50 protein-coding genes and 3 pseudogenes (2 of these 53 only partly in view) are annotated in these 56546 nt (G+C 61.7%); 32 read left to right on the top strand and 21 right to left on the bottom strand.

Annotated features, from left to right (window positions below; genetic code table 11):
• The 3 genes from AC244Q_RS28135 to AC244Q_RS28125 form a co-directional block, all read right to left on the bottom strand.
• Window positions 1-921: the 5' portion of a substrate-binding domain-containing protein gene (locus AC244Q_RS28135; protein ID WP_128406907.1), read on the bottom strand. 108 nt of this gene lie to the left of the window's left edge; 921 of the gene's 1029 nt are visible here — the first part of the coding sequence; the start codon lies at window positions 919-921; the stop codon falls past the left edge of the window.
• Window positions 922-1061: 140 nt separating this feature from the next.
• Window positions 1062-1199 (bottom strand): hypothetical protein, encoded by a 138-nt coding sequence (locus tag AC244Q_RS28130; protein WP_164902327.1) that lies wholly within the window; start codon window positions 1197-1199, stop codon window positions 1062-1064.
• Window positions 1200-1403: 204 nt separating this feature from the next.
• Window positions 1404-2465: a YeiH family protein gene (locus AC244Q_RS28125; RefSeq protein ID WP_128406906.1), complete on the bottom strand. Its 1062-nt coding sequence runs from the start codon at window positions 2463-2465 to the stop codon at window positions 1404-1406.
• Window positions 2466-2524: 59 nt separating this feature from the next.
• Here AC244Q_RS28125 and AC244Q_RS28120 point away from each other — a divergent pair, with 59 nt between their 5' ends.
• Both AC244Q_RS28120 and AC244Q_RS28115 read left to right on the top strand, forming a co-directional pair.
• A complete protein-coding gene (locus AC244Q_RS28120; protein WP_128406905.1) occupies window positions 2525-3448 on the top strand; it encodes a LysR family transcriptional regulator in 924 nt (307 codons plus the stop codon).
• A 98-nt stretch (window positions 3449-3546) separates the two neighbouring features.
• On the top strand, window positions 3547-4464 hold the full coding sequence (locus AC244Q_RS28115) for a DMT family transporter (protein ID WP_003562686.1): 918 nt from the start codon (window positions 3547-3549) through the stop codon (window positions 4462-4464).
• A 59-nt stretch (window positions 4465-4523) separates the two neighbouring features.
• Here the strand turns inward: AC244Q_RS28115 and AC244Q_RS28110 are convergent, their stop codons facing one another.
• Entirely contained in the window at window positions 4524-4823 is a 300-nt protein-coding gene (locus AC244Q_RS28110) for a hypothetical protein (protein WP_348630298.1), read from the bottom strand.
• A gap of 423 nt (window positions 4824-5246) precedes the next feature.
• On the opposite strand from AC244Q_RS28110, the gene AC244Q_RS28105 reads away from it, so the two are divergent.
• The 16 genes from AC244Q_RS28105 (at window position 5247) to AC244Q_RS28030 (ending at window position 23563) form a co-directional block, all read left to right on the top strand.
• The gene (locus AC244Q_RS28105) at window positions 5247-5537 is read left to right on the top strand and encodes a hypothetical protein (RefSeq protein WP_003562687.1); all 291 of its coding nucleotides are present in this window, start codon (window positions 5247-5249) and stop codon (window positions 5535-5537) included.
• A 95-nt stretch (window positions 5538-5632) separates the two neighbouring features.
• Window positions 5633-7357 carry a tetratricopeptide repeat protein gene (locus AC244Q_RS28100; protein ID WP_003562689.1) on the top strand — a complete coding sequence of 575 codons (1725 nt, stop codon included), beginning with the start codon at window positions 5633-5635 and terminating at the stop codon, window positions 7355-7357.
• Between the two features lie 85 nt (window positions 7358-7442).
• Window positions 7443-8435, top strand: coding sequence for a SphA family protein (locus AC244Q_RS28095; RefSeq protein ID WP_128406935.1), 993 nt, complete (start codon window positions 7443-7445; stop codon window positions 8433-8435).
• A gap of 9 nt (window positions 8436-8444) precedes the next feature.
• Complete coding sequence (locus AC244Q_RS28090) at window positions 8445-9680, top strand: alpha/beta hydrolase (protein WP_003562693.1); 1236 nt, start codon at window positions 8445-8447, stop codon at window positions 9678-9680.
• A gap of 153 nt (window positions 9681-9833) precedes the next feature.
• Window positions 9834-11468, top strand: coding sequence for an arylsulfatase (locus AC244Q_RS28085; protein ID WP_003562695.1), 1635 nt, complete (start codon window positions 9834-9836; stop codon window positions 11466-11468).
• A gap of 58 nt (window positions 11469-11526) precedes the next feature.
• The gene (locus AC244Q_RS28080; RefSeq protein ID WP_003562697.1) at window positions 11527-12504 is read left to right on the top strand and encodes an AAA family ATPase; all 978 of its coding nucleotides are present in this window, start codon (window positions 11527-11529) and stop codon (window positions 12502-12504) included.
• Window positions 12501-13439, top strand: a complete 939-nt coding sequence (locus AC244Q_RS28075; protein ID WP_003562699.1) for a DUF58 domain-containing protein — start codon at window positions 12501-12503, stop codon at window positions 13437-13439. Before AC244Q_RS28080 ends, AC244Q_RS28075 begins: the two co-directional genes overlap by 4 nt.
• Complete coding sequence (locus AC244Q_RS28070) at window positions 13439-13960, top strand: DUF4381 domain-containing protein (RefSeq protein ID WP_128406904.1); 522 nt, start codon at window positions 13439-13441, stop codon at window positions 13958-13960. The genes AC244Q_RS28075 and AC244Q_RS28070 overlap by 1 nt, the downstream gene beginning before the upstream one ends.
• Window positions 13947-14936 (top strand): vWA domain-containing protein, encoded by a 990-nt coding sequence (locus AC244Q_RS28065; protein WP_128406934.1) that lies wholly within the window; start codon window positions 13947-13949, stop codon window positions 14934-14936. Before AC244Q_RS28070 ends, AC244Q_RS28065 begins: the two co-directional genes overlap by 14 nt.
• A complete protein-coding gene (locus AC244Q_RS28060; protein ID WP_128406903.1) occupies window positions 14933-16486 on the top strand; it encodes a VWA domain-containing protein in 1554 nt (517 codons plus the stop codon). Before AC244Q_RS28065 ends, AC244Q_RS28060 begins: the two co-directional genes overlap by 4 nt.
• Window positions 16483-17775 carry a BatD family protein gene (locus AC244Q_RS28055; RefSeq protein ID WP_128406902.1) on the top strand — a complete coding sequence of 431 codons (1293 nt, stop codon included), beginning with the start codon at window positions 16483-16485 and terminating at the stop codon, window positions 17773-17775. The genes AC244Q_RS28060 and AC244Q_RS28055 overlap by 4 nt, the downstream gene beginning before the upstream one ends.
• Window positions 17776-17865: 90 nt before the next feature.
• Entirely contained in the window at window positions 17866-18840 is a 975-nt protein-coding gene (locus AC244Q_RS28050) for a formylglycine-generating enzyme family protein (protein WP_012755489.1), read from the top strand.
• Complete coding sequence (locus AC244Q_RS28045) at window positions 18837-19850, top strand: HAD family hydrolase (RefSeq protein WP_206641089.1); 1014 nt, start codon at window positions 18837-18839, stop codon at window positions 19848-19850. The genes AC244Q_RS28050 and AC244Q_RS28045 overlap by 4 nt, the downstream gene beginning before the upstream one ends.
• 12 nt (window positions 19851-19862) lie before the next feature.
• Window positions 19863-21779, top strand: a complete 1917-nt coding sequence (locus AC244Q_RS28040; RefSeq protein ID WP_164902326.1) for a mechanosensitive ion channel family protein — start codon at window positions 19863-19865, stop codon at window positions 21777-21779.
• Window position 21780: 1 nt separating this feature from the next.
• Window positions 21781-22914 (top strand): hypothetical protein, encoded by a 1134-nt coding sequence (locus tag AC244Q_RS28035; RefSeq protein ID WP_041935734.1) that lies wholly within the window; start codon window positions 21781-21783, stop codon window positions 22912-22914.
• Between the two features lie 199 nt (window positions 22915-23113).
• A complete protein-coding gene (locus AC244Q_RS28030) occupies window positions 23114-23563 on the top strand; it encodes a pyridoxamine 5'-phosphate oxidase family protein (protein ID WP_003562715.1) in 450 nt (149 codons plus the stop codon).
• A gap of 21 nt (window positions 23564-23584) precedes the next feature.
• Here the strand turns inward: AC244Q_RS28030 and AC244Q_RS28025 are convergent, their stop codons facing one another.
• Window positions 23585-24829, bottom strand: a complete 1245-nt coding sequence (locus AC244Q_RS28025; protein ID WP_003562717.1) for a DUF763 domain-containing protein — start codon at window positions 24827-24829, stop codon at window positions 23585-23587.
• Between the two features lie 117 nt (window positions 24830-24946).
• Between AC244Q_RS28025 and AC244Q_RS28020 the strand changes: the two genes are divergently transcribed.
• On the top strand, window positions 24947-26458 hold the full coding sequence (locus AC244Q_RS28020) for a phospholipase D-like domain-containing protein (RefSeq protein WP_128406900.1): 1512 nt from the start codon (window positions 24947-24949) through the stop codon (window positions 26456-26458).
• On the opposite strand, the gene AC244Q_RS28015 is transcribed toward AC244Q_RS28020, so the two are convergent.
• Window positions 26405-27367, bottom strand: a complete 963-nt coding sequence (locus tag AC244Q_RS28015; protein ID WP_012755483.1) for a lysylphosphatidylglycerol synthase domain-containing protein — start codon at window positions 27365-27367, stop codon at window positions 26405-26407. The genes AC244Q_RS28020 and AC244Q_RS28015 overlap by 54 nt on opposite strands.
• A 139-nt stretch (window positions 27368-27506) precedes the next feature.
• Here AC244Q_RS28015 and AC244Q_RS28010 point away from each other — a divergent pair, with 139 nt between their 5' ends.
• The gene (locus AC244Q_RS28010; RefSeq protein WP_012755482.1) at window positions 27507-28235 is read left to right on the top strand and encodes an endonuclease/exonuclease/phosphatase family protein; all 729 of its coding nucleotides are present in this window, start codon (window positions 27507-27509) and stop codon (window positions 28233-28235) included.
• Window positions 28236-28238: 3 nt separating this feature from the next.
• Here AC244Q_RS28010 and AC244Q_RS28005 read toward each other — a convergent pair whose 3' ends face one another.
• The 4 genes from AC244Q_RS28005 to AC244Q_RS27990 all read right to left on the bottom strand — a co-directional run bounded on the left by AC244Q_RS28005 (window position 28239) and on the right by AC244Q_RS27990 (window position 32509).
• The gene (locus AC244Q_RS28005; RefSeq protein ID WP_003562725.1) at window positions 28239-28751 is read right to left on the bottom strand and encodes a hypothetical protein; all 513 of its coding nucleotides are present in this window, start codon (window positions 28749-28751) and stop codon (window positions 28239-28241) included.
• Window positions 28752-28825: 74 nt separating this feature from the next.
• Entirely contained in the window at window positions 28826-29962 is a 1137-nt protein-coding gene (locus tag AC244Q_RS28000; protein WP_003562726.1) for an NAD(P)/FAD-dependent oxidoreductase, read from the bottom strand.
• Window positions 29963-30058: 96 nt separating this feature from the next.
• Complete coding sequence (locus AC244Q_RS27995; protein ID WP_128406899.1) at window positions 30059-31591, bottom strand: amino acid ABC transporter permease/ATP-binding protein; 1533 nt, start codon at window positions 31589-31591, stop codon at window positions 30059-30061.
• A gap of 90 nt (window positions 31592-31681) precedes the next feature.
• Entirely contained in the window at window positions 31682-32509 is an 828-nt protein-coding gene (locus AC244Q_RS27990) for an ABC transporter substrate-binding protein (protein ID WP_003562731.1), read from the bottom strand.
• A gap of 177 nt (window positions 32510-32686) precedes the next feature.
• Here AC244Q_RS27990 and AC244Q_RS27985 point away from each other — a divergent pair, with 177 nt between their 5' ends.
• Both AC244Q_RS27985 and AC244Q_RS27980 read left to right on the top strand, forming a co-directional pair.
• Window positions 32687-33757 (top strand): LacI family DNA-binding transcriptional regulator, encoded by a 1071-nt coding sequence (locus tag AC244Q_RS27985; protein WP_128406898.1) that lies wholly within the window; start codon window positions 32687-32689, stop codon window positions 33755-33757.
• 173 nt (window positions 33758-33930) lie between these two features.
• On the top strand, window positions 33931-35034 hold the full coding sequence (locus AC244Q_RS27980) for a LuxR C-terminal-related transcriptional regulator (RefSeq protein ID WP_128406897.1): 1104 nt from the start codon (window positions 33931-33933) through the stop codon (window positions 35032-35034).
• Between the two features lie 145 nt (window positions 35035-35179).
• Here the strand turns inward: AC244Q_RS27980 and AC244Q_RS27975 are convergent, their stop codons facing one another.
• From AC244Q_RS27975 to AC244Q_RS27955, 5 genes are all read right to left on the bottom strand, one after another.
• Window positions 35180-35443 carry a hypothetical protein gene (locus AC244Q_RS27975; protein ID WP_128406896.1) on the bottom strand — a complete coding sequence of 88 codons (264 nt, stop codon included), beginning with the start codon at window positions 35441-35443 and terminating at the stop codon, window positions 35180-35182.
• Between the two features lie 133 nt (window positions 35444-35576).
• The gene (locus AC244Q_RS27970) at window positions 35577-35807 is read right to left on the bottom strand and encodes a hypothetical protein (protein ID WP_011649482.1); all 231 of its coding nucleotides are present in this window, start codon (window positions 35805-35807) and stop codon (window positions 35577-35579) included.
• A 179-nt stretch (window positions 35808-35986) separates the two neighbouring features.
• Complete coding sequence (locus AC244Q_RS27965) at window positions 35987-36235, bottom strand: hypothetical protein (protein ID WP_012755476.1); 249 nt, start codon at window positions 36233-36235, stop codon at window positions 35987-35989.
• Window positions 36236-36301: 66 nt separating this feature from the next.
• A complete protein-coding gene (locus tag AC244Q_RS27960; protein ID WP_128406932.1) occupies window positions 36302-36709 on the bottom strand; it encodes a hypothetical protein in 408 nt (135 codons plus the stop codon).
• Between the two features lie 99 nt (window positions 36710-36808).
• The gene (locus AC244Q_RS27955; RefSeq protein ID WP_128406895.1) at window positions 36809-37099 is read right to left on the bottom strand and encodes a hypothetical protein; all 291 of its coding nucleotides are present in this window, start codon (window positions 37097-37099) and stop codon (window positions 36809-36811) included.
• A gap of 293 nt (window positions 37100-37392) precedes the next feature.
• Between AC244Q_RS27955 and AC244Q_RS27950 the strand changes: the two genes are divergently transcribed.
• Window positions 37393-37755: a hypothetical protein gene (locus tag AC244Q_RS27950; protein WP_128406894.1), complete on the top strand. Its 363-nt coding sequence runs from the start codon at window positions 37393-37395 to the stop codon at window positions 37753-37755.
• A 64-nt stretch (window positions 37756-37819) separates the two neighbouring features.
• A pseudogene (locus AC244Q_RS27945) lies at window positions 37820-38066 on the top strand (hypothetical protein); the annotation flags it as partial.
• A gap of 161 nt (window positions 38067-38227) precedes the next feature.
• Here the strand turns inward: AC244Q_RS27945 and AC244Q_RS27940 are convergent.
• The 3 genes from AC244Q_RS27940 to treZ form a co-directional block, all read right to left on the bottom strand.
• Window positions 38228-38389, bottom strand: a complete 162-nt coding sequence (locus tag AC244Q_RS27940; RefSeq protein ID WP_164902325.1) for a hypothetical protein — start codon at window positions 38387-38389, stop codon at window positions 38228-38230.
• A gap of 192 nt (window positions 38390-38581) precedes the next feature.
• The gene (gene malQ, locus AC244Q_RS27935) at window positions 38582-40441 is read right to left on the bottom strand and encodes a 4-alpha-glucanotransferase (RefSeq protein ID WP_128406893.1); all 1860 of its coding nucleotides are present in this window, start codon (window positions 40439-40441) and stop codon (window positions 38582-38584) included.
• 29 nt (window positions 40442-40470) lie between these two features.
• Complete coding sequence (treZ, locus tag AC244Q_RS27930; protein WP_432431721.1) at window positions 40471-42231, bottom strand: malto-oligosyltrehalose trehalohydrolase; 1761 nt, start codon at window positions 42229-42231, stop codon at window positions 40471-40473.
• 204 nt (window positions 42232-42435) lie between these two features.
• On the opposite strand from treZ, the gene AC244Q_RS27925 reads away from it, so the two are divergent.
• A complete protein-coding gene (locus tag AC244Q_RS27925) occupies window positions 42436-42750 on the top strand; it encodes a type II toxin-antitoxin system ParD family antitoxin (protein WP_128406891.1) in 315 nt (104 codons plus the stop codon).
• 216 nt (window positions 42751-42966) lie between these two features.
• Here AC244Q_RS27925 and AC244Q_RS27920 read toward each other — a convergent pair whose 3' ends face one another.
• Both AC244Q_RS27920 and AC244Q_RS27915 read right to left on the bottom strand, forming a co-directional pair.
• Window positions 42967-44643 carry a response regulator gene (locus AC244Q_RS27920; protein ID WP_128406890.1) on the bottom strand — a complete coding sequence of 559 codons (1677 nt, stop codon included), beginning with the start codon at window positions 44641-44643 and terminating at the stop codon, window positions 42967-42969.
• A 10-nt stretch (window positions 44644-44653) separates the two neighbouring features.
• Window positions 44654-50953: a HAMP domain-containing protein gene (locus AC244Q_RS27915; RefSeq protein WP_003562755.1), complete on the bottom strand. Its 6300-nt coding sequence runs from the start codon at window positions 50951-50953 to the stop codon at window positions 44654-44656.
• Window positions 50954-51162: 209 nt separating this feature from the next.
• Between AC244Q_RS27915 and AC244Q_RS27910 the strand changes: the two genes are divergently transcribed.
• The 7 genes and pseudogenes from AC244Q_RS27910 to AC244Q_RS27880 all read left to right on the top strand — a co-directional run bounded on the left by AC244Q_RS27910 (window position 51163) and on the right by AC244Q_RS27880 (window position 56146).
• Window positions 51163-51624, top strand: a complete 462-nt coding sequence (locus AC244Q_RS27910) for a hypothetical protein (RefSeq protein ID WP_017996328.1) — start codon at window positions 51163-51165, stop codon at window positions 51622-51624.
• Window positions 51625-51698: 74 nt separating this feature from the next.
• Entirely contained in the window at window positions 51699-51980 is a 282-nt protein-coding gene (locus tag AC244Q_RS27905) for a hypothetical protein (protein ID WP_003562757.1), read from the top strand.
• Window positions 51981-51982: 2 nt separating this feature from the next.
• Window positions 51983-52846: an alpha/beta fold hydrolase gene (locus AC244Q_RS27900; RefSeq protein WP_128406889.1), complete on the top strand. Its 864-nt coding sequence runs from the start codon at window positions 51983-51985 to the stop codon at window positions 52844-52846.
• Window positions 52847-52925: 79 nt separating this feature from the next.
• A pseudogene (locus AC244Q_RS27895) lies at window positions 52926-53192 on the top strand (DNA-binding protein); the annotation flags it as partial.
• A gap of 132 nt (window positions 53193-53324) precedes the next feature.
• Window positions 53325-54350, top strand: coding sequence for an ABC transporter substrate-binding protein (locus tag AC244Q_RS27890; RefSeq protein ID WP_003562760.1), 1026 nt, complete (start codon window positions 53325-53327; stop codon window positions 54348-54350).
• Window positions 54347-55388 (top strand): annotated as a pseudogene (locus AC244Q_RS27885) (FecCD family ABC transporter permease). The gene AC244Q_RS27890 and the pseudogene AC244Q_RS27885 overlap by 4 nt, the downstream one beginning before the upstream one ends.
• On the top strand, window positions 55385-56146 hold the full coding sequence (locus tag AC244Q_RS27880) for an ABC transporter ATP-binding protein (RefSeq protein WP_128406888.1): 762 nt from the start codon (window positions 55385-55387) through the stop codon (window positions 56144-56146). The pseudogene AC244Q_RS27885 and the gene AC244Q_RS27880 overlap by 4 nt, the downstream one beginning before the upstream one ends.
• Before the next feature lie 42 nt (window positions 56147-56188).
• Here AC244Q_RS27880 and glgB read toward each other — a convergent pair whose 3' ends face one another.
• Window positions 56189-56546: the 3' end of a 1,4-alpha-glucan branching protein GlgB gene (glgB, locus tag AC244Q_RS27875; protein WP_017996333.1), read on the bottom strand. It continues 1853 nt past the right edge of the window; 358 of the gene's 2211 nt are visible here — the last part of the coding sequence; its start codon lies off the right edge, out of view; the stop codon is at window positions 56189-56191.

Raw genomic sequence — 56546 nt, 5'->3', positions numbered from 1 at the left:
GCTCATCGGATTGAAGCCGACGCGCTTGGCGTCGTTCATCGGGTCGATGAGTTCCGGATGCTTGGCAAGCCACAGGAGCATGAAGCCCATGTAACCCTGCATGCCCTGGTTCGGGTTGATCGAGCCGAACACTTCGCCCGCCTTGATCATGTCGAGAATGTTGGCGTTGACGTCGGCGCACATCACGAGGATCTTGCCGCCGCTTTCCTTATTGGCCTGCGAAGCGCCGATGGCCGAATTCGCTTCCGGCATGAAGACGGCGCCAATGTTCGGATGTGCCTGCACCAAGCTCATCAGACCCTGATAAGCCTTGTTCGGGTCCTGGTTGGACGCAGCGCGGCCGACCAGCTTCATATCCGGATATTTTTCCTCCATACGGGCGATGAAGGCGGCGATACGCTTGTCGTGGTTGTCCTGGCCCGGATTTTCGAGAACGGCATACTCACCCTTGCCACCCATCTTTTCGGCAATCGCGTCGGCCGCATAGGTGCCTTCGCGGGTATTGTCCGACGTGACGAACGAGATGCGCTTGGAAAGCGGCGCATCGGCTGCGAATGTCACGACCGCCGTGCCCTGGTCGATCGCCCGGTTGATCGGCTCGATGAACGGGTCGGAGTTCATCGGGTGAACGAGAATACCGGCCGGGTTCTGGGCCAGCGCCTGGTCGAAAGTGGCGATCTGCTTGTTGACGTCATATTCGGGCGTGCCGGTATAGGCAGTCTCGCAACCGAGCTGCTGACCGGCCTGCTTGAACATTTCATAGACCGGGAACCAATATTCGACGCCCGATACCATGACGTTCATGACGTATTTTTCACCCGGCTTGCAGCGAAACGGATTTTCCGTGTCCGCGCTGGCCGCGCCGGCGAAAAGCGTCGATGCAAGGACCGCCAATGCGGTCGTGCTTAGAAATTTGCGCAAGTTTCCTCCTCGAGGCCGAAGCCCCTCCCAAATATCCGGCGGCGCCTCAGCGGCTGCCGATGATCCATTGAAGACCGGAATTCCTCCTCGAAGTCCGGTATGGGTAGATAATCGCAACAGCTGCGCGCTGTCAATATAATTCACACCGTGAAATATATTTCAGAGCTATCCACCGATATGGCGATCGAAGGGTTCATGCCGGTCGTTTGGCGACCGGCGATGCCGCCCTGTTCGGGAAACGACCCAAGTCGCAGCACTGCCGCTTTTCCCCATGCCATGGAGACGCTATCTTGGGTTTTATGCAATTCCGGGCGGAAATTCGCTGAGCACTTCGGTGGAATTGCTCTACAGCCGATTGGCGCGCAATAGGGCGTCATGGAAGCATGACGATCTATGCTTCCGCCTGACGTGGCTATACGGGCTGGCCGCGATCGCTTGGAAGGCAACCGGAATCTTTGCAAGTATTTTGGGCGTCACCTCGATCAGGCGATGTTCAGCAGCCCGACCAGGCAAAGCCCGAGAGCCCCCAGCGCCAACAGCGACAGCGCCGCCGCTGCGAGGACACGACCGCCGGTATGGGCGACGGATCTGACATCGACGGAGAGGCCCAAAGCCGCCATGGCGGTGACGGTGAAGGCGGCGGAGACCGCCGCCATCCCGGGCAGCAGCGGCGCCGGGATCGCGTCGAGGGAACGAAGCGTCGCCATGGCTGCAAAACCGAGGATGAACCATGGGAGAACATGACGCAGATTGACTGCAGAGCCGCCAGCGCGGCGGCCATGAACCACACCGAGCAGAAGGATGACGGGCCCGAGCATCATCACGCGGATCAGTTTGACGAGCGTGCCGACCTGGGTGCTGACGGCTCCGGCAGAGGCCGTGGCCGCCAAGACCTGCGGGACGGCATAGGCTGTCAGTCCTGCGAAAACGCCATATTGTACGGCACTTAGATTCAAGAGCAGATGAAGAAGCGGCAGCGTCAGCACTGCCCCGATGCCGAGCAGCGCGGTAAGGGCTATCGAGGCGGCGATATCGTCCGGTTTGGCGCCGATCACCGGCGCTGCGGCGGCAATTGCTGAATTGCCGCAGATCGAGTTGCCGCAAGCAACCAACGTCGCCAGGCTGGCCGACAGCCCGAAGAGCCGCCCGATAACAAAGCTGCCGACCAAAGACAGAGCAACCAGAACGGCAATTCCGCCGACAAGCGGCAGTCCGGCCTGCCTGATGGCAGCCGTGCTGAGCGAGGCGCCGAGCAACACGACCGCAATCTCGAGCAGTGTCTTGGCGGTGAACTGGATGCCGGGAATAAACGTCTGCGGCAGGCAGATCGAGGAGCGCACGGCAATGCCGATCAGAATGGCGAGCACGAGGCTCTCGATCCAATGCGAGCCGAAAACCATCATCTGCAGCTGCTCAATGAGATACGCAGAAAGCGTGACTACCGCACACAGGACAAGCCCCGGCAAGACGGCGGGAAGCGACAGGGAACGTGAGGCGGAAACGATCATCGGCAAGACCTTGCGGAGGACTGTAATCTCCCACACTCAATTGTCGACTTGAATAGTATCGCATGATTCATTCGGTAAAATCGAACGATTGAATCATGACATTTGAACAGCTTTCCATTTTTGTCGCGGTTGCGGAACGTGAGCATCTGACCAAGGCCGCCTTTGCGATCGGGCTTACGCCATCGGCCGTCAGCTCGGCTATCCGCAATCTCGAGACCTCCTATGGTGTCGAGCTTTTCCATCGCGTCGGACGCCGCATAGAGCTGACATATGAAGGGCGAGTGTTTCTGGGGGAGGCTAGAGCGACGCTGGCGCGCGCAAAGGCCGCAGCCCTCGTCCTGTCCGATCTCGGCGGCTTGCAAAAGGGTGAACTGGTCGTTTTTGCGAGCCAGACGATCGCAAGCTACTGGCTACCGGCGATGCTGATGCGTTTCAAGATCCGCTACCCGGGCATCGACTTGAAGCTGATGATTGGCAACACGACCACGGCGGCAAAAGCGGTTCTCGATGGATTGGCCGAAGTCGGTTTCGTCGAAGGCAACGTTGATGAGCCGGCGCTGCATGTTCAGCCGCTTGCCGAGGACGAACTCCTTGTCGTCGTCGGTCCGCGCCACCCTTGGGCGCGAGGCAAACCAATTGCACCGGCAGAGCTGGTTTCGGGCACAAAATGGGTCATGCGGGAAAAGGGGTCCGGAACCCGATCGGCTTTCGAGGCGGCGATTTCCAATCTCGGCATAGACCCCGGAGACCTGGCTGTCGCGCTGCAACTGCCATCGAACGAGGCGGTCATATCAGCAGCAAGAGAGGGCCTCTGCGCGACGGTCGTCTCAGGTACCGTGGCCGCACCGCTCTTGACGCAGGGGCTGCTGGTAAAGGCGCGCTTCCCCCTGCCGTCCCGCCAATTTGCAATCCTGCGGCATAATCAAAGGCACTCCAGTCGTGCCTCGCTGGCCCTGGAAACCATTTGCTGCGAGGACAAAGCGGCCGAAGTTCAGAATTGGGATGATTGGGCGCTCTAGGCGTCTGATCCTCCGCGCCGGCGGCTTGACATCAGCATTGTTAAGGCAGAAGCCGCACTCGGCCACGCATGCGCGGCTGCTTTGCGAGGATGCCAAAGATGACACCCAAGACTGGCGTAGCCAATGCCGGAAACCTGATCATGACTGGCGTCCTACTGATGCTGCTCGGCGATCTGCTTTTTGCGCTGAACGATGCAATGGGCAAGTGGCTGGTCGCGAGCTTTGCCGTCGGCCAGGTGCTGGTGATCCGCTCGGTCGGCGCCTTCATCGTGCTCGGGCCAATGATCCTGCGGCAAGGGCCGCTGGCCTTGTTCCGCGTCGAGCAGAAGGGCCTGCAGTTCATCCGTGTTTTCATGGCGACCTGCGATGTCGCCCTATTCTACGCTGCCGTCGCCTATCTGCCGCTCGCAGACGTCATGACCTTCTATATGGCTGGGCCGATCTACATTGCGGCGCTCTCGCATTTCTTTCTCGGAGAGAAGATCGGCTGGCGCCGGTGGCTCGCCGTTCTTATCGGCTTTGCCGGCGTCGTCATCGCGCTACGTCCGTCCACGGCGATGCTGTCGCTTCCATCGCTCTTCGGCCTTGCCGGCAGCCTTGCCTTTGCGCTGTCGCTGGTGATGAGCCGTTATCTGCGCTCGACCAGCGACACGACGCTGGTGACATGGCAAACGATCGCCGCGCTCGTCACCGGCATCGCCTTGAGCATCAATCACTGGCAGCCGGCAACGCTCATCGATTGGTCCGGCATGCTGCTGCTCGGCATCGTTGCCACCTGCGCGCATCTACTCATCACCCGCTCGCTAAAGCTCGCACCGGCATCGCTGCTCGCGCCGCTGCAATATACGCTGCTACTCTGGGCGATCATCCTCGGCTACCTGTTCTTCAACGATGTTCCCGACACGCAGATCATCGTCGGGGCCGCAATCATCGTCGTTGCGGGGCTCTTTATCTTTCACCGGAAGAATTTGAAAGAGACGTTACCGGCTGAAGCGGTCCCGCCCGACGGTCATTGAGGACTGATTCTCGCGGAGAGATAAGTCGCGCTAACCCCCTCTTTTGATCCACCCATGGATTAGGTAACAATTCCATTCAGCCGCGGCGGCGAAGAACTCGGCATGATCTGCAGGCAGTTCGTCACCTTGCTGTCACAGCCGCCGAACTGGATGTCAGTCGAGCCGCTTCCAAGGGATTCGTCCGTGACTGTGGGAACGACGAGCAGCGGGCCGACGCCGAGGGTGACATCTCCATGCTTCGGGAGGATGAAGAGCTCCATCAGCGTGAGGTCACCGAGCCCCGTGAAATATCCGCTTGGAACGTCGGGGGACGTCGCGATCGGGAGTGTAAAGCGAAGAAGCTGCAGCAGCCCGAACATGTCCGAGGGGATGAGACCGCGCAGCAGAAACTGGTTCGCCTCGGGCTCTTCCGGCGTGTCGATGAAGATCGGAATGTAATCGTCCTGAAGGTTGATGGTGATCTACGGCGTCAGCGGGTTGTTGGCCTCGTTGACCCCGTCGTGCGCTTCCTGGGCACCGGCCGGGGAAGCCAATCCCAGCAGAGTAGCGGCAATGCTGGAGCATGCGGGCGCACGGACACCTCCTCTGTCGACCGCAGGCACTCCAGCACGAAACTGCATTCGGCCACAGGCTGTAACGGTTACCGCGATCTGCAAGGCGGGCAGTGCCGTACGAATGTTACAGTAACATTCTCGATTTTTGCGGTTGACCGGCGCGAGAATGAACCGAGGCGCCTCGCGCTTCTTTGCACGCCTCCTGACTGAAAGGAACGCCTGCTCGTCATGGACACTGCCAGAGATGCCGCCCACCGCGGACTTTTGAAGTTGATGCTGCGGCTGCCGTCATTGCGTGGCGAGCTTCAGCGCCTCTGGCCGAGCGATCCGTCCTTCGAGGCTCTCTGCGAGGCTTATCAAGATGCGACCGCCACCCTGGAACGCCTTGTCCAGCGCCCCGGCGACGGAGAGGACGGACTGATTGAGGAGTACCGGGGCGTGTGTCAGGCGCTTGAATCCGACGTCGTCCTCCGCTGCCGTTCACGCATGGCGCGAGCACGGCCGGACCGGCACCCTTAACTTATCGTTCACGATGCAAGGGAACAGGATTGCAACTTTCAGTGACATGACGCATATTCGCGACAGCTTATGGACAGGCGGGCGTGAGGTGCGTAATGGCAGCGAACGGCATGAGCAGCGGGGCACAAGCGGTCTGTGAGAGCGAGGCAAGGTCGGAGGCGGAGCGGCTTCTGGCCGACCCGCGGCTTCATGTCTCCGATCGCCATAGAGCGTTTCTCAGATACATCGTCGATGCCGTTTTCGAAGGTCGCGGCGACACGGTGAAGGCCTATTCCATCGCGATCGACGTATTCAACCGGCCTGCGTCATTCGACCCCTCGTCCGATCCGATCGTGCGCATAGAAGCGACGCGTCTTCGTGAGACTTTGGCGAAATATTACGAGCAACTCGGCGACGAGCCTGGAGCGCGCCTGGACATTCCCCGCGGACGATATGTTCCTGTCTTCGTCGAGCGAGGGCAACCGCCATGCCCCGGCGAAGATGTTTCCGATTTCGAAGAGGACATCGTCCCGGCAGCCGAAGACAGGACGGCTTCGTCAGGGTCCGCCGTCAAGCGAAAAGGTCACATTGCGATCGCGCTGGCGAGCTTCGCCGCCATTGCCATGGCCGGAGGCTACGCTGTCTTCCGCGCCGCCATGCCCGCGCCTTTGGATACACAAAAGCCATTCGTCTCATTATCGCTGAATGCGGCGCAGAAGGATACGGTGGCCGGAGAGGCGGTCATCGAAGATCTGGCCGTGTCGCTTGCGCGGTTCGGCACCGTCCGCCTCAAATCCGATGCAATGACGAGGCCCGGCGTCGAGCCGGCCGAGCAGACGACGTACGACGTCAGGATGCGCTACGGTGAGGATGCGACATCCGTCTCCTTGTGGTGGCAGCTTTCCGACGCGGCCACGGGAGAGGCGGTCTGGACCGACCAGGATCGACGCCAAAAAGGAACCGGGACGCGAGATGACGCGATGCGCGCGCTGGTCTACGGCGTGTCCCGCAGGATCGCGGGACCTGTCGGCGTCGTCAACACCATGGAACTGCGGCGCAATCTGCCGGCATCCACGACCGGCAACATCTGCGTGCTGAGGGGCGAATTTGCCGCCGAACAGCGCCGCCTGGCCGCTCTGAAAGCGGCCCGTCCCTGCCTGGAAGCAACGATCGCCGCGGATCCCGCTGACGCCGACGCGATGGCAACACTTGCGCGCGTCTTCATGTGGACCGGCCGCACGACCGGCGACGAGAGCTATTTCGGCCGCGGTCTCGACTTCGCGAACCGGGCTGCAACGGTCTCGCCCGCCTCGACAAGGGCAGCGCTTGCCCAGTTGGCGACGCAATACCAGATCGGCCAGAACGACGCCTCCATCGCGGCCGGCCGGCGCGGTGTCGCCCTGAACCCGGAAAATGCAGACCTCCTGGCCAAGCTCTCGATGGCCCTCTTCCTGAGCGGGCACTGGGAAGAGGGTATCCGCCTTGCGAAAGAGGCGACCGACCTGGTCGGCCAGACGATACGCGATGCGAATTTCGTGATGATCCTCGACGCCTACCGCCAGGGGCACTATGCCGAAGCGGTTTTCCTTGCCCGGCAGGTCCCGGCAGCGGATACGCCCACGACCGTGTTGAAGCTGGCCGCCATCGCTCGCCTCGGTGACCGGCCGGTGACGGAGCAGGAGATAGCCGCAGCCCGTCTGCAGCATCCCGATCTCGACCGGACAGTCGCAACCATGTTCTCCGGAGGGCGTTTTGACAGCAGTCTCAAAACTGCCCTTCGAACAGGCATTCTGGAAGCGGGCTTAAAATCGCCGGAACTCGCCAGCAACGGGCCGATGTAACAGTAACATCCTTGTCCGGCAGCCGCCCATGGCTTTCCTTCGACCTGTCCGCAGATTGCGGGCGATGATGTTGAGGGCCGCCATGATGCGCAAGCTGCTTGTCTTCTCAGTCGCCTCCACCTTTCTCGCAGGCGCAGCTGTGACGCTGCTGCCTTCGCTGGCCTTCGCCGCCGAGGGCGGAGCGGGTTTTTATCTTCTCGGATCGAAGGGCCCTGCCGCGGCCATCACGCCGCCGCCGGGCGTTTTCTTCTCAAACGATATCTACTTCTATACGGGCGATCTCGGCGGCGGAAAAGTCCTGCCGACCGGCGGACGTCTGGCCGTCGGCGTGGAGGGCAAGGCAGTCATCGAGGTGCCCACCGTGCTCTGGATTTTTCCGGAAGATGTTGCGGGTGGTCACCTTGGGCTGTCGCTGACCGTCCCTGTCGGCTGGAAGAACACGGACGCCGATGTGACATTGGCGGGACCGCGAGGTGGGACAGCGTCCGGATCGATCTCCGATCCGGTCTTCACCGTCGGCGATCCGGTTCTTGGCGCCCTGCTGGGCTGGGAGGCCGGCAACTTCCATTGGCAGACCGGCCTTCTGGTCAACGTTCCGATCGGTGACTATCAAGACGGCGAGATATCGAACATAGCCTTCCACCACTGGGGCGCGGACATTTCGGCCGGCGTGACCTGGCTCGATCCGACGATCGGGCTTGACCTGTCGGCGGTGGTCGGCATGACGTTCAATGCCGAGAACCCTGCCACCGATTACCGCACGGGCAACGAGTTCCATGTCGAATGGGCCGCCGTCCAGCACTTCAACGAGCAGTTCGACGCCGGTCTCGTTGGGTACTACTACGACCAGGTGAGCGGCGACAGCGGCGCCGGCGCGTCCAGCGATTTCAAGGGGCGCGTCGCGGCCATCGGCGCGACCCTCGGCTGGACGTTCAAAGCGGGCGAAGTGCCGATTTCGACCCGCATCAAGTATTTCCACGAGTTCGCCGCCGAAAACCGCGCCGAGGGAGATGCCGTCTATCTGACGGTCTCGATGCCCTTGTCGATCACCAAGCCGATGAACATAGCGGCGCAATAGGGATCGATCATGCCCCGGGCGACATCGCTTCGACTGATCGCGCTGCTGGTTCTCCTGGCGCCGCTTTGCGCCTGCGGACATCCAAGCGGCGTCATGCAGCCTGTGGCGCTGACTGCGGCCACGCCCGGAACCGCGCAGGTCGACATGCTCGTCGCAACGACCCGACAGCCGTCGGGCGATCCGGCGACGTTGTTCAACGGCGAGCGCAGCCCAAAGCCGTCCATGACCGACGTTGCGGTTTCCATTCCGCCGAAGCGCGAGGCGGGCACCGTCCAGTGGCCGCAGCGGCTGCCGCCCAATCCTGCCACGGACTTTGCCGTCACACGGGTCAAGCAGATCGACACCATTCCGGAAGGCCGGGCATGGTTCCGCCAGCATATTCAGGGCGGGCATGCGTTGGTTTTCATCCACGGGTTTAACAACACATACGAGGACTCGGTCTTCCGCCTCGCCCAGATCGTCCACGACAGCGGCATGCAGGCGACGCCGATCCTCTTCACCTGGCCGTCACGCGCCCAGCTCACCGGATACGAATACGACAAGGAAAGCACGAACTATTCGCGCACGGCGCTGGAGCAGTCCCTGCGGGTCCTCGCCGCCGATCCTGATGTGAAGGACATCACCATCCTTGCGCATTCCATGGGAACGTGGCTGGCGATGGAATCGCTGCGGCAGATGGGCATCCGCGACGGCCACGTCAACGCCAAGATACACAACGTCATCCTCGCCTCGCCCGACATCGACATTCAGGTGTTCGCCAAGCAGTTCGGCGAGATGGGAGACCCGAAACCGAAGTTCACCATCTTCGTTTCCCAGGACGACCGAGCGCTCGCGGCGTCGAGCTTCATCACCGGCAACGTGTCGCGGCTCGGTGCCATAGACCCGTCGAAGGAGCCCTATCGATCCCGGCTGGAAAAGGCGGGCATCACCGCGATCGACCTCACGAAGGTGAAGGCCGGCGACAGCCTCCATCATGGCAAGTTCGCCGAAAGTCCCGACATTGTCCAGCTCATAGGCCAGCGTCTGATGACCGGGCAAACGCTGACGGATTCCAACATTTCTCTCGGACAGGGCGTCGCCGCCGTCGTGGGCGGGACAGCGCGCACCGTCGGCACGGTCGCAGGCGCTGCAGTTGCAGCACCACTTGTGATCATCGAACAGCCGGCAGGAAAGCGGCAGCCGACAGGAACTGAGCTGGAAGACAGCCTGCACAACGACCGCCAGTCGAAGCCCCTGACGCAATAGCAGGCTTGGGCGGGCAATTGTTACCTCCGGCCGACCTCGAAGTAACAGTTACAAGCTTACCACCTGGCTGGGCCTGAAGCAGTATCCCTGCCAAGTCATCCGATCCACAAGCAGACCGAAAATGTCGAACCGCAAGCAGAAAGGAAACCCGTGATGAGTACGCCCATCTATCGACGACTCCTTGCCGCCACGGCCGCCGTCGCGATGACCATGACCGCGGCCGCGATCGCACCTCCGGTATTCGCGCAGCAGGCAGCAACAGCACCGGCCGCAACCGATGCCTCCAAGCCGAACATTCTTGTCATCTTCGGTGACGATATCGGGCAGACGAATATCAGCGCCTATTCCTTCGGCGTCGTCGGATACAAGACACCGAACATCGACAGCATCGCCAAATCAGGCATGATGTTCACCGATTACTATGCCGAGAACAGTTGCACGGCGGGCCGCTCGACCTTCATCACCGGCCAGACATGCCTGCGAACCGGTCTCTGCAAGGTTGGCGCACCCGGTGCTCCGGTCGGCCTGCAGGCCGGCGACATCACGATCGCCCAGGCGCTCAAACCTCTCGGCTATGCGACCGGCCAGTTCGGCAAGAACCATCTTGGCGACCGCGATGAGTACTTGCCGACCAAGCACGGCTTCGACGAGTTCTTCGGCAATCTCTATCATCTGAACGCCGAAGAGGAGCCGGAAGCGCCCTATTGGCCGAAGGACGACGCCGAGTTTCTGAAGGCCTATTCGCCGCGCGGCGTCATCAAGGCGTCGGCCGACGGCAAGATCGAGGATAGTGGCCCGCTGACCAAAAAGCGGATGGAGACCATCGACGATGAGACCAGCGCCGCGGCGATGGACTTCATGGACCGTCAGGTAAAGGCCAAGAAGCCTTTCTTCACATGGATGAACGCGACGCGCATGCACGTCTTCACGCACGTGCGGGAGTCGATGCGGGGCCAGAGCGGCATGGTCGGAAACGAATATGCCGACGGCATGGTCGAGCACGATCAGATGGTCGGCAAGATCTTGAAAAAGCTCGAGGAACTCGGGATCGCCGACAACACCATCGTCGTCTACACCACCGACAACGGGCCGAACCAATGGTCTTGGCCCGATGCGGCGACAACACCGTTCCGCAGCGAGAAGGACACAAACTGGGAAGGCGCGTTCCGTGTGCCCGCCATGGTGAAATGGCCGGGCCACATCCAACCGGGCCAGGTTTCGAATGGAATGATGTCCGGCCTCGACTGGTTCCCGACACTGCTTGCGGCAGCCGGTGATCCCGACGTCAAAAGCCGCCTCCTGAGTGGTTGGAAGCCGGATGGAAGCGCCACCAGCTTCCGCAACCATCTCGATGGCTACAACCAGCTCGACTACCTCACCGGCAAGACCGACAAGAGCGCCCGTAGCGACTTCTACTACTTCGACGACGACGGCGGGTTGGTGGCGACGCGCTACGACGACTGGAAGGTCGTCTTCAAGGAACAGCCGGCTCCGGGCGGCTTTGCCGTCTGGCAGACTCCATTCGTCACCTGGCGCATTCCGAAGCTGTTCAACCTACGGATGGATCCGTACGAGCGTGCCGACACCGTTTCGGACCAGTATAATGACTGGCTCACGCGCAACGACTACCTGCTTGTGAAGGGTCAGTTGCAGGGAGCGGCCTTCCTGGAAACATTCGTCAAATATCCGCCGAGCCAGCGGGTCGCCAGCTTCAACATCGAAGGCGTCCGTGCCGAGGTGGACAAGGCGATTGACCAGTCCTTCAAGGATCGCGGTATCGAGAAATAAGCAATGCACCAAGGCGCGCAGGCGGTCTGCGCGCCTCTCCTTTCTCACCGAGGCTCCCATGACGGCTCGCGACGACATCCTCGATCTCGGCACGCGTATCGGCCGGTCGATCATCGGTCAGGAGACCATGGTCGAACGGCTCCTCCTCGGGCTGCTCGCCAATGGCCATCTGCTGGTCGAGGGCCTTCCCGGTCTTGCAAAAACCAGAGCAATCAAGAGCCTGGCGAAAAACCTTGATTCAGAGCTTTCACGCGTTCAATTCACGCCCGACCTTCTCCCGGCCGACATTACCGGCTCCGAGATCTATTTCAACGAGGGCGGCAAGGGCGAATTCAAGTTCCAGCAGGGGCCGATCTTCGCCAATCTCATCCTGGCGGACGAGATCAACCGCGCGCCGGCCAAGGTGCAGTCCGCTCTGCTCGAGGCCATGGAGGAACGCCAGGTCACCGTTGGCGGCGAGAGCTATCCGCTGCCGCCACTCTTCATGGTGATGGCAACGCAAAACCCCATCGAGCAGGAAGGCACCTACCCCCTCCCCGAAGCCCAGCTCGACCGCTTCCTGATGCATGTCGAGGTCGGCTATCCCGACGAGACGTCGGAGGCAGCCATCATGCGGCTCAACCGCAACGAGGAAAACCAGACGCATGGGGGCACAAAGCCGCCGTTGCCGGAAAAGCTGAACCCGCAGGCCGTATTCGACGCCCGGAAGGAGATCGGCACTGTTACCGTTTCCGAGCCCGTCGAGAAGTACATGGTGGCGCTCGTCTTCGCCACGCGTTACCCCGACCGCTACGACAAGGATCTCGCGAGGCTGCTGCAGGTCGGTGCCAGCCCGCGCGGTGTGATCGGCCTCGACAAGGTTTCGCGATCCTATGCCTGGCTGAAGGGGCGCGATTATGTCACCCCTGATGACGTCAAGGCGATCGTCCACGACGTTTTTCGCCACAGGCTGATCCTGTCCTACGAAGCGCATGCGTCAAACACCACGCCGGACAAGGTGATCGACCGCATCGTCGAACTGGTGGCGGTCTCATGAGCGATGCGGGCGTCTATGTTTCGACGGACGAACTGGTCGCGCTGGAAGCGAGGGCTCGAGATCTGAGCTTCGTCCAGAAGGCGCGCAGCCACCAGCAACTTGCAGGCCGCATGCAGTCGGCGATGCGCGGCCGGGGACTGATCTTCGAAGAACTGCGCGATTATCTGCCCGGCGACGACATCCGCTCCATCGACTGGCGCGTCACCGCGCGAACCAGCAGACCGGTGGTCCGCATCTATTCCGAGGAAAAGGAGCGGCCCGCGCTGATCATCGTCGACCAGCGGATCAACATGTTCTTCGGCAGCAGGCGATCGATGAAATCGGTCACGGCAGCGGAAGCCGCGATGCTCTGCGCCTGGCGCATACTGGGTTCCGGCGACCGGGTCGGCGGCTTCGTCTTCGGCGAAAGCCCAACAAGCGAGGTGAAACCGCATCGCAGCCGCAATGCGGTGATTGCCTTTGCGGAGAAAATCGCGCGGCAGAATGCGAGCCTGCGCGCAGACAGCAAAAGCGAGCCTGACCCGCAAGCGTTGGACAAGGTTTTGTCGGCGGTCGCAAATATCGCCCATCACGATCATCTCGTGGTCGTCGTCTCCGACTTCGATGGCCATACCGCGACGACACGAGACATCCTGCTGAGGCTCTCCAGCCGCAACGACGTGATCTGCCTGCTCGTCTACGACCCCTTTCTACTGGAGCTGCCTACCTCGGGCGACATCGTCGTCAGCGGCGGCGGCCCGCAGGCCGAGCTGGCTCTTCGAACGGCAAGCGTCCGATCGTCGATCGACACGTTCGCCCGCAACCGCGGCCGGGAGCTGAGAGCGTGGCAGCGCCAGCTCGGGCTCCCGATGCTGCCCATATCGACCGCCGAGGAAACTGCACCGCAGCTCAGGCGTCTGCTGGAGCAGTCTGCGTGGCGGCAACGGAGGCGTTGATGGAGCCGGCAGCAAAGCTTGATCCGATGACGGAGACGGCGCTGCGCTCGCTGCACGACATCGTGGTGCCGGCGCCGGTCTCATGGTGGCCGCAGACCTGGGGATGGTCTCTGGTCGCAGCGCTGCTGACCTTAACCACTCTCCTGGTATTCCTTCGATGGATCAAGCGTTACCGCGCCAACGCCTACAGGCGCGAGGCCCTGACCTTGCTGGAAGGGATCTCGGGCAAGCTCCGACATCCCGCCACGCGCCCCGACGCCATCCGGGATCTCGCAGAAGTTCTGAAGCGCGCGGCGCTGGCGGCCTGGCAACGCGATGAGGTCGCCTCGCTTTCCGGTGACGGCTGGGTTCGATTTCTCGACGCGCATGACGAGGATGGGACCGGAGACACGCTCGAACGCCTTCTGGACGACTTCGAGTATCATCGCGCGGAGATCGTCGCGAACCTGCCGTCGAATGTCTGCGGCGATCTGGTCATCGCCGCCCGCAAATGGATCGAGCAACATGATGTATCAGCTTGATCTGCCCTGGCTTCTGCTTTTGCTGCCGTTGCCGATGCTGGTCTGGTGGCTGCTGCCGGCTCATCGGGAGACCTCGGCATCCGTGAGACTGCCCTTCTTCTCGCAGGTTGCCAAGGCGGCGGGCGTTCGTCCGACCGAGGGATCGGTGGTGACGCGCAGGACATGGCCGCAGCTCGTCTGTGAGACCCTGGCGTGGTGCCTGGTGGTGCTCGCCCTCGCACGGCCCCAGTTCGTGGAGCCGCCGATCGAGAAGGTAGAGCCGCAGCGCGACATCCTTCTCGCCCTCGACCTGTCGCAGTCGATGGATGCGCGGGACTTCCCTGGCGCCGATGGAAAGCCCCTCGCCCGCGTCGAAGCCGTCAGGCAGGTCGTCGCCGATTTCGTCGAGAAAAGACCGGGCGATCGGATTGGCCTCGTCGCCTTCGGAGACGCGCCCTATCCGCTCGCACCCTTCACGATGGATCACGAGCTCGTCCGGACGATGATCGCCGACACCGTTCCCGGGATGGCCGGACCGCGGACGTCGCTGGGAGACGCCCTTGGTCTTGCGATCAAGATGTTCGGCAAGACGACCGCGCCGGAAAAGGTGCTCATCGTTCTGACCGATGGCAACGACACGGCCAGCAGGATGCCGCCCCTGAAGGCGGCCGAGATCGCGAAGTCGAAGGGGGTGGTCGTCCACGCCGTCGGTATCGGAGACCCGGCCGCGACGGGCGAGGACAAGCTGGACACCGCGACGCTACAGAAGATCGCCGCGAGCACGGGCGGCCGCTACTTCTTCGGGGGCGATCAGTCGCAGCTGGCAGTGATCTACGAGGTGCTCGACCAGATCACGCCGGAGGATCAGAAGAACATGTCCTGGCGGCCGCGGATCGAGCTGTTCCACTGGCCGCTGCTGGCCGCCGTCGCACTGCTAGCGGCCTATTATCTCGCCTCGGGGGCGGCGGCCGCGTTCAGGCGGAGGGCGGCGACATGATCACGGATTTTCATTTCCTACGTCCCTGGCTCCTGCTCCTTCTCGTACTCCCGGCCGCAATCCTCTGGCTGGTTTCACGCTCAGGCGACATCCGCGCACAATGGAAGGGCATGATCGCGCCGCATCTGCTCGACCGCCTTGTCGTCGACACTTCAGGGCGCTCACGCATGCGACCGTCCTGGTTGCTGGCGGCCGCCCTCACTGCCGGGATCGCTGGAGCGGCAGGACCGACATGGCAGCGCGAACCGCCGCCCTTCGTCGAGGACACGGCGCCTCTCGTCATCGCCGTCGACCTGTCGCAGACAATGGACGCCATCGACGTGACCCCGTCCAGGCTGGAGCGGGCGAAACTCAAGATCAAGGATGTGATCGACGCCAGACAAGGCGCGCGCACCGCGATCGTCGCCTATGCCGGCACCGCGCATCTGGTCCTGCCGCCGACCGAGGACGCGGCGCTGCTTGAAAGCTACTCCGAGGCATTGGCGACACGCATCATGCCGACGCCGGGCAAGGACACGGCAGCCGCGCTGCGGCTCGGGCAAAGCCTCCTGGTCAAAGAAGGGGTTGCCGGAACGATCCTTCTGTTGACCGACGGAGTGGAAGCCGCTGCCGTGCAGACACACAAGTCGAGCGGCGACGGCGTCATCATTCTCGGGATCGGCACTTCGGCAGGCGGACCGGTCAAGACGCCGGATGGCGGATTTCTCTCGGATGCATCCGGCACACGTCTCTTTCCCAAGCTCGACGTCGCCGGGCTCCAGACCGTCGGCAGGGAAGCGGGAGCTGATGTCGCGACAATTACGGACGACGACACGGATGTTCGCTGGATCATGCAGCGTATCCGCAGCAACTTCGCACAGAAGCAGGAGACGGAGGGTGACCGCTGGCGCGATCTCGGCTGGTGGCTGGTCGTCCCGGTCGCGGTTGCGATGGCCCTGTCGTTCCGCAAGGGCTGGGTGGTACGGATCGCCACGCTGCTGCTCGCCCTGCGGATGCTGTCGCCGGGCAGCGCCCATGCGGAGGGACTGATCGATATGTGGCTGAGTTCGGATCAGCAGGGCCGCATTGCCTTCGAGCAGGGCAAGTACGACGAGGCCGCAAACCGCTTTGCCGATCCGATGTGGAAGGGCGTCGCCCTCTATCGAGCCGGCAAGTTCCTGGAGGCGGTCGACGCCTTTGCCTCCGTCGACACGGCGGAGAGCTGGTACGACCAGGGCAATGCGCTCCTCCAGCTATCGAAATTCGAGGCGGCTGTCGCGGCTTATGAGAAGGCGCTCGATAAACGAAGTGAATGGCCGGACGCCGAGGCGAACCTCGCCGTTGCACGGCAACTGCTGAAACAACAGAAGGAAAAGCAGGAAGAGCAGCCCGAGCAGCCGAGCGAGAATCCTGACAGCGTCCAGTTCGACGAGAAGGGAAAGGAGGGCAAGGAAGGCCAGATTGATATCGCCGAGCAGACGTCGGAGATGTGGATGAAGAACATCAATGTCAGCCCGGCGGACCTGATGGCCCGCAAGTTTTCTCTCGAAGCGAGGAGGCAGTCTCCATGAGACTTCCAGCCACGCTTTTTTGGGTATTCGCATGCGGGCAGGCCATCGCCGCCGAACCCTTCGGACGCGCCGCCATCGAAGGAGCGGAAGGGATCGTCCCCGGCCAGCAGGTCCACGTCGTCGTGGACATCTTTGCGCCGGACTTCTTCACGTCGCCGCCGCAATATCCGCTGTTCGAGGTCCCGGCCGCCCTTGTCACGCTTTCCGACGATCGTGCCCAGAACCTCGTCCAGACGATCGCGGACGTTCAATATTCGGGAATACGCAGGAGCTACGTGATCGTCCCGGAAAAGCCCGGATCCTTCATGCTGCCCGAAATCGCGATCGATCTTGGCTATTCGGCGAACGGAAGCGCGATCAAGGCGCAGGTGCGTGTAGCCCTTCCCTCCTTCGATGTCTCGGCCGCTCCCAATCAGGCGGCCAGCCCCTTCGCCGCCCGCAATCTGACGGTAAGCCAGTCCTTCGACAGAAGCCCGGCAGATTTGAAGGCGGGCGACGCTGTCGTGAGGACGATCGTCATCTTTGCCGAAGACACGCAGGCCATGCTCATCCCACCGGTCGATCTGGGAAGGGCGGCCGGGGTCGCGCAATATGTGAAGCCGCCGTCACTGACGGACGGCGTCGAACAGCGCGGGATCGGCCGGAGCGTCGAGACCGGAAGTACCCGGACCGAAACGGTTGTCTACACGGCTTCTGCCGAAGGCAGCTTCCAGGCGCCACCCGTTTCCTACCAATGGTTCGACCTGGATGCCCATGCCGGAGCGACGGCCACCCTTCCGGCCGTCAAAATCGTCGTGGCGAAGGCGCCCTCAACCGAGCGCATCGATCCGAAATTCGATCCACCTGGCGAAGACCAAGGAAAGAATGCTTGGCCGGTGGTGCTGTTGTCATGCGTGGCCGCGCTCGCCTGCTTTGTAGCAGTTGTCGCATGGCAAAGGGGCTCGGCAATCCTCGCATGGGCGGAACGGCGTCGAATGAGCCGCCGAAATTCTCCGCGAAGAAGACTTCGCCGCCTTCAAACCATTATTAGGGTCGGGCCCGATCCGGCAATCTATCGGGCGCTTCAGGATTGGAGTGGAAGCCTCGGATTCCGGTCGGTTGCCGACTGGGCTGAAGCGCAGGGCAATCCCCGGCTTTCGGCACAGGTCACCATTCTCGAGCGGCGCCTCTTCCGGTCGCGCGACATGCAATTGGATCGCGGCAAGTTCGCCGACGCCATCACCCTGGCAGCGACGAACAAGGGGCGAGCGCGAAAATCCGCCCTGCCGGACCTCAATCCGGTGGCATGACGGACGCTTTGTTACGTCGAGTTAACAGTAACATTCTTTCCTGACGGCGTGCGGGAGCTAAGGTCGGGGATATCGGTTCTGGAGGCCGCGATGGCATTGGCATTCGACAGCGCGACAGAAGCCCGGCGCGAGTCCGAGGGCATGGTGTGGATTCCCGGCAGGACGTTCACGATGGGCTCCGACCATCATTATCCGGAGGAGGCCCCGGCCCACCCGGTCAAGGTGGACGGCTTCTGGATGTCGCTGACGCCGGTCACCAACAGGCAGTTCAAGCAATTCGTCGAGACGACCGGATATGTCACCGTCGCAGAGATAGCTCCCGATCCGAAGGACTATCCCGGTGCGAAGCCCGAGATGCTGAGGGCGGGCTCGCTGGTATTCACGCAGCCGAAAGCCGTGAACGGCGCCGACATCTCCCAGTGGTGGACATTCAAGTTCGGTGCGAACTGGCGCCGCCCCCTCGGCGGTCTCAGCGATCTGCGCGGCAAGCTCGATCATCCGGTCGTACATGTCGCCTACGCGGACGCCGCTGCCTATGCGGAGTGGGCCGGGCTCGATTTACCGACGGAGGCCGAATGGGAGCTTGCCGCCCGCGGCGGGCTGGATGATGCGGAATATGCATGGGGCGACGAGTTCGCGCCGGGCGGTGTGCCGATGGCAAACACCTGGAGCGGCACGTTCCCTACCCACTCGATGAAGCCGAAAGGCCAAGAACGCACCTCGCCCGTGCGTTCGTTCCCGCCGAACGGCTTCGGCCTCTACGACGTGATCGGTAATGTCTGGGAATGGACCAGCGACTACTGGTCGACCCGGCATCCTGAACCGGCGAAGCACTCGTGCTGCATTCCGAGCAACCCACGCGGGCGTGACGCCGAGGCAAGCTACGATCCGCGCCAGCCGGAAATCCGGATAGCCCGGCGGGTGCTGAAGGGCGGCTCCCATCTCTGCGCCCCAAACTACTGCAGACGCTACCGTCCTGCCGCCCGCCACGCCGAGCCCGAGGATACGTCCACCAGCCATGTCGGCTTCCGCTGCGTCAGGCGCACCGAAGGAGAAGTGAAATGAGAAGGCGTTTCCAGGCTTCCGATACCGTGCTTGCATCATTTCTCGTCGCCGCGCTGCTGCTCGTCAGTGGAGTCGTCGGAACGGCCGTGGCGCAGGAGGTCCTGCCGTCCTGGAACGATACCGCGGCAAAGACCAGGATCATGGATTTCGTCAAGGCAACGACAGCCGAGGGCGGCGAAGGATACGTCGTGCCCGAAGACCGGATCGCGGTCTTCGACAATGACGGCACCCTCTGGTCGGAGCAACCCATCTACTTCCAGTTTGCTTTTATGCTCGACCGTGTGAAGACGCTCGCACCGGAGCACCCTGAATGGCAGACCAAGGAGCCGTTCAAGTCGGTGCTGGCAGGCGATCCTATGGGCGTGATGAAAGGCGGCGAGAAAGGGATCATGGATCTCGCGATGACGACGCATGCCGGGATGACGACGGACCAGTTCTCGAAGATCGTCACCGACTGGTTTGCGAGCGCCAAGCACCCGAAAACCGCAAAGCCTTACGACGAGATGACCTTCGTGCCGATGCGCGAACTCCTCGATTACCTCAGGGCCAACGGCTTCAAGACCTACATCGTCTCCGGCGGCGGCGTCGAATTCATGCGGCCGGTGACCGAGAAAATGTACGGCATCCCGCCGGAACAGGTGGTCGGCAGCACCATCACGACGGAATATGCCATTGTCGGCGACGAGCCCGTGCTCAACAGGCTGCCGAAGATCGACTTCGTCGACGATGGCGCCGGCAAGCCTTCCGGCATCAACAAGTTCATCGGGCGCAAGCCGATCTTCGTGGCCGGGAATTCTAACGGCGACTACGAGATGCTGCGATGGGTCACCGCCAAGGGTCCGAGCTTTGCGATGATCGTCCATCACACGGATGCGGAACGGGAGGTCGCCTACGATCGAAAGAGCGAAATCGGCAAGCTCGACAAGGCGCTCGACGAAGCGGAGCGCCGCAACTGGCTGGTTGTCGATATGAAAGCGGACTGGAAGAAGGTCTTCTCATTCGAGAAATAGAAGGACATGCGCATGAAATGGATCGGTGGACTCGTCCTGTTCGTGTTGATGTCCGTCGTCGCCACTGCCCAGGAAGCGCCGCGGCCGCAGAAGGTCGACGATCTCGTGCGGTTATTGCAGGATCCCGAGGTCCGGTCATGGCTGGAGAAAGCGCCCGGCCCGACGCTCGCGGCTGCCCAGGAAGCGGATGCCGGGCTGGCAACATGGGAAGCGGCCACCCGGAGCCGGATCGATGGCGCCGTTCAGGCAATCCCAAGGATTCCCGCCGAGGTGATCGCCGCCGCTGCTCGCACGAGAGAAGATGCGCTCTCCCATGGCCGGCTGCCTGTTTTCGTCGCATTCCTTGGGCTGACGGCGGTCGGACTTTTCGCCGAACGTCTTTTTGTGCGATCAAGAAGGCGCGCGGAAGGGCTGCAGGAGCGCCTGCTGGCCATTGGCATCTCTGCTGCGGCGATGGCCGCCGTCTACTTCGCCTTCGATTGGCCCGTACTCCCACGCATCGTACTCCTCGTCTCCCTACTGGCGCTCTTGGCATATCGAGCGATCTCGGCTCTGCTCGACACGGCCATGCTGACAGTTCCCGCTCGGAGGCGGACGAAGATCTTCGCGGGCGCTGCGATCGTCGGGGTGGCAGCGGCAAGCCTCGGCCGGCCTTTGTCAGTCGACCCCTCGGTGACTGCGGCGATCTCGTTCTGCTTCTCGTTCGTTCTTCTCGCTTTGGCCGTCGAGGGTGTCGTCTCCTCGTCCGAGAGGCCCTTTCGGATGCGCATCGCGCTCTGCCTTGCCTTCGTGATCGTCTGGGCGCTCTGGTGCGTCGGTCTCCGCGGCCTGTTCTGGCTGGGCGTCTACGCGATGGCGCTGCCCTCGGTGCTTCGGTTCGCCGGTCAGACTGCAACCGGCATGATCCCCTCGGAACCCGACAGCACCAAGCGCGTCCTGCTTGTCCGCGGCAGCCGGGCCGTCGTTGTCGCCGTCGCCGTCGCTTGGGTGGCGATCGTGTGGAGGGTCGATCCCAACTCGCTTGTTCACAGCGATCCTGCCGTGGCCTCGGTGGCCTATGGACTTCTGAAGAGCATCGTCGTCCTGCTGCTTGCCGATCTCGCATGGCACCTGGCGAAGTCCTGGATCGACCGGCGCCTCTCGGTGCAGGCCGAAGCTGGAAACGATCCTTCGCAGGCTGCCCGGCGGGGGCGGCTTCGCACCCTGCTGCCGATCTTCCGGAACGTGCTGGCCGTGATGGTGGCGGCTATCGCCGGGCTGATCGTGCTTGCGGAGCTCGGCGTCGAAATCGGGCCGCTGATCGCAGGTGCGGGCATCTTCGGCGTGGCGCTCGGCTTCGGATCGCAGACGCTGGTGAAGGACGTCATCAGCGGGGTCTTCTATATGCTCGACGACGCCTTCCGTGTCGGCGAATACATTCAGGCGAAGAGCTACAAAGGGACCGTCGAGGGATTCAGCCTCCGGTCGGTGCGGCTTCGTCATCACCGCGGCCCGGTGTTCACCGTTCCGTTCGGCGAGCTCGGCGCCGTCGAGAACATGAGCCGCGACTGGGTCATCGACAAATTCCGGGTCAATGTCAGCTACGACACCGACATAGAGAAGGCGCGCAAGCTCGCGAAAAAGATCGGCGCCGAGCTGCAGGCCGATTCGGAACTGGGGCCGATGTTTATCCAGCCGCTGAAGATGAAGGGTGTCGAGGAGTTCGGCGATTATGGCATCGTTCTCAGCTTTGCGATGACGACAGTGCCCGGAATGCAAACCTATATCCGGCGCAAGGCCTATGCGAAAATTCGAGAGGCTTTCCAGGCGAACGGCATCGAATTCGCGACGCCGTCGGTGCAGGTCGGCGGCGACGACAGGGACGGCGCTGCCGCTGCTGCGGCCGCGATACGCACGCAGCAAGCCAAGGTGGTGGCCGCGGAGGGGTAGAATGGCCAGCGACGACGATCGCCTGCGGATCATGCATGGCGGGCCGTTCTACGAGCTGATGACCCGGCTTGGCATACGCAAGCGCGGATGGCGGGCATTCGTCTTCGCAGGCCTGTGCTGGACAATCCCGGTGCTGCTTCTGCTGGCGACCAGCGGCGGACACGGGGCCGGCCTCTTCCTTCACGACTGGGGAGCGTGGGCAAAGTTCCTGATCGCGCCGGTCCTGCTGACGCTGGCGGAAAAGCCCATCGGTTTCGCCCTCGACGAGTGCGTTTCAATCCTCTTTAGGATTCCGCTCGTGTCGTCGCAATCCATCCCAGACACCCGGAAGGCGCTGCGTGATGCAGGCGCTCGAACAACTGCCGGCTTTCCGGAACTCATCTGCTTAGGTTTGGCGCTCGCCGCGACGGTCTTCAATGCGTCCACGTTCCTTGGCGGATCCGCGCCCCCATGGGCGGTCGGCGACGGAAGCATTTCGATGACAGGCTTCTGGTGCCTGGCAGTCGGCAACACCGTCTACTGGTTCCTGCTGACGCGTCTCGTATGGAAGCATGTGATCTGGTGCCTATTCCTGTCGAGCGTCGCAAGGTGCCATCTCCGTCTCGTGGTCACGCATCCCGACGGCCATGGCGGCCTCGGCTTCCTCAGCTATTACCAAGCCGGCTATGGCCTCTTCACGCTTGCGGTGAGTTCCGTCTTCGCGGCCGGCGTCGGCCATGTGATGCAGCGCGAGACCGTGACACCCGGTCTGTTCACCGCCGTCTGCGGGGCGTGGCTGATGGTGGTCGTGATCTACTATGCTGTTCCACTCGTCGGCGTCGCCATGCAAGTCTCCCGTCTGAAAAGGAAGACGATCCTGCTGTCTCTCTCGAAGGTGACGGATTTCGAGCGATGGAGCGAACGTGCGACGCTCGGGGATAATGTCGTCGGTGATGAAAGCGAGCCAGAGGTGGCGGAATTCCGCGACGTGAAACCGGTCTACCTCGCATCACTGAAGACGTCCACGATGCTGATCAACAAGGGTAACGTCCTGCCTGTTCTGGTGCCGGCACTGCTGCCGATGTTAGTGGTCGGCGCGTCGTACTTGCCATATTCGCAGCTCGGGCCGATGGTGAAGCGGCTCCTGTTTCTATAAGATGCATGGCCGCGCCGCGCGTCTTTTCAGCTGTGCGAAGGACGCTTTCCAGCAAATCCGCGACGGGCGACACGATTTTTCCGCTATGCAGATCATCCCTGGCAATGACTTCGTGGGCAAAGATGCCGCCGGGAGCCTTCCGCGGAACAATTTGGGCGCTTGCACGCTACTCCCCAGCATTCAAACCCGGGAGATCGCAATGGCGTCCATGACCCTCGAAGACTTATCCTCGCAACTGAAGAAGATCGATTTCTGCATGCTGTCGACGAATGCCGCGTCGGGCCGCATCTCGGCCCGACCGATGAGCAATAACGGCGACGTCGAATATGACGGGGATTCCTGGTTCTTCTCGTATGAAGACAGCAGGAAAATCACGGAGATCGAAGGCATCGACACCGTCTCGCTGACGTTCACGGCTCCTCCCAGCCTCCTCGGCAAGCCGGGGATTTTCATCGCTGTCGAGGGCTTCGCCTCGCTGGTGCGGGACAAGGCGGCATTCGAAGAACATTGGGTGCCCGATCTCGAGCGGTGGTTTCCTGAAGGAGTGGATACTCCTGGGATCGTTCTTATCAAGGTTTCAGCGTCCTCCATCCGGTACTGGGATGGTGAGGAAAACGGCGAGGTCGTCCTGCCTGGCTCAGCGAGTTAAGATCATGGCATAAAGCGTGCCCTATTCTGCGGGCGGTTCCTCCCAGCCGAAGACGCTCCGGCCGCCGAAATCGGCGGATTGGCGGACTTCGCCGGCGATGATTTCCTTGAGGTCGGGACCGGTCACATAGCGTTCCATCTGCCTGGATTGGTCGTCCAGGCGCTTGAGCGCCTGCAACTCCTCCTCGCGTCCGAGCCTGCCCTTCTGCACCGCCGATTTCATCACGGCGATCGTCTCGTCATAGACCTTGAGCGGGACCGGAAAAGGATGGCGGTCCTTGCCGCCATGGGCGATCGAGAAGCGCGCCGGATCGGAAAAACGGCAAGGCGCGCCGTGGACGACTTCCGCCACCATCGCCAACGCCTTCACCGTGCGGGCGCCGACGCCTGGAACGAGCAGCAGCTCTTCGAAATCCGCCGGCCCGCGGTCGGCGGCGGCAGCCAGATTTCCATGCAGGCGCCGCATGTTGACGTCGCTCTCGCGGACATCGTGATGGGCGGGCATGATCAGATGCGGCAGCATCGGCTGTTCGGCGGGTTCGGGCGCCGGCGCTTCGGCACGCAGCAGTGCGGCGGCTTCGCGGATGATCCGGTCGGGACCGAGGGTCGCCAGCAGATCGAGCTGACCGCGACGCGAGCGCTCGGCACGCCGGTCGGCAAGATTGACGATCTCACCCTGGCTTCTTCCCTCGATTGCCGCATGCGGCGAGTCGACGAAACTCTCCAGCCCTTCGGATAGCCAATGATAGCGCCGGGCCTGCCGCTTATCGCCGTTCATGCCCTGCTGCACGACCACCCAATGGCCGTCATCGGCGACGATGAACCCGTGTAGATAAAGGTCGAACCCGTCCTGGAGGGCGGCGCTGTCGACCTTGGCAATAAGACGGCTCGTGGTCGCGAGCCCCTCCCCGTCGAGACCGACACGCTCGCCGATCGAGACGAGCTCCAGCGGCGTCTTGCGCGAATGCGCGCCGCGGCCGCCGCAGACATGCAGACCGAGCTCGCCGGCACGCGGCTTCAGCCCGCGCTTCAGCGCACCGAGAACGCTGGTGGTGATGCCGGAAGAATGCCAATCCATGCCCATTACCGCGCCGAAGGACTGGAACCAGAAGGGATGCGCGAGCCTGCGCAGGAATTCGTCGCGGCCATAATGATGGACGATCGCCTCGGTGATCAGCGTTCCGAGCCGCGTCATCCTGTCGCCAAGCCAATACGGCACGCGTCCCCCGTGAAGGGGAAGATCGGCGCTGCCTGCTCGTTGTGACATCTCGTTTCCTTGCACTTCGTATCGCCGGCCCCTACCAACCAGACCGCCTCATCTGGCGCCGCAGGGAACCCAAAAATATTCCAAGCGTTTGCTCTCGCAGTTAGAGCCGAGGCAATCATGACGACATTCGAAACCATCTTCAATAACCCGAGCTTGCCCCAGACAAAATCACAACGGCCGAGCGACCGCCAAAAACAGGATGGCAGCGACTTGCGTTTCCAAGGGAGCGCTGCGAAGACGACCTTCCTGATCAACGGCAATAGCTACTTTGCGGAGTTGGCGCGCGCACTACGGCAGGCACGGCGCACCGTCTGGATCGTGGGTTGGGATTTCAACCCCGACATCCCGATGGAACCTGACAAATCCGACGAGACCCTGTCCGACCTACTGCATGAACTGGCGGCCGCAAATCCGCAGCTCGAAATACGCATCCTCGTCTGGACGCTCGGTCCCATCTATTCGGACAAGTCGCTCCGGCTGCTTCGCAAGAAGAGTTTCCCAAGGAATGACCGGATCGATCTGCGCTTCGATCTTCAGCGCGCGGTGCGCGGCTGCCACCATCAGAAGCTCGTCTGCATCGACGATGCCGTCTCCTTCATTGGCGGCATGGACCTGACATCGCGGCGATGGGACACCTGGCTTCATCGCGCCAAAGATAAACTTCGGCGCGATCCCGAGGGCGTTTCATACGATCCCCTGCACGACGTTCAGGCAATGGTCGCCGGCGATGCTGCTAGGTTGATCGGCGATATCGCCAGGCGGCGCTGGGAAAACGCGACCGGTGAAAACTACCTGCCGTTGGCCGAAGATGTCGCTTTTTCCTGGCCGGACGATCTCGCCGTTTCGATGAGGGACATCGCGGTCAGCTTCGCGCTGACGGAGCCGTCGACCGCTTTTCGCGCCGGCATCAGCGACGGAATCGCCATGACATTGGACGTCATCGCCCGGGCGCGGCGGCAGCTTTACATCGAGGCGCAATATCTCGCCTCCTTCCGCGTCGCTGACGCCATCGCGGCGCGGCTGCAGGAGGAGGACGGCCCCGAGGTCGTCATCATCTGCACGCGCAGTTCTCATGGGCTGATCGAAAAGCTTGTCATGGGCGGCAATCGCGACCGCGTCATCCGCCGCCTCAAACGCGCCGATCGCGCCGATCGCTTGCGCGTCTATTATGCCGTCGTACCCGGGCCAGTCACGCCCGGAGAGAACGGCGAGGTGGAGGTGCTCGTCCATTCCAAACTGATCATCGCCGATGACGAGCTGGTCCGCATCGGCTCCTCCAATCTCAACAATCGCTCGGAAGGGCTGGATGGCGAATGCGACATGTTGTTTGAGGCAGGTAGTGACGCGCACCGCGGCGCGATCGCGGATCTGCGCAATCACCTGCTTTCGGAATATCTCGGAACCACCCCGGAAACCTTCGCCGCAGCCTTGATGCAAAGCGGCACGTTGATCGAGGCGGTCGACGCTCTCAATGACGGGCCTCGGGGTTTACGGGAATTCACCGTCGAGCTGTCGGGCAGCATTTCACCGATTTCAGGCACGGCGATCTTCGACCCGGTTCGACCGTTCACAGTTTTAAACCGATTGGGCCTCGGCGCGCTCGTCCGCCGCCTCATTCGCCCCGCCTGACCTCCGTCGGAAAACGACCTCGCTGATGACGAGCAGCGTCGTGCCGAGCGCCAGTGGAATAAAGAAATAGGCGCAGCGGAACGCAATCAGCGCGCCGATCGACGCCTCCTTCGGCACGACATAGGAGACTGTCGCCTCGAGCACGCCGAGACCGCCCGGAACATGCGTCGCGAGGATCGCCGAATTGGCAAGCACGTAAGCCGTCACCGACCTGAAGATGGCAACGTCGCCGAAGGCCGAAAGCATCTGGTGCAGGCAGGCGGAGACGAGCATGAAATTGATCGTCCCGACCGCAACCTGTGCGACCGCGATCGAAAATGGTGGCAACTGAAACGACCAGCGCCACAGCCCCAACGTGCCGCGGATGAAAAACGCCAGGCCCGCATAGAGAGCCGGCACGACCAGCGCCAGCAAACCGAAGATGCGCACACTTGCCGGGTCGATGCGCAGAAGGCGCCCGGCATCGCCGGGATTGACGATCATGGCGATGCCGCCAAGCGTGATCAGCCCGAGCCCTACCGTGACACCGCAAAACAGGATGATCTTCGCCAAGTCCTCCGCCGTCAGCCCCCAGCGTGAATAGAAACGATAGCGAAAAGCGCCGCTGCTCAGCCCGGCAAAGCCGATATTATGCCCGAGCGAAAGGCTGATGAACGAGGCGAGCAGGATATTCCGGTAGGGCAAGGATTTGCCGAGCGAGCGGATCGCCAGGAGGTCGAAGCAACTGAGGCACAGATAGGACGCCGCCGCAAAGAGAAGTGCAGTGCAAAAGGTCGAAAGGGGTATGCTGCGAACCGATTGGACGATCTGATCGAGGCTATATTGTTGGAATATTCGATAGAGGAGAAAGACCGCAAGACAAAGGGCAGCAACGAGCAGTCCATTCCATATCATGCTTTTCAAGCTCATCGATTGTCCTCAGGAGTGCGAGCGCGATGGTCGATGATCGGGAACGATCAAACGAGTTTTGTGTTCCCTGCAGAACCAGTTCTATGTTTTCCAGGGGAGCTTCTATGTTTCCCCGGGGGGAACGAGTTCAGCAGGGCCTATGCCGGATCAATCAATCAAAATCCTGACCTATAACGTGCACAGTTGTATCGGCGGCGACCGGAAGCTCGATCCCGGCCGCATCGCTTCTGTCATTGCCGAGGCTGAGGCTGATATCGTCGCTCTTCAGGAGGTCGACGTCCTCCGCCGCAGGACCGGCGGCGTCGACCAGGCCCATGCGATCGCCTCGCTTTTGAAGATGCAGGCTCATTTCCATCCGGCGCTGTCGATCGCTGAGGAGCAGTATGGCGATGCGATCATCACTTCGCTGCCGACCGGCGCGGTCAAGGCCGGACCATTGCCATCCATCGGCGAACAGCGCGGCGCCATTTCCGTCGAAATATTGGTCGGCAACAGAAAACTGCTGGTCGTCAACACCCATCTCGGCCTTCGCGGCCGCGAGCGCATCCGGCAGATGACGACATTGCTGAACCCCGGCTGGCTACGCGGCACGACAGATGAACCTCTTCCAACCATCCTCTGCGGCGATTTCAACGCCATTCCGTCATCGGCGACTTACCGACTTGCCGCGCGGTCATTGAAGGACGCCCAGCTCGCAGGCAGCGCCGCGCCGAGAGCCACCTTTCCCTCGCGCTACCCGCTGATGCGCCTCGACCACATCTTCGTCACTGACGATCTCATCGTCAAACAGGCGGCGGTCCTGGAAAACCGCCTGACAAGGATTGCCTCGGACCACCTGCCTCTGCTCGCGGAAATCGGCTTTGCCTGATATTTATCGACGCTTGGCGAGCTTCCGGTTCATCGCCGCCGCCACCAACGGTAGCGCCGTCGTCGCCACGGCTCCCAGCGGCAAACGCATGATGCCCCTGGTGGCGACGAAGGTCGCCGCCATTGCACCTGCCAGCTTGAGCCAAGGCTGATTGCCGAGCTGCGCATGGGCGCTGGCATCGGCCCATCGGACGTTCTCCGTCACGACGGTCGCGGCCTGATGTTGGATCACGTGAAGGCGAGCGCGGAGGTTTTCGAGTTCTTCTCGCAGTTCTTGCAGACGGCCTTCCAGCACATGACCTTCGTAGATCGGGAGGGGCTCCTCGACGGTGTCTCCAACGGAAGCATAACCACCGAGCGTCGCAATATATGCCCGATATTCGGCCTCGCTGGCGAAACCCTCACGTCTGATAAGATCAGGGTTGATGCCCGCCTCTTCGAAGGAGGCCGGCGCGGTTTCCACAGCGTCGCGCATATCCTTGTTTGTGCCGGTATCCCCGAGTTCGTCCTTGAGCATGATGTGTCTCCAGTTGTTCCTGGCGATAGAACGCTCGACGGCTCAGAAGGATGCATCGGCCTCCGCTCCGGCCTTCATCGTCGCGACGCGCTGAAACGCTCCGGCCGAAATTCCGCCAGCAGCGGATGCCGGCGTCCAGTGACGATCTCGTCCGCCAGCAGTTCGCCGGCAATCAGGCCGAGGGTGGCGCCGCTATGGCTGAAGGCGACGAAATAACCCGGGATCGACGGCAGTTCGCCGAAAACGGGCTCGCCGTCGCCCGGGATAGGCTTGAGGCCGACCCCATAATCTTCGACCTCCAGCGCAGGATTGCCTTCGAGAACCCTGGAAGCCTCGCGCAGCAGCCCGTCCAGCGTCGATTGTCTGATTTCATAGCTGCCGTCGGGCTTCACGCTCACCTCTTCCTCAGACCAGGCGGAATCGAGCGCGAAGCCGCCGTTGGGCGTCGGCCGGATGGCGACGCGAGGGGTATTGAGCACGGCCTTCAACGGGTGGCGGATCGGCTTTGTCCTGACGAGAAGGGCGACGGGCGTTGCATCGCCGATATGCTGGCCGGCCTCGGCAACGATTGCGGGAACGTCGCCGCCGGCAGCAAGCAGCACGGCATCCGCGTCGCGGCGCATGCCGTCTGCGGTGATCACGCCACGGGCGCGCCCGCCTTCAATATCGACCGTCGCGCGACCCGCGTCCGTGATGATCTCGCCGCCCAGCGTGCGGAATTCTTCCACAAGCGTGGCGATCAAGGACGGAAGATCGACCCAGCCCTCCCCGGGGTTGAAGATCGCGCCTTGCCGCGTCACCACACTTGCATCGACACCCGGCGTCGCTGCAGCAATTCGTTCGGGGGCGAGCCACTGCGCGTGATAGCCGAGATCGCGCTCATAGTCGAAGATCTCAGCGATCTCGTTGCCGGCATCGTCCGCATCCCAGGTCAGGCCGCCATCGAAGCACAGCCACGGCGCATCGGGATACCGGACGGCCAGCGTGCGGTAGCGATCTATGCCGGCCAACCGCAGCCGGTGATAGGCATCGGTGCGTTTGCGCGCCGAATTGAGCCAAGCGAGCGAACGACCGGAGGCGCCGTTGGCGAGCGGGCCGTCATTGATGAGCACGATGCGGACCCCGAGCCGTGCCAGATGGACAGCCGTCGAGACGCCAAAGATCCCGCCGCCGATGACGACGACCTTCGAAGGTTTGGTGGAAGCATTCATGTCGATAACCTTGTTGTCTGCTCTTGCTAGGTCGAATGAAATCCGGCGCACCCGGCATGAGGACGACCGGGGGCACCATGCGTTGCCTCAGGCGCTTCAGAGAACTTCCGCAAGGAAGCGCTTCAGCCGCTCGCTTTTGGGATTGTCGAAGATCTGCTCCGGGCAGCCGGCCTCGACGATGCGACCCTCATCCATGAAGACGACTTGGTCTGCCACCCTGCGGGCAAATCCCATCTCATGCGTCACCACGGCCATCGTCATGCCCTGGCGGCCGAGAGCGGCCATCAGGTCGAGCACGCCCTTCACCAGTTCGGGATCGAGCGCACTCGTCACTTCGTCGAAGAGCATCACCTCCGGATCCATGGCAAGCGCGCGGGCGATGGCGACGCGCTGCTGCTGCCCACCCGACAGGCCGGCGGGCCGATGATCCCTACGCTCTGCGAGACCGACCTCCGCCAGACGCGCCTCGGCGATGCGCTGCGCCTCCTGCCTCGGCATCTTCTTGATCTTGGTCAGCGAAAGCATGACGTTTTCGAGTGCCGTGTGGTCGGGAAAAAGGTTGAAGTGCTGGAACACCATGCCCACACGCCGGCGCAGCCTCTCCGGCTTCATCGCCAGGATGCTCTCGCCATCGAGCAGGATGTCGCCGCCTTTCGGCTCGACAAGCCTGTTCATGCATCGCAGCAGCGTCGATTTTCCCGAGCCGGAAGGGCCGATGATGCAAGTGACGGTTCCGGCAGCAATGTCGAGATCAACACCCTTCAACACGTCGAGATCGCCGTAGGCCATGGCGAGGTCTCGGATGTTCAGGGCGCCGCCTTTGAAGCGCGGCGTACTCTCCTCGGCCGTGCCCGTGGGATGGGGGTCAGCGGCCCGCAACTCGCTTACCTCGACCAATCCGCTCGCAACACCCGAGCCGCGGCCTTGTTTTCCGAGCCGCAGTCTCGCATCGATATAGTTGACGAAGTGGGTCAGCGGAACGGTGATGACGAGATAGAAGACGCCCGCCAGCAGCAGCGGTGACAGATTGCCAGTGACGACGGCCTGATCCTGGCCGACCCGGAAGATCTCCCGCTCGGAAGCGAGCAATCCGAGGAAGTAGACAAGGCTGGAATCCTTGACGTTTCCGATGAATTGATTGACCAGCGCCGGCAGAACCCGCCTGATGCCTTGTGGGATGACGATCAGGCGCATGCCCTGGCCATGGCTCATGCTGAGAGCCCGGCAGGCTTCCATCTGGCCGCGCTCGACGCTTTGAATGCCGGACCGGAAAATTTCGCCGATATAGGCTCCGGCAATCAGGCTGAGCGCCAGGATGCCGAGCGGAAATGGAGACGGACCGAAGATCTCGCGCCCGATCCGGGCAAACCCCTGGCCGATGATTAGGATCGTGACGATCGCCGGAAGCCCGCGGAAAACATCGGTGTAGATGCGCGCCGGCAGCCGCAGCCAGCGGGATTGCGAGATGCCCATCACGGCAAGCGCCATACCGATGATGACGCCGAGCACGGTCGAGGCAGCGGCCAGGATCAGCGTATTCTTCAGGCCGACGCTGATCATGCTCGGCAGAACTTCCGCCATGGCGTCCCAGTCCAGGAAGCTGCGGCGCAGATTTTCAAGCCAGTTCATTCAGATCCCCATGAATTCTTGCCCGGCGCGGACGCCGCCGTCCGGCAGAGCCTTGGTAAGCCGCCCGCCATGAGCGGGCGGCTTGCGGCGTCACTTCTTGGGAAGATACTGTTCCGGCATCGGCGAGCCGGGGAACCACTTTTCGTAAAGGGTCTTCCAGGTGCCGTCCTGCATCGCATCGTGAAGCGCGCCGTTGAGCGCCGTGCGAAAGGCGTCATTTCCTTTTCGGACCACGAAGCCAGCAGGCGCATCGAAGGAGGGGATATTCACGGCAACCTTCAGCGCGGGATAGCGCTCGCCATATTGCTTGGCGGCCTCGTAGTCGAGAAAATGCGCATCGACCGTTCCGTTGTTGAGGGCAGCCACGGCAGAATTGTTGTCGGGGAATTTCACCAGATCGGTTCCCCCGAAATTCTTGGCCGCATAGACTTCCTGCAAGGTCCCCTGCACGACCCCGAGACGCTTGCCCTTGAGGCCATCGGCATCCTTGATACCGGCATCCGGGGTCAGCACGGAGAGATAACCGGCAAGATAGCCGTCGGAAAAGTCGATGGTCTTCTTGCGGGCTTCGGTGGTTCCGATCGCCGCAACGGCAACGTCGAACCTTTCGTTTGCGACCGACGGCAGGAGTGCTGAAAATTCCTGGCCCGTAAACGTCACCTTGTCTTTTTGAAAGCCGAGGCGGGAGACGACGTTGAGAAACAACTCGATATCGAAACCGGTAAACTGGCCGTCCGCCGTGGCAAACGTATAGGGCTTGGAATCGCCCATCGTGCCGACGCTGATAGTCCCTGGCTCGATCAGGTTATAGGGATTGTCGGCTGCGGCCGCAGAACCTGCCCCCATCGCAAGAAGGCATGTGACAAGGCCGGCCCGCAACGGGGCCATGATGGCCGGAAAAAATAGAAAAGGCTTCATCGTCGTTCTCCGCTCTGAAAGGAATGCTCTTGTCGGCATTGTCGTCCCCCGCTGCCGCGCATCGCGACAGAGATTAATGGACAAGATACCGGTCTCTGATATAAAGAGACCGGTCTCAATACATATTTGATATCCGTCAATTGACCTGCCGTCAATAACTCTTGTAGTCCTCGGCCCATGGAAGATTCCGCTCATCCGAAACGTGCAGTCACGGTCGCCGACGTCGCGAAGGCCGCAAAGGTCTCGAAGGCTACGGCCGCCCGCGTTCTCGGCGGCTACGGCGTGGTCAGCGCCAAGATCACAGATCAGGTCATGGCGGCCGCCGCCGCCCTCGAATACCGCCCGAACGAACTCGCCCGGAGCATGAGCACCGGAAGATCCGGTATCATCGGGGTCGTGGTCGGCGATATCGAGAACGCTTTCTTCAGCCTGGCGGTGCGCGGCATCAGCGATGCGGCCCGCCTCGCGGGATTCAACGTCATCATCGCGAATTCGGGCGAAGAGCTCGATGCGGAAAAATCGGCCGTCGACCTCCTGATCGGCAAACGCGTCGATGGCCTGATCGTCACTCCGGCCCGCTGCGACAGCATCGATCATCTCCACCACGTCCGCCGCGCCGGCGTGCCGCTCGTCCTGTTCGACCGGGCGATCCCGGAACTCGATGTCGACGCCGTGACCGGCGACGACCGGGATGCGGCCATCGCGGCGACCCGGTATCTGATCGAGCAAGGACATCGCCGCCTCGCCTACGTCTCTGCTATGGATGCCGAGGGCGGCAGGACCACAGATATCGGGCGGATCTCGAATTCCGCCGTGCGCGAACGCGTAGAAGGTTTTGTCAGCGTCCTGACCGAGGCGGGTTTGCCGAACCCTCTTCATTATGTCAGGCTCGGAGCCACGGACCAGCGCCAGACAGACGGCGTGATCAAAAGCCTGCTCGCCGACAGTGCCGCGCCGACGGCGCTGCTGGCATCGGACAGCCTCGTCGGCTTGCGCATCTTCAAGTCGCTACAATCGCTCGGCCTGTCGATCCCCAAGGACGTGTCGATGATTTCGTTTCTCGACGCCGACTGGACCAGCGTCACCGTTCCGCCGATCACCATCGTAGACCAGCGCGTCTACGAGATGGGCAAGCTCGCCGGCGAGCGGCTCATCGCCCGTATCGAACGCACCCCTCTTGCCGTCGAACGTCTGCGCGTCCGCACGAGCCTCGTCCTGCGCGGCTCCGTCGCCACGATCGGCCGGTGAGACCTATTGATTTGGCCATACCCGCTCGCTTGAAGCAGCGAGCAGTGCCGCACTGCGATGTGCAACTGATGTCCATGGTCGCCGATTTGATATTACATGGGGTTGCTGTTGTTTTTGCCTGACCAACGTTATTTAATACCGAAAATACTCGCTATGGGATTTTCAGAAAGATCATGCTCCAGTCAAAAGACGCTTCATCTGAGCTGATAGATTTGATCTATGGAAGTCTATTCGGTGAGTGCAACTGGCAGGATTTTCTAGATCGCGTTGCGCAAACCTCGCCGAATGGAAAGGCTGCCCTCCATTACCACGATCTGGCCTCGCCTGTGGCCCATGTTCCCTACGTATCGGGGTTTTCGAGGAATGAGGTCGACCAGTTCAGCAGCCACTTTGCCGCAGTGAACCCCTGGATTCCGAGATTGAGCTCAGCGCCCGTCGGTCAGGGTGTCTGCGGAGACGAGATCTTTCCACGCGAGGACTTGCTCAAATCGGAATTCTACAATGATTGGCTGAAGGGGCAGGCCCAATGCGAGACGAGCATTGGTGTCTCCATCATTCGGGAGGAAACCCGCACCTTCGTCCTATCGACCTGCACGTCGTCAGCGGATCCCGGTTTCAACAAGGAGGCAGCCGGGCGGTACACGATACTCGCTCCCCATTTGAAAAGAGCTTTCGACTTCATCCGGAAGCGCGATTTACTCGCCCCGGAAAGACAGACAACGCAAACCCTGTTTGATAGCATCGGCGTCGGACTGATCTACGTTTCGGAGCAAGGGCGAGCACGCCAATGGAATAAGAGCGCGGAAGCCTTAATGGCGACTGGCTTTCCTATGCATGTCGCCCCAAGCGGCAAGCTCGAACTTCAATGCGAGAGGTCGACCGCTGTTCTCGATTTCCTGACCTCCAGAAAAGGTGTGCAAACAAGGCCGCATACGGCGATTGCAAACGGGAAGGACAAGGCAAGTTATCGCATCACACTCCTCCGGCTCCAGTCCGATGCATTCACTGAGATCTTGGAGGGGCCGACCGTGGCCGTCATTGTCGAGCCGATGGTGGCCACGCCGCTCAATGAGCGGCGAGACTTCCTAATGGAAGCCTACAAACTGACTGCGACGGAGATTCGGATCGCATCAAGCATAGCCTCGGGCCTTTCTCCAAAAGAGGTGGCCATAGCCGATCACATCAGCTACGAAACGGTCAGAACCCACCTCAGAAACATCTATTCCAAGCTCGGGGTAAACTCCCGGGTTGGTTTGGTCGCGCTGCTCATGCGCTGACGATAATCTTGCAACTCGTCCCTACCGCCCGCATGGCTAGCCAGCCTTCGCATATTGCGAACGGGTGCCAAGAGCAAAGACATGCAACACTCGAACATTCCGGCAACCCTCGTCCCATCGCGGGGAAAAACCAGTGCTACGCCCACTAATCATAGAGTTCGCCGTGGCCGATCTGGTCCTGCCTGGTGGCTGCGTCGCTGATTGAGGGATCGTCGGCCGGATCGGGATCTCTCTTGTTGGCATCGCTTAAAGACTGGGCGGCCTTAAGCAGTGCTGCGGTTATCTCCTCAGTGCCCCATCCGGCTTCATTGGCGGCTGCAATCAGCCTTTCCAAGGCGTCGCGCGCGGCTGCGGTCGCCTCTTCGAAGCGCTCCGCGGGAGATTCGGTTTTAGGTGGTGGAAAGGTCATAGGCGTTCTCTCCAATAGGTCCGGCTCTTCGGAGTGAACGCAGCCCGGGGGAAATAGATGCACGACCGTGCTGATTAAACAAACCGATGCCCAGCAGCGCCGTACCGGAAAAGGCCCGCCACGTCTTTTCCCCTCAGATGACCGTCTGCAACAGAAACGGAGAGCGCTCCAACGGACGCTGGGCGAGGATCCTCAGCATTGCGGGGCCTTGTATGCCGGAAGTCGTGCAGGAATGGCCGTCGTGATAGACCACCGTCATGATGCGGCTGAGACTATTGTACCTGATCTCTGCGATCGTCCGGGTGTGAACCGGAAAGATGAATTCATGGGGTTGAGATTTCTCCCCCGAGGTTTTCAAGGTCATTGCGATGCCCCAACGAAAAAAGCAATTTTAGCCCCACCGCGCCTGGTCTGAGCCTAACGGTGTCCATCAAGCACATATTGCTGCGACGGTCGCGTGACATCGGCGTGACACGCAGAATCGGCACTGCTAACTCAAAGCGGAATTGGTGACGCGTCAGCTGCCAAAGCGGCCATCAACCGTCAATGCAATGTCCGTCGGATCCCGTGTGCGAGAGCGGCCTGCGGCCAGCATTCGACCGTGCGTGCCAACGATCGAACGGCTTCGTCCACGTTGAAAACCACGTCCCCGAGCCGCTCGATCTCATGATCGAGCTCGTAGACCTCGACTTCGTCGAGGTCGTCATTCTGGAGCATTCGCCTCATTGCCTCGATAAGGCGCTCAGTTCGCCCAACGATATCCAGCGCGCTGCGTATGATGATGTCGAACATGCCGTCCCCTCGCTTCGATAATGAAGGGTCGGCCAGAATCGTGATGCTGACAATCCTGAAATCTTGTCAGATGCGCTCGCGGATCGTGTCGTAGAGATCCCGCAACTCCCGCAGTGCGGGTTGAGGCCGATGGCGCGGCAGGGCGGCGCGACGCCCAGCAAAGGCAAGTGCGCCGGCGACCGCCGCGACGAGCAGCAGCGTTGAGGCCGGGTAGAGCTTCACCGCCGCTTCCGTCTGACGCATTGCTTTCCCGGCACTCCCCTTTACCGATCGGGCGGCATCGAGGACCTGTTGCTGGAGCGTGCCGATCTGCTTTCGCAACGCGCCGAGCTCTTCGGCCAGGTCATGACCAGACTGTCGGGGAACGCCGACCGATGCCGTATTCGTATCGATGACGGCTTTCGGAACGGGCTCGCCGATCTTAGCTCCCTTGGTGTCGAGGGTCGTCGTCTCAGTGCTCTTGCGGCGCGGCATGATCATTTCTCCTTCCTGGAACATGATGCCGAAAAGTGTGAGCGGCTTTCGGAGAACAGGATTCAGATTCAGGTCGAAGGGACCTAAAATCCTCCCGTTCTAGTCGTCGTCGAGCGAGAAGACCGGCCGGTAGTGGCGCTCGGCGATCAACAAGCTCCGGTCGGGCCGGATGATGTAGATCTCCTCGACCTGGCGCCCCCATTGATCTGTGAAGGTGTGGGGGAAGGAAGAGCCCACCGGCGATTTCGTCAACTTGGTACGAGGCTGGCCATTATACGTGATGCTGCCGGGAATGGGTGCCAGTCCTGCCGACGAATAACTGCCTACTCCGGTCGTACAGCCTGTCAGCACAACCGCAAAAACCAGCCCAAATCCTATGCTCCGCTTCATCGATCCCTCCAGCTGCCTTGTCTTCACGCGGCACGCGCTTTTATCGTCAATGTAACAGGGGACGACAGACATTGTTCCAGAATTTGGCCGGAGACATCAGAGGAGGCGAGACTTCGCTCGAAACCGGAACGACCGCGGCATCGCGTCGTTCTGTCGAAGCCCATGCAGTCGCCTATCCCCTCACGTTGGCGTTGAACTTTTCGGAGACCGAGTGGTAAATCCGAGAATATGCGCGGATATGATGAACGGACGGACCGGGCCAACGCGACGTGTGAACTAAGGGAAGTTCGGCGATGTTAGCAAGACCAGCCGGATATGCCGGGGCCGCGATCGCTGCTCTGTGGGCGGCCTGCCAGATCGGCCGACTTTATTCCTCCACCGAACCGTTCGGTCCCGAGCTCATGAATGTCGCAAGAAATCTCGGCATTTTCATTCTGCCAGCGCTCGTTCTTCTCCTGGCGGGGCCTTTCAGGATGTGGTTCGACAGATTTGCGCCGCTGTATCCCTTTGTGCTCGGAGCCGGTATCCTCAACATCTATGTGCAGGACGATGCGCTGGCTGCCGGCTTACCGATGATCGTGCTTGTCTACCCCTTCCTGGTAATCTTTGCGCTCGCCTATTTGTTTCGCGGAGACGTGTCGGAGATGCGCAATTGAATCCTGCAGTGCCGCGCGTGTTTTCTAACGCGCAAAAGACGCTGTCGCACTTTGAATGGCTGCCGTCACGGGCGACCAGCTGGCGCAATCGCTGAAAGGTGTCGTGCCGATGATGATGGCGCAGCTCAATATGCCCGAGTTGCAAAACCAGGTGGCGGCTGCCGTCAACACTTATCTCGACGGACCGAAATGCCTGACGATCAGCGCCGCCGGAAAAGCCGGTTCCCGTCCCGATGATCATCGGCGCGGCCATGGGCGCACCGAACACCATTTCTTCGCTGCTTGGCATCAAGGTCACGGCGAACGACTAGCTATTCGCAGAGGCGTTTCACAAACGCCTCTGCCAGAGGCGGGTTTTGCAAACCTGCCTCTGCATCCCTTTTCTGGGAAATCAGAGTAACAAGCCGACGAAAGGCGTCCGCCACCTCGAGCCATTCCAGGAGAAGTGCGAAGCGGTTTTACCGCGAAAGCTCTAAAACTCGTCGCTGCGACGCTTCACGGCGTGCTTCAACGCCACCATATGCCTTCGCCGCTCCAGCATATAATCGGCATATCCGACGCAGATGAACAGCAATGTCGGGCCGGCGTAGATGATCATCAGAGCCAACGCGATAAGGATGAATGCGCTCGTCATGGTCTTTTTTCCATCAATATAGTCGCCGCATCTCACGCGGCGAAAGCGGACAGGTCCTCATCTCGGTAATCCCCGTCCTTATTCCTTCAAAATTCGCCGGCTTCCTATTCGTTCCCTCCACGATCGATTTCCATATGAGCGCCAGGCCCTATCGAACGACAATGATGAAGCGAACGGCTCGCCCGGCCTTAATCACTCCCGCGGACGTTCCTCCCGCATTGCCGCCGTCACGCACTTCAGCAGCGGGCTCGACATCAGATCCGCGAGCAAAACCGATAGCTTCGGCTTCCAGTTCGGATAGCTGTCGCTGGTGCCTGGCACATTGGTTGGCCTTTTTTCGTCGGTGAGATCGGCGAGACGGACCGCGGCGAGAAGCGAGGGCGTCCTGGCGATGAAGCGATAAGCGCTGACGGTCAATTCTCTCAGCGTCTCCTCGCTTGCCCGCGCTTGGAAAAGCCTGGCCGGCAGTTCGAGGCCGGCAGCCTTCAGCGCCGCTTTCAGGTTCCTCCGCTCGCGCTTGCGGTCTTCGAGGTGCTTCTTGGTGAGATCGGGCGGCACGATGCCGTGGTCGCACCGGGCCTGAATGTCGGCGCCGCGCCACCAGCCGGCAAGGGTTTGGTGGTCATGCGTCGAAATGCAGGCCAAAGCCAGGGCGGGATAGACGTCCGCCGGCTTGAAGCCCTTCTCGTCCTGTTCATAGGAAAGGATGCGGTAGGAGAGAATGTGGGCCGTCGCAAGATCGTCCTGCAATCCCTTGGGGATCAGGCCCAGGTCTTCTCCGATAACGAGGCACCGATGCTCGGCGGACACTTCGGCGAGGATCTGCAGCAGCCGATCCGCGGGATAACGGACATAGGCGCCGCCGTCCGGCCTGCTGCCCAATGGCACCAGGAAGAGGCGGCGAAGTGCTGCGGCGTGGTCGATGCGGATGGCGCCCGCATATCGCATGGCAGCGCTCAGCATGCGCCGGAAAGGCGACATTTCTCCTGCCGCGATCGCGGAAGGCAGATATCCGGCAAGGTGCCAGTCCTGCCCGTCCACGGCGAATGGATCGGGTGGGCTGCCGATGGTGGCCTTCGAGACATAGGTATCCGGCTCGCTCCATGTCGCCGAACCGTCGACCGCTTCCCCGACGGCAAGATCGAGATAGAGCCCGATCCGCAGGCCTGCCTTCCGCGCCCGGTCCGCCGCCTGCATCAGTTGCCGGTGGGCGAGCCATTGCAGCCACATGTGGAAAAGGACGTCGTCCGCGTGTTCGCGCTCGAATTCGGCAACGGCGGCGCTTTCGAAGCGCTGGAAATCGGCCGGCCAACGTTGCCAGCCGGCGCCTGTCCCGCGCTCGACCATGGAAAACGAGAGGCATTCGAAAAGCGCATGCAGCCGCAGGTTGTTACCACCTTGCGTGATGAAGGCGTCGAAATCGGCCGGATCATAGGCATCGTCGATCACGCTGCTCTGTCGCCAGGCCGGCCAGAGATCGCGCAGGACCCTCAGCTTGATCTGTGCGACGCCGACGTAGTCGACGAGATCGGTTTGGCGAAGGCTTTCCAAATGCCGTTCGAGTTCGGGACCGCAGGCAAAACCCGGCAATCGGTCGACCGCGATATAGAGCGGGTTGAGATGCTGGCGGCTCGACGGCTCGTAGGGACTGCAACGGTCTGGATCGGCGAGAAACGGCGCATGAAGCGGGGTGAGGCCGATGAAATCGGCGCCCAACGATCCTGCGAGATCCGCCATATCGGACAGATCCTCGAAATCTCCTATGCCCCAGTTGCGCGCCGAACGGAGCTCGTAGAGCTGCAGGCTCACGCCCCAGACGCGCGTGCAGGAAAGGAAATCGGGCAGAAATGACCTGGCGATTTTCTTAGCCGCCGGCTTGGGCCGTAACGCGCAGGTCGCGGGATCGGCGGTTCCCGGCAAGTCGATCTTGAGTGCCGAGAGGATCTTGCGCTTGGTCTCGGCTGATATCGCCACCTCCCGATTGTCCGGACTGGGCCTGGTCGGGCTGATGCCGTGCCGGCGGGCGAGCTTGTCGAACTCAGCAGGTTTCATCGTTTAATCGCCTTCCTGTCAGCACGCCGTTACGCCTCGCTGATATTCCAAATCACCGTCCAGGGTGCGAGATCGCCGCCGTCGCTGCCGCCGAGACCGAAGATCGTCTCGCCGTCGTCCTGCGGCGAGACGAGCGGCACCGCCTCGGCGCCGAGGTTGGCCTGCAGATGAAGACGCCGGCTCTGCGCCAGGGTCCAATCCACCGCGAGCGCGCTTCCCGTCGAGCGATAGACCGCGGTTCCGGCGCCAGCGCCTTTCAGCAAAGGCACGATCCTGCGGTGCCGGAGGTCGAGAAGCATCCTGTAAAAACCGAGTAACTCGGAAGAGGCGAGTTTCGACCAGTCCAGCTTGGCGGCGGCAAAGGTCGATGGCGCCGTCGGGTCGAGAAGGTCGTCGGCGTCGAAGCCCGGGAGACGGGAAAGCTCCTCGCGACGGCCTTTCCTGACCTTCTCGTTCAGATCCTCGTCGAAATCGCAGAAGAAGGGGAAAGGTTCTCTGGCGCCCCATTCCTCCCCCATGAACAGCATCGGGATCTCAGGCGCCAGCAGGTAGATGGCGGCGACCGCCTTGACGACATCAGCCGGGCTCGAAGCCAGAACCCTATCCCCCAGCGCCCTGTTGCCGATCTGGTCATGGTTCTGGATGAAGGAGATAAAAGCGGTGGGCGGCAGATGGCCGCTCGGCTTGCCGCGGCTTCCGCCGCGATAGGGCATGTGTTCCCCCTGAAACACGAAACCTTCCGCCAGCGCCCGGCCGAGCTTGCCGGCGTCACCAGCGTAATCGGCATAATAGCCGAAGGTTTCGCCGGTGGCGGTGATATGCAGCACATGGTGCACGTCGTCGTTCCACTGGGCGGTGAACAGCTTCACTTCCCCGTTTTCGTCACGCTGCAACAGGTCGCTGTCGTTCTCCTCGTTTTCGACGATCAGATGAACATGCCGGTCGCCGGCCGCGGCCCTGACGCGGCGGGCAAGCGCGTGAAGCAGATGCTCGGAGCTATCGTCCTTGATGGCATGCACGGCATCGAAGCGGAAACCGTCGAGCCTGAACTCGGTGATCCAATAGATGGCGTTCTCGATGATGAATTCGCGGATCATCTCCGACCCGTCGCCGTCGTAATTGATACCGTTGCCCCAGGGTGTCTTGTGATGATCGGTAAAGAGCGGTGCATAGGCCGGGATGTAATTGCCGTCCGGCCCGAAGTGATTGTAGACCACGTCCAGGAAAACCGAGATGCCGTGCTGGTGCGCTGCGTCCACCAACCCCATGAAATCTTCCGGCCGGCCGTAGCTGCTGTCCGGAGCATAGGGAAGCACGCCGTCATAACCCCAGCTGTAACGGCCGGGAAATTCACTCAGCGGCATGATCTGCAGCGCCGTAACGCCCAGCGCCTGCAGATGGTCAAGCCGCTCGATCGCGGCCTTGAAAGTACCCTCCGGCGTGAAGCAGCCGATATGCATCTCATAGATCACCATCTCTTCCCAGGGCCGTCCCGTCCAGTCGCTCGTCTTCCAGCGATAGAGGGAAAGGTCGACCACTTCGCTCGGTCCGTGCACATCCTGCGGCTGAAACCGCGAGGCGGGATCGGGTATTTCGAGACCGTCCGGCAGGACGAAGCAGTAGCGCGTACTGACATTGGCATCCGCGACTGTAGAGTGGTGCCAGCCGTCCCCGACCGCCTGCATCGGCCGCGGATCAGCGCCTTCAATCTTCAACAACACGCTTTCATGCAAGGGAGCCCAGAGGCGGAATTGAAAACCCTCTTCAGTGGATGCCGGTCCGAACGTCATTTGGGTCAAAGGAAAGCCTTCGATGAAATTGGGATGGGATCTGGGTAACTTTTGTCAGGGCAAAAAGTTTCGCACGCACGAAGAGAGCGGCCATCGTCGCGAGGTGCCCTCCGGCAGAGACCCAAAGAGTATGATTCCATCCTATCGGGAGAAGGATTTTATCCTATCGCGTGCTATAAACCTGCAACAGCAGGAGTTTATTCGATGCGTTCGACGCAACAAATGAGCATCACGTTGCCCCTGGAAATGGCGAAGCGCGTTAAACAGCGGGTGTCCAACGGTGATTACGCCTCGGAGAGCGAAGTCACACGCGAGGGACTGCGGGCTTTGCAGGAACGCGAGAATGCCGTCGAGCATTGGCTGCGAACAGAAGTTACGGCCACCTATGATGCCTACAAGGCCGATATCCGCCTTCCCGATGAGGCGGAATTGGATTGGGCGGGTATCTATAGTCCCGCAAGACATCCGCATCTTCTGCCGTCGCCCGCGATTATGTGGCCCGCATCAAGACCTTCGTAAGTGGGTTCGAAACGTACCACGAACGCCGCAGCATCCGCGATCATGTCCGACCCGGGTTACGCATTGTGGTTTCGAGCGCCGGGTAAGCGTGGCGTTCGTAGTTGAGCCCACCGAATTGTTATCCTCCGCATCCTCTATGCCGGGCAGCGGTTTGAAAGCGACGCGAGTTAGAGCCGACCCAGAACGCAATACCCCAGCACATCCCCACGTCGACCCTCAGGCCGCCGCGACTTTGCCCGAGAGCGCCTGATCCATCGCCGCCTGAAGCTGTTCCTGTGTGAATGGCTTCTTCATCCGCAGCATCCGGCCGAGGCCATGGTCCTCGGAAAACTCGGCATAGCCTGAGGCAAGGATGATGGGCAGGCCTGGAAAGGAGGAGCGAAGGTGACGCGCAAGCTCGGCGCCCGTCATGCCCGGCATGGCATGATCGGTGATGACGAGGTCGCAATCCTGCCCGTGGGCAAAGAATTCCAAGGCCTGGGAAGCGGAAGACGCTTCCTGCGGCAGGTGCCCGAGATCCTCCAGCATCGCCACGGTCCCGGTCCTGACAAGGGCATCGTCATCAACTACGAGAATGGCAAGCGGCCGCGACGCCGGCTTCAAAGGCTCCGTCGCCGGCAGCTCGACGGGAGGCTGCACCTTGACGAATGCCTCGGCAACGGGCAGCCAAAGCGAAACCGTCGTGCCTTTGCCCCTAACGCTTGATATCTGGATCGAGCCACCGGATTGCGCCGCCAGGCCATGCACCATCGACAGGCCGAGACCGGTGCCCTTGCCGACCCCCTTGGTGGTGAAAAACGGTTCGGCGGCACGCGAGACCGTTGCCTCGTCCATCCCCTCGCCATCGTCCGACACCGATATCCTGATGTAATTTCCGCCTGCAAGGCTGGCCGGCCGGGCTTCTTCGGCTGCCGCCGCGGCAACCGTCACGGCTCCGCCGCTTTCGAGCGCATCCCGCGCATTGACGAACAGGTTGAGCAACGCCAGTTCCAACTGGTTGCTGTCGACCAGGAGGGGTGCCAGATCCGCCGGGATGCTTTTGCGGATTTCGATGCGCGGCCCCACCGCCTTGGCGAGAAGATCCTCGACGTTTTCGAACAGCCTGAAGAAGTCGACCGCCTGCGGCTTAAGCTCCTGGCGGCGTGCGAAAGCAAGCAGGCGCTGGGTGAGCGCCGTGCCGCGTTCGGCCGCCTGGATCGCGTTCGTCACCAGGCGTTCACTGCGTTCATCGGCCGGAAGCCGCTTCTTGAGAAGATTCAGGCTGCCGAGAACTGCCATCAGGAGGTTATTGAAGTCGTGGGCCACGCCACCCGTCAGGTGGCCAATCGTGTCGAGCTTCTGCGCCTCGAACAGCTGTGCGAGCGCCTCTTCGCGCTCCCGCGTCCGTTGATCAATCCGGTGCTCGAGTTCCTCGTTGAGCTCACGCAACTGCGCTGCAGAAGCCTCGAGCTCGGCGGTGCGCTGGTGAACGCGGGCCTCCAGCTCGACGTTCAGGCGTTCGAGTTCCCTCGTCTTCCTGTAGAGCTCGGCAAAGACCCGCACCTTGGCTCTCAGCACCTCGGGGACGATCGGAACAGAGACGTAGTCGACCGCGCCCACAGCATAGCCGCGCAGCCGGTCGGGTTCCGCCAGCATCACGGCGGAAACAAAGATGATCGGCGTGTTCTGATAGCGCGGATGCTGCCGGATCATGCTGACGAGCTCGAACCCATCCTGTTCGGGCATGCAGACATCAACGAGGATCACCGCGATTTCAGTGCGCAACAGGTGCTCGAAGGCTTCGCGAGCGGATTGCGCCTTGATGAGGTTTTCCTCGAGCTCTTCGAGAATGACCTCGTAACTCAGGAGCTTTGCCGGTTGGTCGTCGACGAGGAGGATGTTGACGGGGTTCATGGCGAGGTCCTCAGCGATGCAGCCACATGCGAAGAGCCGACAGAAGCTGTTCGGTATTGACCGGCTTCGCCAGATAGTCGGATGCGCCCGCTTCCAGGCATTTCTCGCGGTCGCCCTTCATCGCCTTGGCCGTCAGCGCCACGATCGGCAGCCGCCGGAACCGGGGCTCCGAACGGATGAGCTGCATCGTCTCGTAGCCGTCCATTCCAGGCATCATGATGTCCATCAGCACGATCGCGACAGAGGGTTCGTTGTTGATGACATCGATGGCTTCGCTGCCGGTCGTCGCGGTCAGGACCTTCATTCCCCGGCGTTCGAGGACGCTGCTCAGCGCGAAGATGTTGCGGGCATCGTCGTCGACGAGCAGCACGGTCTCGCCGACAAGATCCTCATCCGAGCTGTGCAGTTCCTGCAGCGTCGCCTGTTTTGCGGCCGGCAGGTCGGCGACCACCCGGTGCAGGAACAAGGCCGTCTCATCCAGGAGACGTTCGGGCGACTCGACCCCCTTGACCACGACGCTGCGGGCCATGCTGTGCAGTGCCGCGTCTTCCTCGGCGGAAAGCTCCCGGCCGGTGAAGACGACCACCGGCACCTCGCCGATCTCGGCGTCGTCGCGTATCTGCTCCAGCACGTCGAAGCCGGACATGTCGGGAAGGGAAAGGTCGAGCACCACGCAGTCGGCGGCATTCTGCCGAAGGGCTGCGAGAGCCTCCGATCCGGAGCCGACGCTGGTGATATCGATGTCGTCATGTCCGAGAAGGGCGGTGACGCTCAGACGCTCGGCCTCGTTGTCTTCCACCAGCAGCAGATGCTTGCGGCGCGGTTGTGCATAGGCCTTCAATCGCGACAGTGCCTTGCCAAGGCCTTCTGGTGTCGTCGGCTTGCTCATGAAGGCGAAGGCGCCGCGGGTCAGCCCATGTTGGCGATCCTCGTCGAGGCTGATGATCTGGACCGGAATATGCCGCGTCTGCGGATTCTGCTTGAGCTGGCTCAGCACCGTCCAGCCGAGCATATCGGGCAGAAAGATGTCGAGCGAGATCGCCGCCGGCCTGTAGTCCTGCGCGAGTGCGAGCGCATCGCTGCCACGCATCGCCACCAGAACCTTGAATCCATTGTCGCGGGCGAGATCCACCAGCACGCGGGCGTAATGCGCATCGTCCTCGACGACGAGCAGCACGGAGTCGCCGGCCTCTATCTGATGGCGATCGTCTTCAACATGTTCGATCGGCTTTTCGGCGCGGCGGTTTGCTGCCGCCTCGGCGAATTCTACGACATTTGCCGACGGAACGGTCTTGGGGGCAGCCGCGCCGGCGCCGACATAGGTGAGCGGCAGATAGAGGACGAAGGTGCTGCCGATACCGGGGGTGCTGCGCAGCTGGATTTCGCCGCCGAGCAGGTTCGCCAGTTCGCGACTGATCGCCAAGCCGAGGCCGGTGCCGCCGTATTTGCGGCTCGTCGAAGCGTCCGCCTGCTGGAACGCCTCGAAAATGATGCGCTGTTTTTCAGGCGGTATGCCGATGCCGGTATCGACGACTTCGAAGGCAATGACCGAAGGCGCGTGCTTGAGGGAGGGATGATCGGACGACCAGCCGCTCGTTGCCGACGCGACGCGAAGTGTCACGCCGCCCTGCGCGGTGAACTTGAAGGCATTCGACAGCAGGTTTTTGAGGATCTGCTGCAGTCGCTTCGAATCCGTGATGAGGCTCTTTGCAACATCGGCGCCGACATCGACCGAGAACGACAGGTCCCGGTTTTCGGCCTCGTGCCGGAATGGCCGCGCCATCATCTCGAGCAGGTTGCTGACAAAAATCTCCTCGGCATCGACCGAGACTGTTCCGGACTCGATCTTCGACAGGTCGAGGATGTCGCTGATCAGGTTCAACAAATCGGTTCCCGCGCCGTGAATCGTCTTTGCGAACTCGACCTGTTTGCCCGAGAGGTTGCCATCCGGATTTTCTCCCAGCTGCTGGCCGAGGATGAGGATCGAATTCAAGGGCGTGCGCAGCTCATGCGACATGTTGGCGAGGAATTCGGATTTGTACTTCGATGTCAGCGCCAGCTCGGTTGCCTTTTCCTCGAGCGCGCGCCGGGCCTGCTCGATTTCCTGGTTCTTCGCCTCGACTTCGACGTTGCGCTCCTCCAGTTGCTGCGCCTTTTGTCCGAGCTGCTCGTTGGTCTGCTGCAGCTCGCGCTGCTGCGTCTGAAGCTCGGCGGCAAGCTGCTGGGACTGCTTGAGCAGGCCTTCGGTCTGCATCGTCGCTTCGATCGAGTTGAGGACGATGCCGATCGATGTCGTCAGCTGATCGAGGAAGGACAGCTGCAACTCGGTGAATTCGCCGACGGAGGCCAGCTCAATCACTGCTTTCACCTGCCCCTCGAAATGCACAGGCAGCACGATGGCGCTCCTCGGCAAGGTCGTGAACACGCCGGAGCTTATCGGAACGACATTGTCGGGAAGGTCGGTGACCAGGATGCGGCGGGCGTCGCTGGCGCACTGGCCGACAAGTCCCTGGCCGAATTCGAGCCGCGCCGGGTGCGCCGCCTCGCCCCCTTTCGCGTAGACAGAGAGCAGCGACAAGATCGGCTGCCGCTCGTCGGAATCCACCTGGTAGATGACCCCCTGATGGGCACCGACCAGAGGCGCCAGCTCCGACAGCAGCATCTTGCCGACCAGCGTCAGGTCGCGCTGCCCCTGCAGCATGTTGGTGAAGCGCGCCAGGTTGGTCTTCAGCCAGTCCTGCTCGGTGTTGCGCTCGGTGGTCAGCCTGAGGTTATCGATCATCGTGTTGATGTTGTCCTTGAGCTCGGCCACTTCGCCGCGCGCGTCGACCTTGATCGAGCGCGTCAGGTCACCCTTGGTGACGGCGGTCGCCACCTCGGCGATGGCGCGCACCTGCGTCGTCAGGTTGGCTGCCAGCAGGTTGACGTTACCGGTCAAGTCCTTCCAGGTTCCCGCAGTACCTGGAACATTCGCCTGACCGCCGAGGCGGCCTTCCACGCCCACCTCACGCGCAACCGTGGTCACCTGATCGGCAAAGGTCGCGAGCGTGTTGGTCATGTTGTTGATGGTCTCGGCAAGGGCTGCCACCTCGCCCTTCGATGCGACGGTGAGATTTTGCTTGAGGTCGCCGTTCGCCACCGCCGTCACCACCTTGACGATGCCGCGCACCTGCTCGGTCAGGTTGGCGGCCATGACGTTGACGGTGTCGGTCAGGTCTTTCCAGGTTCCGGCAACGCCCGGCACCTGCGCCTGGCCGCCGAGCTTGCCTTCGGTGCCGACTTCGCGGGCAACACGCGTCACTTCTCCGGCGAAGGCGTTGAGCTGGTCCACCATCGTATTGATGGTGTTCTTCAGTTCGAGGATTTCCCCCTTCACGTCGACGGTGATCTTGCGCGACAAGTCGCCGCGCGCCACGGCCGTCGTGACTTCGGCGATGTTGCGGACCTGGGTCGTCAGATTGGCGGCGAGCAGGTTGACGTTATCGGTTAGATCCTTCCAGGTGCCGGCGACGCCGGGAACGACGGCCTGACCGCCGAGCCTGCCATCGGTGCCGACTTCGCGGGCAACACGTGTCACTTCGCCGGCAAAGGAGCGAAGCTGATCGACCATGGTATTCAGCGTATCCTTCAAGAGCAGGATTTCGCCGCGCACGTCGACCGTGATCTTGCGCGACAGGTCGCCGTTGGCGATAGCGGTAGCCACCTCGGCGATGTTGCGCACCTGCGCCGTCAAGTTGCCGGCCATGGAGTTGACGCTGTCGGTCAGGTCCTTCCAGGTGCCGGCAACACCGGAGACCTGCGCCTGGCCGCCGAGCTTGCCTTCGGTGCCGACTTCGCGGGCGACGCGCGTCACTTCGCCGGCAAAGGCGTTGAGCTGGTCCACCATCGTGTTGATGGTGTTTTTCAGTTCGAGGATTTCCCCCTTCACGTCGACGGTGATCTTGCGCGACAGGTCGCCGCGGGCCACCGCCGTCGTCACTTCGGCGATGTTTCGCACCTGGCCGGTCAGGTTGGAGGCCATGGAGTTGACGTTTTCGGTAAGATCCTTCCAGGTGCCGGCGACACCTGGCACCTGCGCCTGGCCGCCGAGCTTGCCCTCGGTGCCGACCTCGCGGGCAACGCGGGTGACTTCGGAAGCAAAGCGGTTCAGCTGATCGACCATGGTGTTCAGCGTTTCCTTGAGCTCGAGGATTTCACCCGAGACCGACACCGTGATCTTCTTCGACAGGTCGCCATTGGCAATCGCAGTCGAGACTTCGGCGATGTTGCGCACCTGCGCCGTCAGATTGCCTGCCATTGAGTTGACGCTGTCGGTCAGGTCCTTCCAGGTGCCGGCGACGCCGAGCACGTTCGCCTGGCCGCCGAGCCGCCCTTCCGTGCCGACCTCGCGCGCCACACGCGTCACCTCGCCGGCAAAGCCGTTGAGCTGATCGACCATCGTGTTGATGGTCTCTTTCAGTTCGAGGATTTCGCCCGACACCGTCACGGTGATCTTCTTGGACAGGTCTCCCTGGGCGACGGCGGTCGCGACTTCGGCGATGTTGCGCACCTGCCCGGTCAAGTTGGAAGCCATGGAATTGACGCTGTCTGTCAGGTCCTTCCAGGTGCCGGCAACGCCGCGCACATTCGCCTGGCCGCCGAGCCGGCCCTCCGTGCCCACTTCGCGGGCGACGCGGGTCACTTCCGAGGCAAAGGCGTTCAGCTGATCGACCATCGTATTGATGGTCTCCTTCAATTCGAGGATCTCCCCCTTCACGTCGACGGTGATCTTCTTCGACAAATCGCCATTGGCGATGGCAGTCGAGACTTCCGCGATATTGCGCACCTGCGCCGTCAGGTTGCCGCCCATCGAGTTGACGTTCTCAGTTAGATCCTTCCAGGTGCCGGCGACGCCGCGCACGTTGGCCTGGCCGCCGAGCCGGCCTTCGGTGCCGACTTCGCGGGCCACGCGGGTCACTTCCGACGCAAAGGCGTTCAGCTGATCGACCATCGTGTTGATCGTTTCCTTCAGCTCGAGGATTTCCCCAGACACCGTAACGGTGATCTTCTTCGAGAGGTCGCCGTTGGCGATCGCAGTCGAGACCTCGGCGATGTTGCGCACCTGCGCGGTGAGGTTCGAGGCCATGGAATTGACGTTATCGGTCAAGTCCTTCCAGGTGCCGGCGACGCCTGGCACCTGCGCCTGACCGCCGAGGCGGCCCTCTGTGCCGACTTCACGCGCCACACGCGTCACCTCGCCGGCAAAGCCGTTGAGCTGATCGACCATCGTGTTGATGGTTTCCTTCAGCTCCAGGATTTCTCCCGAGACGTCGACGGTGATCTTGCGCGACAGGTCGCCGCGCGCCACGGCCGTGGTCACCTGGGCAATGTTGCGCACCTGAGCCGTCAGGTTGCCGCACATGGCATTGACGCTGTCGGTCAGGTCCTTCCAGGTTCCGGCGACACCCGGCACCAGCGCCTGTCCGCCGAGCTTGCCTTCGGTGCCGACCTCGCGGGCGACGCGCGTCACTTCCGAGGCGAAGGATCTGAGCTGGTCGACCATGGTGTTGATCGCCTCCTTCAGCTGCAGGATCTCGCCGCGCACGTCGACGGTAATCTTCTTGGAAAGATCGCCATTGGCAACGGCGATCGTCACTTCGGCGATGTTGCGCACCTGCGCCGTCAGGTTCGACGCCATCGAGTTCACGCTTTCGGTGAGGTCCTTCCAGACGCCGGTCACCTCCGGCACCTGCGCCTGGCCGCCGAGTTTTCCGTCCGTGCCGACCTCGCGCGCGACGCGCGTTACTTCCGAGGTGAAGACGCTCAACTGCTTGATCATCGTATTGACGATATCGGCCGAGCGCAGGAATTCACCTTTGAGCGGCCGCCCGTCGACGTCGAGCGGCACGGTCCGCAAGAGATCTCCCTTGGCGACAGCCGTAATCGTGCGCGTAACAGCTGTCGTCGGCCACAGGAGATCGTCGATCAGACCATTGATCGATCCCTCCATCTCGGACCAGGAGCCGTCCGACAGGCCGAAGCGTACGCGCGTGCTCGTTCGCCCGTCCCGACCGACCACCTGCCCGACATGCTCGAGCTGCTGGGCCATGCGCTGATTGGCGGCAATGATGTCGTTGAGGGCATCGGCGACTTTGCCGGTGAGACCTGTCAGGTCGGACCGCATCCGTACGGAAAAGTCGCCGCGCCTAACCGCGACAAGGACTTCCAGAAGCGCGCTGGCGTCGTCGAACGCCATCGTTTTGTGGTCATGCCCATTGAGGCTATCTACCGCAACGCTGTCGCGCGCGAATTCGCTAGTTTGGTTGCTCACGAAAATCCCCCTATTCGACGACTGGTAATTTAGTGCTCAACTCAGAAAATGGTATGGGCCGTCCCGCGTTCATTCTAACATGATTCACCACCCAAAATGAGCCTGATAGTTGCAAATATCGGAAATGCTCGCCCGAAACCGCTCCAGTCAAATTTGTGGTTTTTCGTGCGCGGAACACTTTGCTGCCGGCTGTCGTTACCGTTCTGACAATGGAGAGCGACATGTCGAACGTCTCAAGGACAGGCAAGGAAGAAATCAATAACGCGACCAGCCCGACCACTTTCGGAAAGTCGGTCGAGAGCCAGGCGCAAATCGAGGATGCTGCGCAAGCGTCGTCCGACATAGGCGGCGAGATGCTCAACATCTACCGGTTGGAGCCGATCGCCGCACCCGACGATCCGAGATGGGACAATTCCCCCGGACACGGCACTGTCGTCGTTGCCGCCAGAACGCCCGGTGACGCCAGGATCGTCGCCGCGTCTCGTGAGCTCGACTTCATGGAAGTGGATGCGGCTCCCGCCGAGGATGTCACCACGGTCAATGCCAGCGCCTTTCGGGACGACAAGCTTTACACCGTCATCGAGATCGACCGGAACAGGCGCGATATTACGCGCGGGATCCTCGAGGGCGCCGTCGCCGTCGATACGATCCGGCCGGTTCAACCGGACTGACGTAGCAATGCCGCGGCGCAATCGGCGATGAGCCGGAGCGCCATCGTCCCATCCATCGTTTCCTCGGAGTTCTCATGAATACGGCCAACCTCCAGCTCAAGGGCCTGATCATGGCCATGGCGTCGATTTGTGATGCGATCGTCGAGAAAGAATTGCTCACCAGCCAAGAACTCAATGCCGCGCTCTCGAAAGCCAAGAAGGCAATCGAAGACGATGACGACCATGAACTGTCCGGTGCCAACCGCGCCGCGATCCTGTTTCCCATCCGTGTGCTGCAGCTCGCCGAGGAGGCAGGCAGGAAAGGCGAACGGCTGACATTTTCGGACTATGCCAAGCTCGTGGGAAAGCTGAGCTGAAGATGTTCGATGGCTTCACCCTGGATGCGATCGACACCGCAGCAGGCTCGCTTCGTGTCCGTCACGGAGGATCGGGGCCAGCCGTTCTTCTTCTCCACGGCCACCCAAGGACCCATATGACCTGGGGCAAAGCTGCAGATTTCTTGTCATCGGGCTACCACGTCGTCTGTCCCGATCTTCCTGGCTTCGGCCGCTCCTATCAGCCGGGCGACGCTCCGGATAGCAGCAATTCCTCTAAGCGCGCCAAGGCTCACGCCCTCGTCGAGCTGATGAAACGATTGGGACACGAAAGCTTCTTCGTAGCGGGACACGACCGTGGAAGCTTAACGGCGTTCCGCATGGCGATGGATCATCCCGCCTGCGTGCGCAAGCTCGTCATCGTGGACGCCATTCCTGTTATCGAGCATCTGGAGCGCGCCGACTGGACCTTTGCCAGAGACTGGTATCACTGGTTTTTCTTTGCCCAGCCGGAAAAACCCGAACGCGCAATTTCAGCCGATCCGCTAGCTTGGTACGACAAGCTGTCACCCAGGCTGATGGGTTCGGAGGCCTATGATGACCTGCTCGACGTCATCCGTGATCCCGTTGTGATCCATGGCATGATCGAGGATTATCGCGCCGGCCTCAGCATCGATCATCTGCACGACAGCGCGGACCGCGACGCCGGCAGGAAAGTGACCTGCCCCATGCTGTGCCTTTGGTCGCTCAGGGACGACCTGGAAAAGATCTATGGCGATCCTGTCGCCATCTGGCGAAGCTGGGCGGATGATGTGCGAGGTTTCGGCATAGAGAGCGGTCACCACGTGGCCGAGGAAAATCCATATGCGCTCTCCCGGGCGATGAGGGAGTTTTTTGGAGCTCACTGATGAGCGCCGGCTTCGTTACATGGTTGACTTGATATGATCATGAGCCACAAAAATACCTTGTCAACCAAGGGGCCACTCAGTGGACAATCACGTATCCGGTCCCTTCACTGTGCAGGAAGAACCGAACTCCATCAGGAGTGCGTTTCTGCGACGCGCGACGTCGGCGCTGGAGCGCATTTCTACGAATGTCCCGGCAAATGAGCTGGCCGAGGCGCTTTCAGCCACGACGAACGCTGGATCGTTGGCGCAGCTTCTCAGCCGCTCGGACATGGTGGGCGCGGCGATAAACGATCTCGATCCGCTGGTTCCGGCACTGGCTCGCAATGACGAGCATCGCTGCAGTTTAGCGGGTGATGGCACGTAGCCCGGCAGCAAAAGCGCTGTCAATTTTGAGATAAGTTGATTTTTTTGGTCTTGTTTTCCGCCCGTTTCTGAGGCTATACGGCGGCCGGATGTACTCACTCACCGGGGAAACTTCGTGACCAGCCTCAAATCGCTTCTGGCCGCCTGCGGCCTTTCCGCCATGATCGGCCTTGCCGCAAATCCGTCTTTGGCCGGTTCGACGACCTATCCGCTGAGCCTGGGAAACTGCGGCGCGCAGGTGACTTTCCAGAAGGCACCCGAACGGGCGATCGGCCTTGGCCAGAACAGCGCTGAAATCCTGCTGCTGCTCGGCCTTCAGGACAAGATGGCCGGCACGGCCTTCTGGCCGAGCAAGGTCCTGCCGCAGCTCGCCGAAGCCAATGCCAAGGTCAAGCTTCTGACCGTCGAGATGCCGACCTTCGAATCGATGCTCGCCGAAAATCCCGACTTCGTGGCGGTGGCCTTGCCGAGCCTGGTCGGGCCGAACAGCAAGATCGCCAAGCGCGAAGATTTCGACAAGGTGGGCGTCGCGACCTATCTCTCGCCCAGCACCTGCCTCAGCACCAAGGACGTCAAGGACCAGTACGGCAGCCGCGCCGAGCTGTGGAACATGGATCTTCTCTACAAGGAAATCGATGAACTCTCGCAGATCTTCGACGTCGCCGATCGCGGCCAGGCACTGATCGCCGACTTCAAGGCGCGCGAAGCCAAGCTTCGCTCCAGCGTTTCGAAGGACGGCAAGAACCTTTCCTACGTCTTCTGGTTCTCCAGCCCCAGCCCGTCGGCCGATGCCTATCTCGGCGGCAAGAACAGCGCGTCCGGCTTCATCGCCGACCTGCTCGGCGGACACAATGCGATATCAGCGGAAGCGGAATGGCCGACACTCGGCTGGGAAGGCATCATCGCCTCCGATCCCGACATCATCGTCGTCGCCAGTCTCGACCGCAACCGCTGGGAGCTCGACAAGCCGGAGGCCAAGATCAATTTCCTGAACACCGATCCGGCCGTCAGCCAGATCCCTGCCGTCAAGAACAAGGCGATCGTGATCATGGACGGCCAGGCGATGAACCCGACCGTCCGCACGGTCTACGGCGCTGAACAGGTGGCCGGCCAGTTGAAGGCTCTCGGTCTGTTGAAGTGACGGAAGCGGGCCGTATCTTCCGGCAGCTGGGAGCCGTCCTCGCACTGCTCCTCGCCTCTTTCTGCCTCATCGCTATCGCCATTGGCGTCAGCGTCGGGATCGGCGACCTGCCGATCCCGCTTGCAACCACGTTTTCGGCCGTCACCAACCGGCTGGGATGGACCGCGGTCGAACTGAACCGCATCCACGAGACCGTCATCTGGGATTATCGTCTCAGCCGGGCGCTCGTTGCCGCCTTCTGCGGCGCGGGCCTTGCGCTGTCGGGCGCGATCATGCAGTCGCTGCTGCGCAACCCGCTTGCCGAGCCCTATGTTCTCGGCATCTCCGCCGGCGCCTCGACTGGCGCCGTCGCAATTGTCATTCTCGGGATCGGCGCCGGCGCGGTCTCGCTTTCGGCCGGCGCCTTTGCAGGCGCCTTCGCGGCCTTCTTCTTCGTGGCGCTGCTCTCGAACGGCACGCGCGGCGGCGCGGATCGCACCATCCTTGCCGGTGTCGCCGCTTCGCAGCTTTTCAACGCCACCACGTCCTATATCGTCACCACCTCAGCCAATGCGCAGCAGGCCCGCGATGTCATGTTCTGGCTGCTCGGCAGCTTCGGCGGTGTGCGCTGGCCGGAATTCGCGCTGGTCTCGATTGTCGTCGGCATCGGCCTCATCGGCTGCCTGTTTTACGCCCGCGTGCTCGACGCCTTCGCTTTCGGCGACGAGGCGGCTTCCTCGCTCGGCGTCAATGTCGGCCGCGCGCGCATGGTGCTCTTCGCGCTGACGGCGATGATGACGGCGACGATCGTCAGCATGGTGGGGTCGATCGGCTTCGTCGGCCTCGTCGTCCCGCATGTCGCCCGCTTTGTCGTCGGGCCGCTGCATGTGCGCCTGCTGCCAGCCTGCGCCATAGCAGGAGGGGATCTTCATGGTGCTCGCCGACATTGCCGCGCGCGCCCTCATTCCCAATCAGATCTTGCCGATCGGCGTCGTCACGGCCCTGGTGGGCGTCCCCTTCTTCTCTATCATCCTCTACCGGTTCCAGCGCGCATCATGAGCATCAAAGCCGACAACCTCATCTGGAAAATTGGTAAGAAGACCATTCTCGATGGCGTTTCCATGGAGGCGCAGCCCGGCCGGATGCTTGGTTTGCTCGGCCCGAACGGCTCGGGCAAGACCTCATTGCTGCGGCTTCTGGCCGGCCTGAAGCGGCCGCATTCCGGTCGTGTTACGCTCGACCGGAGCGACATCGGCACGATCAGCCGCCGCTCGATCGCCAGGCGCATCGCCTTCGTCGAGCAGCACGCCACGACAAATGCCAATCTGAAGGTGGTGGACGTCGTCAAGCTCGGAAGGTTCCCGCACCGGTCGATGTTTTCGGGCTGGACGAAGACCGACGAGGAAGCAGTCGAAGAGGCGCTGGCGCGCGCCGGCATGGCGCAGAAGCGCGACGATCGCTGGCAGAGCCTGTCGGGCGGCGAAAAACAGCGGACCCATATCGCAAGGGCGCTCGCCCAATCGCCCGAGGAGCTGATCCTCGACGAGCCGACGAACCATCTCGATATTCAGCACCAGATTGGCCTGATGCGGCTCGTCTCCGGCCTGCCGATCACCAGCATCGTCGCCCTTCACGATCTCAACCATGCCGCCATGTTTTGCGACCAACTGATCATCATGCAGCAAGGCAGAATCGTTGCCTCCGGCGCACCGCAGGATGTATTGAGCGAAGACCTTCTGCGTGACGTCTTCTCCGTCGAGGCGCGCATCGAGGCCTCTCCCTATCATGCGCGCCCGCATATCCATTATCTCAGGTGACGGTGAAACCGTCACCGAAATGACAGTTCCGCGGCCGCGCCGTCAAGGCGACGGCCCCTGCAGAAAAATCGTCGATAGCGGCGGCAGCGTCAGCGACAGGGAGACGGGCCTGCCGTGGGCGGGTACGGGCTCAGTCGACACCGCGCCATTGACCAGGCCCGAGCCGCCATATTCCCGCGCATCCGTCGTCATCTTCTCGATCCAGACACCGTCGCTGGGCACGCCGATCCTGTAGCCGTAACGTGGCACCGGCGTGAAATTCGACATGACCAGCACCGGTGAAGCGCGATCGGGCGCATACCGCAGCATGCCGAGGACGGAATTGACGGCGTCGTCGGCTGCCGCCCATTCGAAACCCTCGGGATGAAAGTCACCGAACTGCAATGCCGGCTCGTCCGCG

The sequence above is a fragment of the Rhizobium sp. CB2179 genome, from assembly GCF_057653455.1.
This window is presented reverse-complemented; position numbering and strand designations above follow the sequence as displayed.

Bases quoted from the DNA above. Each gene is read 5' to 3' on its own strand.
- AC244Q_RS28130 (WP_164902327.1), bottom strand. From the start codon at position 1,199: ATGGCATGGGGAAAAGCGGCAGTGCTGCGACTTGGGTCGTTTCCCGAA.
- AC244Q_RS28120 (WP_128406905.1), top strand. From the start codon at position 2,525: ATGACATTTGAACAGCTTTCCATTTTTGTCGCGGTTGCGGAACGTGAG.
- AC244Q_RS28115 (WP_003562686.1), top strand. From the start codon at position 3,547: ATGACACCCAAGACTGGCGTAGCCAATGCCGGAAACCTGATCATGACT.
- AC244Q_RS28110 (WP_348630298.1), bottom strand. From the start codon at position 4,823: ATGTTCGGGCTGCTGCAGCTTCTTCGCTTTACACTCCCGATCGCGACG.
- AC244Q_RS28105 (WP_003562687.1), top strand. From the start codon at position 5,247: ATGGACACTGCCAGAGATGCCGCCCACCGCGGACTTTTGAAGTTGATG.
- AC244Q_RS28100 (WP_003562689.1), top strand. From the start codon at position 5,633: ATGGCAGCGAACGGCATGAGCAGCGGGGCACAAGCGGTCTGTGAGAGC.
- AC244Q_RS28095 (WP_128406935.1), top strand. From the start codon at position 7,443: ATGCGCAAGCTGCTTGTCTTCTCAGTCGCCTCCACCTTTCTCGCAGGC.
- AC244Q_RS28090 (WP_003562693.1), top strand. From the start codon at position 8,445: ATGCCCCGGGCGACATCGCTTCGACTGATCGCGCTGCTGGTTCTCCTG.
- AC244Q_RS28085 (WP_003562695.1), top strand. From the start codon at position 9,834: ATGAGTACGCCCATCTATCGACGACTCCTTGCCGCCACGGCCGCCGTC.
- AC244Q_RS28080 (WP_003562697.1), top strand. From the start codon at position 11,527: ATGACGGCTCGCGACGACATCCTCGATCTCGGCACGCGTATCGGCCGG.
- AC244Q_RS28075 (WP_003562699.1), top strand. From the start codon at position 12,501: ATGAGCGATGCGGGCGTCTATGTTTCGACGGACGAACTGGTCGCGCTG.
- AC244Q_RS28070 (WP_128406904.1), top strand. From the start codon at position 13,439: ATGGAGCCGGCAGCAAAGCTTGATCCGATGACGGAGACGGCGCTGCGC.
- AC244Q_RS28065 (WP_128406934.1), top strand. From the start codon at position 13,947: ATGTATCAGCTTGATCTGCCCTGGCTTCTGCTTTTGCTGCCGTTGCCG.
- AC244Q_RS28060 (WP_128406903.1), top strand. From the start codon at position 14,933: ATGATCACGGATTTTCATTTCCTACGTCCCTGGCTCCTGCTCCTTCTC.
- AC244Q_RS28055 (WP_128406902.1), top strand. From the start codon at position 16,483: ATGAGACTTCCAGCCACGCTTTTTTGGGTATTCGCATGCGGGCAGGCC.
- AC244Q_RS28050 (WP_012755489.1), top strand. From the start codon at position 17,866: ATGGCATTGGCATTCGACAGCGCGACAGAAGCCCGGCGCGAGTCCGAG.
- AC244Q_RS28045 (WP_206641089.1), top strand. From the start codon at position 18,837: ATGAGAAGGCGTTTCCAGGCTTCCGATACCGTGCTTGCATCATTTCTC.
- AC244Q_RS28040 (WP_164902326.1), top strand. From the start codon at position 19,863: ATGAAATGGATCGGTGGACTCGTCCTGTTCGTGTTGATGTCCGTCGTC.
- AC244Q_RS28035 (WP_041935734.1), top strand. From the start codon at position 21,781: ATGGCCAGCGACGACGATCGCCTGCGGATCATGCATGGCGGGCCGTTC.
- AC244Q_RS28030 (WP_003562715.1), top strand. From the start codon at position 23,114: ATGGCGTCCATGACCCTCGAAGACTTATCCTCGCAACTGAAGAAGATC.
- AC244Q_RS28025 (WP_003562717.1), bottom strand. From the start codon at position 24,829: ATGTCACAACGAGCAGGCAGCGCCGATCTTCCCCTTCACGGGGGACGC.
- AC244Q_RS28020 (WP_128406900.1), top strand. From the start codon at position 24,947: ATGACGACATTCGAAACCATCTTCAATAACCCGAGCTTGCCCCAGACA.
- AC244Q_RS28015 (WP_012755483.1), bottom strand. From the start codon at position 27,367: ATGAGCTTGAAAAGCATGATATGGAATGGACTGCTCGTTGCTGCCCTT.
- AC244Q_RS28010 (WP_012755482.1), top strand. From the start codon at position 27,507: ATGCCGGATCAATCAATCAAAATCCTGACCTATAACGTGCACAGTTGT.
- AC244Q_RS28005 (WP_003562725.1), bottom strand. From the start codon at position 28,751: ATGCTCAAGGACGAACTCGGGGATACCGGCACAAACAAGGATATGCGC.
- AC244Q_RS28000 (WP_003562726.1), bottom strand. From the start codon at position 29,962: ATGAATGCTTCCACCAAACCTTCGAAGGTCGTCGTCATCGGCGGCGGG.
- AC244Q_RS27995 (WP_128406899.1), bottom strand. From the start codon at position 31,591: ATGAACTGGCTTGAAAATCTGCGCCGCAGCTTCCTGGACTGGGACGCC.
- AC244Q_RS27990 (WP_003562731.1), bottom strand. From the start codon at position 32,509: ATGAAGCCTTTTCTATTTTTTCCGGCCATCATGGCCCCGTTGCGGGCC.
- AC244Q_RS27985 (WP_128406898.1), top strand. From the start codon at position 32,687: ATGGAAGATTCCGCTCATCCGAAACGTGCAGTCACGGTCGCCGACGTC.
- AC244Q_RS27980 (WP_128406897.1), top strand. From the start codon at position 33,931: ATGCTCCAGTCAAAAGACGCTTCATCTGAGCTGATAGATTTGATCTAT.
- AC244Q_RS27975 (WP_128406896.1), bottom strand. From the start codon at position 35,443: ATGACCTTTCCACCACCTAAAACCGAATCTCCCGCGGAGCGCTTCGAA.
- AC244Q_RS27970 (WP_011649482.1), bottom strand. From the start codon at position 35,807: ATGACCTTGAAAACCTCGGGGGAGAAATCTCAACCCCATGAATTCATC.
- AC244Q_RS27965 (WP_012755476.1), bottom strand. From the start codon at position 36,235: ATGTTCGACATCATCATACGCAGCGCGCTGGATATCGTTGGGCGAACT.
- AC244Q_RS27960 (WP_128406932.1), bottom strand. From the start codon at position 36,709: ATGCCGCGCCGCAAGAGCACTGAGACGACGACCCTCGACACCAAGGGA.
- AC244Q_RS27955 (WP_128406895.1), bottom strand. From the start codon at position 37,099: ATGAAGCGGAGCATAGGATTTGGGCTGGTTTTTGCGGTTGTGCTGACA.
- AC244Q_RS27950 (WP_128406894.1), top strand. From the start codon at position 37,393: ATGTTAGCAAGACCAGCCGGATATGCCGGGGCCGCGATCGCTGCTCTG.
- AC244Q_RS27940 (WP_164902325.1), bottom strand. From the start codon at position 38,389: ATGACGAGCGCATTCATCCTTATCGCGTTGGCTCTGATGATCATCTAC.
- malQ (WP_128406893.1), bottom strand. From the start codon at position 40,441: ATGAAACCTGCTGAGTTCGACAAGCTCGCCCGCCGGCACGGCATCAGC.
- treZ (WP_432431721.1), bottom strand. From the start codon at position 42,231: ATGACGTTCGGACCGGCATCCACTGAAGAGGGTTTTCAATTCCGCCTC.
- AC244Q_RS27925 (WP_128406891.1), top strand. From the start codon at position 42,436: ATGCGTTCGACGCAACAAATGAGCATCACGTTGCCCCTGGAAATGGCG.
- AC244Q_RS27920 (WP_128406890.1), bottom strand. From the start codon at position 44,643: ATGAACCCCGTCAACATCCTCCTCGTCGACGACCAACCGGCAAAGCTC.
- AC244Q_RS27910 (WP_017996328.1), top strand. From the start codon at position 51,163: ATGGAGAGCGACATGTCGAACGTCTCAAGGACAGGCAAGGAAGAAATC.
- AC244Q_RS27905 (WP_003562757.1), top strand. From the start codon at position 51,699: ATGAATACGGCCAACCTCCAGCTCAAGGGCCTGATCATGGCCATGGCG.
- AC244Q_RS27900 (WP_128406889.1), top strand. From the start codon at position 51,983: ATGTTCGATGGCTTCACCCTGGATGCGATCGACACCGCAGCAGGCTCG.
- AC244Q_RS27880 (WP_128406888.1), top strand. From the start codon at position 55,385: ATGAGCATCAAAGCCGACAACCTCATCTGGAAAATTGGTAAGAAGACC.